41 protein-coding genes and 1 tRNA gene (2 of these 42 running past the window's edge) are annotated in these 57,671 nt (G+C 42.5%); 16 read left to right on the forward strand and 26 right to left on the reverse strand.

Translation table 11 applies throughout. The annotated features are described in order from the left end of the window. The 6 genes from recA to AC1DO4_RS06355 all read right to left on the reverse strand — a co-directional run. A protein-coding gene (gene recA / locus AC1DO4_RS06330) for a recombinase RecA (protein ID WP_477413961.1) crosses the window boundary here: on the reverse strand, positions 1-415 show its 5' portion. The gene continues 608 nt to the left of window position 1, outside the view; 415 of the gene's 1,023 nt are visible here — the first part of the coding sequence; its start codon is at positions 413-415; the stop codon falls past the left edge of the window. 169 nt (positions 416-584) lie between these two features. Continuing rightward, positions 585-1,337, reverse strand: a complete 753-nt coding sequence (gene nth, locus AC1DO4_RS06335) for an endonuclease III (protein ID WP_477413963.1) — start codon at positions 1,335-1,337, stop codon at positions 585-587. Between the two features lie 322 nt (positions 1,338-1,659). Then, entirely contained in the window at positions 1,660-1,854 is a 195-nt protein-coding gene (locus AC1DO4_RS06340; RefSeq protein ID WP_477405134.1) for a hypothetical protein, read from the reverse strand. 224 nt (positions 1,855-2,078) lie between these two features. Next, positions 2,079-2,663 carry an RNA polymerase sigma factor gene (locus AC1DO4_RS06345; RefSeq protein WP_477405136.1) on the reverse strand — a complete coding sequence of 195 codons (585 nt, stop codon included), beginning with the start codon at positions 2,661-2,663 and terminating at the stop codon, positions 2,079-2,081. A 345-nt stretch (positions 2,664-3,008) separates the two neighbouring features. Next, complete coding sequence (locus AC1DO4_RS06350) at positions 3,009-3,341, reverse strand: hypothetical protein (protein ID WP_477413965.1); 333 nt, start codon at positions 3,339-3,341, stop codon at positions 3,009-3,011. Further along, positions 3,331-3,570, reverse strand: coding sequence for a hypothetical protein (locus AC1DO4_RS06355; protein WP_477413967.1), 240 nt, complete (start codon positions 3,568-3,570; stop codon positions 3,331-3,333). Before AC1DO4_RS06355 ends, AC1DO4_RS06350 begins: the two co-directional genes overlap by 11 nt. Positions 3,571-3,946: 376 nt before the next feature. Here AC1DO4_RS06355 and uvrA point away from each other — a divergent pair, with 376 nt between their 5' ends. After that, positions 3,947-6,880 (forward strand): excinuclease ABC subunit UvrA, encoded by a 2,934-nt coding sequence (gene uvrA, locus AC1DO4_RS06360; RefSeq protein ID WP_477413969.1) that lies wholly within the window; start codon positions 3,947-3,949, stop codon positions 6,878-6,880. 305 nt (positions 6,881-7,185) lie between these two features. Further along, positions 7,186-7,782, forward strand: a complete 597-nt coding sequence (locus AC1DO4_RS06365; protein WP_477413971.1) for a glycoside hydrolase family 19 protein — start codon at positions 7,186-7,188, stop codon at positions 7,780-7,782. Between the two features lie 173 nt (positions 7,783-7,955). Here the strand turns inward: AC1DO4_RS06365 and AC1DO4_RS06370 are convergent, their stop codons facing one another. Together AC1DO4_RS06370 and tsaD are read right to left on the reverse strand one after the other, a co-directional pair. Beyond that, positions 7,956-8,126, reverse strand: coding sequence for a hypothetical protein (locus tag AC1DO4_RS06370; protein WP_177183727.1), 171 nt, complete (start codon positions 8,124-8,126; stop codon positions 7,956-7,958). 366 nt (positions 8,127-8,492) lie between these two features. Then, the gene (tsaD, locus tag AC1DO4_RS06375) at positions 8,493-9,494 is read right to left on the reverse strand and encodes a tRNA (adenosine(37)-N6)-threonylcarbamoyltransferase complex transferase subunit TsaD (protein WP_477413973.1); all 1,002 of its coding nucleotides are present in this window, start codon (positions 9,492-9,494) and stop codon (positions 8,493-8,495) included. Positions 9,495-9,699: 205 nt separating this feature from the next. Between tsaD and AC1DO4_RS06380 the strand changes: the two genes are divergently transcribed. Beyond that, positions 9,700-14,100 carry a translocation/assembly module TamB domain-containing protein gene (locus AC1DO4_RS06380; protein WP_477413975.1) on the forward strand — a complete coding sequence of 1,467 codons (4,401 nt, stop codon included), beginning with the start codon at positions 9,700-9,702 and terminating at the stop codon, positions 14,098-14,100. Between the two features lie 200 nt (positions 14,101-14,300). On the opposite strand, the gene AC1DO4_RS06385 is transcribed toward AC1DO4_RS06380, so the two are convergent. From AC1DO4_RS06385 to AC1DO4_RS06395, 3 genes are all read right to left on the reverse strand, one after another. After that, complete coding sequence (locus AC1DO4_RS06385; RefSeq protein WP_477413977.1) at positions 14,301-15,506, reverse strand: bifunctional 3,4-dihydroxy-2-butanone-4-phosphate synthase/GTP cyclohydrolase II; 1,206 nt, start codon at positions 15,504-15,506, stop codon at positions 14,301-14,303. 225 nt (positions 15,507-15,731) lie between these two features. After that, positions 15,732-17,156, reverse strand: coding sequence for an LptF/LptG family permease (locus AC1DO4_RS06390; RefSeq protein WP_477413979.1), 1,425 nt, complete (start codon positions 17,154-17,156; stop codon positions 15,732-15,734). Between the two features lie 110 nt (positions 17,157-17,266). After that, on the reverse strand, positions 17,267-17,647 hold the full coding sequence (locus tag AC1DO4_RS06395; RefSeq protein WP_477402620.1) for an START-like domain-containing protein: 381 nt from the start codon (positions 17,645-17,647) through the stop codon (positions 17,267-17,269). Between the two features lie 273 nt (positions 17,648-17,920). On the opposite strand from AC1DO4_RS06395, the gene AC1DO4_RS06400 reads away from it, so the two are divergent. The 4 genes from AC1DO4_RS06400 (at position 17,921) to AC1DO4_RS06415 (ending at position 20,475) form a co-directional block, all read left to right on the forward strand. Next, positions 17,921-17,994, forward strand: a tRNA-Met gene (locus AC1DO4_RS06400). 51 nt (positions 17,995-18,045) lie between these two features. Next, on the forward strand, positions 18,046-18,312 hold the full coding sequence (locus tag AC1DO4_RS06405; RefSeq protein WP_477413981.1) for a GIY-YIG nuclease family protein: 267 nt from the start codon (positions 18,046-18,048) through the stop codon (positions 18,310-18,312). 92 nt (positions 18,313-18,404) lie between these two features. Next, a complete protein-coding gene (locus tag AC1DO4_RS06410; RefSeq protein WP_477414136.1) occupies positions 18,405-18,824 on the forward strand; it encodes a GIY-YIG nuclease family protein in 420 nt (139 codons plus the stop codon). 22 nt (positions 18,825-18,846) lie between these two features. Next, positions 18,847-20,475 carry a two-component regulator propeller domain-containing protein gene (locus AC1DO4_RS06415; RefSeq protein ID WP_477413983.1) on the forward strand — a complete coding sequence of 543 codons (1,629 nt, stop codon included), beginning with the start codon at positions 18,847-18,849 and terminating at the stop codon, positions 20,473-20,475. A gap of 164 nt (positions 20,476-20,639) precedes the next feature. Here the strand turns inward: AC1DO4_RS06415 and AC1DO4_RS06420 are convergent, their stop codons facing one another. Continuing rightward, complete coding sequence (locus AC1DO4_RS06420; RefSeq protein WP_477413985.1) at positions 20,640-21,314, reverse strand: Type 1 glutamine amidotransferase-like domain-containing protein; 675 nt, start codon at positions 21,312-21,314, stop codon at positions 20,640-20,642. 526 nt (positions 21,315-21,840) lie between these two features. Here AC1DO4_RS06420 and AC1DO4_RS06425 point away from each other — a divergent pair. The 4 genes from AC1DO4_RS06425 to AC1DO4_RS06440 all read left to right on the forward strand — a co-directional run bounded on the left by AC1DO4_RS06425 (position 21,841) and on the right by AC1DO4_RS06440 (position 25,085). Next, on the forward strand, positions 21,841-22,422 hold the full coding sequence (locus AC1DO4_RS06425) for a Crp/Fnr family transcriptional regulator (protein WP_477413987.1): 582 nt from the start codon (positions 21,841-21,843) through the stop codon (positions 22,420-22,422). A 117-nt stretch (positions 22,423-22,539) separates the two neighbouring features. Next, positions 22,540-23,418: an NmrA/HSCARG family protein gene (locus AC1DO4_RS06430; protein WP_477413989.1), complete on the forward strand. Its 879-nt coding sequence runs from the start codon at positions 22,540-22,542 to the stop codon at positions 23,416-23,418. 92 nt (positions 23,419-23,510) lie between these two features. Then, positions 23,511-24,383 carry a pirin family protein gene (locus AC1DO4_RS06435; protein ID WP_477413991.1) on the forward strand — a complete coding sequence of 291 codons (873 nt, stop codon included), beginning with the start codon at positions 23,511-23,513 and terminating at the stop codon, positions 24,381-24,383. Between the two features lie 363 nt (positions 24,384-24,746). Then, positions 24,747-25,085, forward strand: coding sequence for a hypothetical protein (locus AC1DO4_RS06440; protein WP_477413993.1), 339 nt, complete (start codon positions 24,747-24,749; stop codon positions 25,083-25,085). Between the two features lie 218 nt (positions 25,086-25,303). Here AC1DO4_RS06440 and map read toward each other — a convergent pair whose 3' ends face one another. Continuing rightward, on the reverse strand, positions 25,304-26,068 hold the full coding sequence (gene map, locus AC1DO4_RS06445; RefSeq protein ID WP_477413995.1) for a type I methionyl aminopeptidase: 765 nt from the start codon (positions 26,066-26,068) through the stop codon (positions 25,304-25,306). Positions 26,069-26,237: 169 nt separating this feature from the next. On the opposite strand from map, the gene AC1DO4_RS06450 reads away from it, so the two are divergent. Then, entirely contained in the window at positions 26,238-27,071 is an 834-nt protein-coding gene (locus AC1DO4_RS06450) for a helix-turn-helix domain-containing protein (RefSeq protein ID WP_477413997.1), read from the forward strand. Between the two features lie 41 nt (positions 27,072-27,112). Continuing rightward, the gene (locus AC1DO4_RS06455; protein WP_477413999.1) at positions 27,113-28,768 is read left to right on the forward strand and encodes an FAD-dependent monooxygenase; all 1,656 of its coding nucleotides are present in this window, start codon (positions 27,113-27,115) and stop codon (positions 28,766-28,768) included. Positions 28,769-28,881: 113 nt separating this feature from the next. Here the strand turns inward: AC1DO4_RS06455 and AC1DO4_RS06460 are convergent, their stop codons facing one another. The 5 genes from AC1DO4_RS06460 to AC1DO4_RS06480 form a co-directional block, all read right to left on the reverse strand. After that, the gene (locus AC1DO4_RS06460) at positions 28,882-31,134 is read right to left on the reverse strand and encodes a S9 family peptidase (protein ID WP_477414002.1); all 2,253 of its coding nucleotides are present in this window, start codon (positions 31,132-31,134) and stop codon (positions 28,882-28,884) included. A gap of 188 nt (positions 31,135-31,322) precedes the next feature. Beyond that, the gene (locus AC1DO4_RS06465) at positions 31,323-33,551 is read right to left on the reverse strand and encodes a putative Ig domain-containing protein (RefSeq protein WP_477414004.1); all 2,229 of its coding nucleotides are present in this window, start codon (positions 33,549-33,551) and stop codon (positions 31,323-31,325) included. 35 nt (positions 33,552-33,586) lie between these two features. Further along, positions 33,587-35,023, reverse strand: coding sequence for an APC family permease (locus tag AC1DO4_RS06470; protein WP_477414006.1), 1,437 nt, complete (start codon positions 35,021-35,023; stop codon positions 33,587-33,589). Between the two features lie 62 nt (positions 35,024-35,085). Beyond that, on the reverse strand, positions 35,086-35,988 hold the full coding sequence (locus AC1DO4_RS06475) for an AraC family transcriptional regulator (protein WP_477414008.1): 903 nt from the start codon (positions 35,986-35,988) through the stop codon (positions 35,086-35,088). A gap of 347 nt (positions 35,989-36,335) precedes the next feature. Continuing rightward, entirely contained in the window at positions 36,336-39,944 is a 3,609-nt protein-coding gene (locus AC1DO4_RS06480; protein ID WP_477414010.1) for a family 43 glycosylhydrolase, read from the reverse strand. Between the two features lie 382 nt (positions 39,945-40,326). On the opposite strand from AC1DO4_RS06480, the gene AC1DO4_RS06485 reads away from it, so the two are divergent. Continuing rightward, the gene (locus AC1DO4_RS06485) at positions 40,327-42,630 is read left to right on the forward strand and encodes a glycosyl hydrolase family 95 catalytic domain-containing protein (protein ID WP_477414013.1); all 2,304 of its coding nucleotides are present in this window, start codon (positions 40,327-40,329) and stop codon (positions 42,628-42,630) included. A gap of 42 nt (positions 42,631-42,672) precedes the next feature. Beyond that, positions 42,673-43,929 carry a PQQ-dependent sugar dehydrogenase gene (locus AC1DO4_RS06490; RefSeq protein WP_477414015.1) on the forward strand — a complete coding sequence of 419 codons (1,257 nt, stop codon included), beginning with the start codon at positions 42,673-42,675 and terminating at the stop codon, positions 43,927-43,929. A 137-nt stretch (positions 43,930-44,066) separates the two neighbouring features. On the opposite strand, the gene AC1DO4_RS06495 is transcribed toward AC1DO4_RS06490, so the two are convergent. The 8 genes from AC1DO4_RS06495 to AC1DO4_RS06530 all read right to left on the reverse strand — a co-directional run bounded on the left by AC1DO4_RS06495 (position 44,067) and on the right by AC1DO4_RS06530 (position 54,630). Beyond that, the gene (locus tag AC1DO4_RS06495) at positions 44,067-44,261 is read right to left on the reverse strand and encodes a hypothetical protein (protein ID WP_477414017.1); all 195 of its coding nucleotides are present in this window, start codon (positions 44,259-44,261) and stop codon (positions 44,067-44,069) included. A 6-nt stretch (positions 44,262-44,267) separates the two neighbouring features. After that, complete coding sequence (locus AC1DO4_RS06500; RefSeq protein WP_477414019.1) at positions 44,268-45,320, reverse strand: metallophosphoesterase; 1,053 nt, start codon at positions 45,318-45,320, stop codon at positions 44,268-44,270. Between the two features lie 75 nt (positions 45,321-45,395). Continuing rightward, positions 45,396-46,934, reverse strand: coding sequence for a RagB/SusD family nutrient uptake outer membrane protein (locus AC1DO4_RS06505; protein ID WP_477414021.1), 1,539 nt, complete (start codon positions 46,932-46,934; stop codon positions 45,396-45,398). A 19-nt stretch (positions 46,935-46,953) separates the two neighbouring features. Next, a complete protein-coding gene (locus AC1DO4_RS06510) occupies positions 46,954-50,274 on the reverse strand; it encodes a SusC/RagA family TonB-linked outer membrane protein (protein ID WP_477414023.1) in 3,321 nt (1,106 codons plus the stop codon). Between the two features lie 155 nt (positions 50,275-50,429). Then, entirely contained in the window at positions 50,430-51,374 is a 945-nt protein-coding gene (locus tag AC1DO4_RS06515) for a FecR family protein (protein WP_477414025.1), read from the reverse strand. A 70-nt stretch (positions 51,375-51,444) separates the two neighbouring features. Continuing rightward, positions 51,445-52,035 carry an RNA polymerase sigma factor gene (locus tag AC1DO4_RS06520; RefSeq protein WP_477414027.1) on the reverse strand — a complete coding sequence of 197 codons (591 nt, stop codon included), beginning with the start codon at positions 52,033-52,035 and terminating at the stop codon, positions 51,445-51,447. 170 nt (positions 52,036-52,205) lie between these two features. Continuing rightward, positions 52,206-53,630 carry an MATE family efflux transporter gene (locus tag AC1DO4_RS06525; RefSeq protein WP_477414029.1) on the reverse strand — a complete coding sequence of 475 codons (1,425 nt, stop codon included), beginning with the start codon at positions 53,628-53,630 and terminating at the stop codon, positions 52,206-52,208. Between the two features lie 178 nt (positions 53,631-53,808). Then, positions 53,809-54,630 carry an alpha/beta fold hydrolase gene (locus AC1DO4_RS06530; RefSeq protein WP_477414031.1) on the reverse strand — a complete coding sequence of 274 codons (822 nt, stop codon included), beginning with the start codon at positions 54,628-54,630 and terminating at the stop codon, positions 53,809-53,811. 744 nt (positions 54,631-55,374) lie between these two features. On the opposite strand from AC1DO4_RS06530, the gene AC1DO4_RS06535 reads away from it, so the two are divergent. Further along, positions 55,375-57,671: the start of a cellulose binding domain-containing protein gene (locus tag AC1DO4_RS06535; RefSeq protein WP_477414033.1), read on the forward strand. It continues 4,957 nt past the right edge of the window; 2,297 of the gene's 7,254 nt are visible here — the first part of the coding sequence; the start codon lies at positions 55,375-55,377; the stop codon falls past the right edge of the window.

The following is a 57,671-nucleotide window of genomic DNA, read 5'->3' on the forward strand; positions in this document are numbered from 1 at the left end:
GGATCAGGTTATCGGCAATTTCCAGCGCCTGCTCACCGTTATCTGGTTGAGAGATCAGCAGGTTTTCTACATCAACTCCTAATTTTTTGGCATAAAAACGATCGAAAGCATGCTCTGCATCAATAAATGCTGCAATGCCGCCTTTCTTTTGTGATTCTGCAATGGCATRGATTGCCAGTGTAGTTTTACCGGATGATTCCGGTCCGTATATTTCAATAACCCTTCCTTTAGGTAAGCCGCCAACACCCAGGGCTATGTCAAGCCCTAAGGAGCCGGTTGATATTACTTCTGTAGGCTCAATAACGGAATCGCCCAATTTCATGATGGTACCTTTTCCGTACGATTTTTCCAGCTTATCCAACGTAAGCTGCAGCGCCTTTAATTTATCCGAATTGTTTTTATCTATGTTAGCCATCTTCAAATTTTCTTCAACAAATATAAATCTTTTATTTACAAATACTAATTTTTTTAGTATTTATTTTTTGATTGGTGAGCGATTAGATGAGGTTTATTAAATGAGTAGTTACGTTTATCAAATATACAAAACTAACCACGCACTTAATCAGCTATTCCCCTGATTAACCTCACTCCACACTCCGCTTCTTCAACTCTTTGCTAATTGTATTTAAAGCCTTTTTCTTCTTCGCTTCTTTAGCTTTTTTGATCCTGGCCGCCTCGGCACGTAATAATGCGGCCTCGGTATTATTGCGTTCATAATACCTGCAAAACCAGGTTAGCGGGCAAACCTCGCACTTAGGGCTTCGGGCTACGCAGATATACCTCCCATGCAGTATCAGCCAGTGATGGGCCACTCCTATATACTCTTTAGGAATGTGTTGTATCAATTGTTTCTCTACCGCCAAAGGCGTAGTTGCGTTATTAGTTAAACCTATTCGGTTGGCCACTCTAAATACGTGCGTATCAACAGCCATTGCCGGCTCTTCAAATACAACCGAAGCTATAACGTTAGCAGTTTTACGGCCAACACCCGGCATTTTTTGCAGGTTGTCAATCCCTGAGGGCACCTCGCTGTGAAATACATCAACCAGCATTTTGCCCATGCCCACTAAATGCTTCGCCTTGTTGTTAGGATAACTTACACTGCGGATATAGTTAAAAACCTCCTCGGGGGTAGATGACGCCAAATCTTCGGGTGTAGGGAAACGCTCAAACAGCGCTGGCGTTACCTGGTTAATCCGCTTATCGGTACACTGCGCCGATAGAATAACGGCTACCAGTAACTGGAATGGGTTATTATAGCGCAGCTCGGTAACCGGGTTAGGCTGCTGCTCAGAAAAATATTCAACAAAATGGCGATAACGTTCGGCTTTCAGCATGTTAGTTCATTGGTTCAATAGTTCATTAGTTCATTGGTAGCTGCATAGTTCGTTAACCCGGTTGTTTATTAGTTTTGCGGCATATCCAATACATTGCAATTATGCTCAATAAATCGCAATTGGCAAAACCGTTAAAATATCAGCTATAAAATTTATCGAACCATTCACCAATGAACCACTGAACTAATGAACAAGCGCAGCGACAATGAACTAATAAAATAGAAAGGTTCATAAATCACTTATTGGCTTTTGGTTATTTCGATTCGCATCGGGTAACCTTAATCAACATTTGTGATTTATGAACCAGTGAGGTTGGCAATACTTAACGTAAGCTCTTGGAGTAATCCAGAATCTGGTGTATGGTTTGCAGTTTGGGCTTCTTTGTTAAAAGGTCCAAATCAGCACGAATAGAATTATAAAAAATCATATCGTCTGCATCCAGATATTCTTGTGCATTCTCGTTCATCTGTGCTTGGTTAGCAGTTGCATTTAATGTTCTTGTAAAGGTTTCATCCATAAGCTTTTTTTACTATAAATTTTATACGATTTATAACGATGCCATAAAGATAATATTTTGTTAAATGAAAATTAAATGAAATTTTTTTATTTTGGCTTTTGGGATTTATTTATTAACTATTTGATTTTCAGTACAATAAAGCCATTTATACAGAAAATCCGGTTAACTGATAATTAATCAATAACCGGATTTCAGATAAAAAATTTAATCCTGTAACTTAATAGTTAATTTTTGAGGCTCATTTCCTTACCCTGCATCATCTTCCGCAGGTTATTAAGCGCATAACGCATACGGCCGAGAGCGGTGTTTATGCTAACATCGGTTATATCGGCTATTTCCTTAAAACTCATATCACCAAAGTGGCGCATAATCAATACCTCTTTTTGCTCGGAAGGTAAAAGTTGTATCAGCGATTTAAGGTCTTTATAGGTTTGTGCCCGCACCATCTTATCCTCGGTGCTTTCATCGTAATTACCCAACACCTCAAAAATATCAAAGTCGTCGCCGTTGCTTACCATTGGGGCACGTTTTTCGCGGCGAAAATGGTCAATAACCAAATTATGCGCAATACGCGTTACCCAGGGTAAAAACTTACCTTCTTCGTTATACTTTCCGGCTTTAAGGGTATTAATTACTTTTATAAATGCATCCTGAAAAATATCTTCGGCAAGGTATTCGTCTTTTACCAACAGATAAATAGAGGTGTATATTTTTGATTGATATCGCCTTATCAATTCTACCAGTCCTGCCTCGTCGCCGGCAATGTATTGATGGATTAGATCCTGATCACTCTTCAATTGAAAATCCATAGAACGTACTACTTAAACTTAATTTTAGTTAAAAATCTTTTAAAAGTAAAGTATCTTCTATAGTCTGCTCTTTAGGGGTTAAGAAATTGTTACCTCAAATAAAACAATTTCTATCTTAAAAAACAAATTATATTTTTTTATTTACTTCTGTCTATCAGGTTGATTGGGGTAATTAAGCCCCTTTCTATTGAAAATTTTAGGCTTTAGCATTAGACAGGGTTTAGTTAAAAAGGTTTAATCTAAAACAAGATATTTCTTACAACTTCTGCATTTAATTGCCTGGAAACAGGGTTTGATGGTGCTTTTATAAAGGGGAGTCATCTTTTTTAATTGACCAGGCGGACATTATATTAAACCCTGATCTTTTAAACGCTGTATAAGCGCATCAACATCTGCGGTATCATATTCACTTTTAAGGTAAATCTCTGTTAAAAGAACTGTTTCATCATCTAATATCACGTAAGTAATCACTCGTACTCCTCCGGATTTTCCTTTCCCGGTTCCGGTAATTGATATACGGATCTTATAAAAATTCCCACCCAGGCTGATACCAATAATAGGATCTGTTTCTAAATCACCTATTAACCTGTCAATATCTGATTTTATGCCGGGATGTTTTTTAGCAATTCGTTTAGCTTCTTTGGCAAATTCTGAAGCTATGATAACTTTATAACTCATTTAGAAATTCTCTTGCATCCTGAAACTTGATCTTTCCTTCTTTATAAAGTTTGATATCTTTTGCCGTTTTTTTTAAACGATTATACATTACCTGTTCCGATTTAGTTAGCGGACGGGTAGCGGGGTTTGTATCCTGTTTTATATTGTAATCCAAGCCAAAAGCATCCAAAACGGCCTTAATAGCCTTCTCGGTTTTTTTGTCGTCAATATTTACAGTCAGCGTAGTCATAATATGCGTTTGTATGGTAAAATTACAAAATGATATCAAATATTAAAAGCGTTATTATTCGTTGTAACCCAAGGCAATAAGTTTTTCCACTCAAAGACGCGAAGTAAAAAATCAAAATCCTCAGCACCTTTGAGCAAAATTAAATTTTATGCATTTTCCCTTTAAAGTCTTTTCTAAATTATCAGCATAAATAATTAAAAGTCAGCAAACTGTAAACTCGATAATTAATTGAATATAAACAACCAAACAAAGTAAAACCGATTTGGATATTGCTAAATATTTTAGGATTTTTGCACTTTGGAAAAAAGACCACGGTCAATAGTCCATAGACCATGTTAATTTCATGACTGCTATGGACCATGGGCTATTAACTATTATGAGTAAAGAAGCAGAAAAAGATCCGTCGAAACATATCATCATAAAGGGGGCACGTGTTCATAACCTTAAAAATATGGATGTGGCTATTCCCAAAAACAAGTTGGTTGTAGTTACGGGCATGTCGGGTTCGGGCAAATCATCACTTGCTTTTGATACGCTTTATGCCGAAGGCCAGCGCCGTTATGTAGAGAGCCTTTCCTCGTACGCGCGCCAGTTTCTAGGTCGCATGAACAAGCCCGATGTGGATTACATTAAAGGCATTGCCCCTGCTATCGCTATTGAGCAAAAGGTGATCACTTCAAACCCACGCTCAACTGTAGGTACCTCAACCGAGATCTATGACTACCTCAAACTGCTTTTCTCGCGTATAGGCAAAACCCTTTCGCCGATTTCGGGCCTGCCTGTAAAAAAAGATTCGGTGACCGATGTAGTTAATTTTATATTATCGCTGCCCAATGAAACCCAGGTAACTTTATTAGCACCATTATACCCGCACAATAACCGCAGCTTAAAAGAAGAGCTTGCGGTATTAATGCAAAAAGGTTTTGTAAGGGTTGAATACCGGGGCAAACTGTCAAAAATTGAAGCCTTATTAGAAGATACCAGCATAGTTGATGATGGCTCATGGCTTATTGAGGAGGCGAAAGGCGAAAGCCTGAAGGTGAAAGGAAGCTTAAAGGCGAAAGGCGAAAAGCAAAGTGAAACCGAACAGCTCACCACTCACCAGTCGTCACTCGCCACTTATAACGCGGTACGTATTGTTGTTGATCGGATCAGCAAAAACGAAGAAGATGAAACCGTAAGCCGTTTAGGTGATTCTATACAAACAGCTTTTTTTGAAGGCAAAGGTGACTGCTATGTGCGTTACCAGGAACCGGAGGCTGATACAGAGCAAGAACGCTTCTTTTGTGATCGTTTTGAACTGGACGGGATTAAGTTTGAAGAACCCAGTCCAAATTTTTTCAGCTTTAATAACCCTTACGGCGCCTGCAAAAAATGTGAAGGCTATGGCAAGGTTATTGGCATTGATGAGGACCTGGTGATCCCCGATAAAAGCAAATCGATATATGAAGGCGCCATTGCATCATGGCGTGGTGAAAAAATGCGCGAGTGGAACGATAATTTAGTAAGGCATGCCCTGAAATTCGATTTCCCTATACATCGCCAGTATAACCAGCTTACCCCCAAAGAGCAAAAGCTTTTGTGGACAGGCAATAAATTCTTCCGCGGCCTTAATGAATTTTTTAAGGAGATGGAGGAGCAAACCTATAAAATTCAGTACCGTGTTTTGCTGTCGCGATACCGGGGTAAAACCACTTGCCCCGAGTGTATGGGCAGTCGTTTGCGCCAGGATGCCTCATACGTAAAGATCAACGAACGCTCAATAACAGATGTGGTATTAATGCCCCTGGATAAAGCACTATTATTTTTCGAGGGTTTACAATTAAACGAAACTGATGTAAAAATTGGCAAGCGTTTATTAATGGAGATCACCAACCGCCTGGTGTTCCTGAATGATGTGGGCTTAAGCTATTTAACACTTAACCGTTTATCAAACACACTATCGGGCGGCGAATCGCAACGGATTAACCTGGCCACCTCTTTAGGCAGTAGCCTGGTGGGCTCGGTATATGTATTGGATGAACCAAGCATCGGCTTACACCCGCGCGATACCCAGCGATTAATAGGTGTGCTTAAATCCCTTCGGGATGTAGGCAATACGGTGTTGGTGGTTGAACACGAAGAAGAGATCATGAAAGCCGCCGACCATATCATTGATATTGGTCCCGAAGCAGGTACCCATGGCGGCGAACTGATATTTACCGGCACTTATGATGAGATTATAAAAGACGACAACAGCCTGACCGGCAGATACCTGAGCGGGAAGGAAGAAATTGCCATACCTGCCACGCGCCGCAAATGGAATGATTTTATTGAGATAAAAGGCGGGCGCGAAAACAACCTGCAACAGGTCAACGCTAAATTCCCGTTGGGCATACTTACCGTGGTTACAGGTGTATCCGGCTCGGGCAAAACAAGTTTGGTTAAACGCATCCTGGCGCCTGCGCTTCAAAAAACGCTGGGCAATTACTCTGGCGAACAAACCGGATCATATGATAGTATTGACGGCGATTACGCAAAAATTGAACAGGTAGAGCTGGTTGACCAAAATCCTATCGGCCGTTCGTCGCGTTCAAACCCGGTTACCTATGTAAAAGCCTGGGACGAGATCCGTAACCTGTATGCTGCACAACCGGCAGCCAAGGCCGCTGGGTTAAAGCCATCTGCATTCTCATTTAACGTAGAGGGCGGCCGTTGTGATGTTTGCCAGGGCGAGGGTGAGGTGAAGATAGAGATGCAGTTTATGGCCGACATATTTTTAACCTGCGAAACCTGTGGCGGCAACCGCTTTAAACAGCATATACTTGATATTACCTACAACGAAAAGAACGTAGCCGAAGTGCTGCATATGACCATTGATGAGGCTCTGCAGTTCTTTGCCAAAGAGCCTAAAATTATCTCCAAAATAAAACCTTTGGTTGATGTTGGTTTGGGATATGTGCAATTGGGCCAGTCGTCTAACACACTTTCGGGCGGCGAGGCGCAGCGTATTAAGCTGGCATCGTTCCTGGTAAAGGGTAACAATACGCATAAAACGCTTTTCATTTTTGATGAGCCTACAACCGGGCTGCATTTTGCCGACATTAAAAAACTGCTTAAATCGTTTGATGCACTGTTGGAACATGGTAACACCATTATTGTAATTGAGCATAATATGGATGTTATAAAATGTGCCGACTGGGTTATCGACATCGGTCCCGAAGGCGGCGATCGTGGCGGTAAAGTTGTATTTGAAGGCGTACCCGAGGCACTTATCAAAGAGAAAAAATCACATACCGGGCATTATTTAAAGGAGCGGTTTGGGAAGTAAGGTCATCGATTTATATCAGAACCGGGATTAAACAGATTTTTCGGATTATGGGATTTTCTTTATAGAGGCGCATACTTGCGTCTCTAACTATATCCAGGGACCATTTCCAGGTTGGATATACATGCGGCAGACGGAATTATATGCATTGTCTCCCTTCACTCATTTCAGCTTAAATTTTATTTTGATATTCCGATCAGGAATATTTACATTTACTCTACAAAGCCTAAACACTCTATATCTTCCTTTTAAACAAGCGCTTAGCTTGCATATTTTTCTTTTTTTGTTAACCAATAACCTTTAAGATCATGCCAGGTACAAAAGAATTTTATGACGATGTCCGCCCGATGTTTGGCGGTCATATGGCCCAAAGCCAGATTGATGGTATCGAAACCATATTAAAAGCTACTACAGATGCCGGTATTACTGATGAACGCAAAGTGGCCTACATGCTGGCTACCGTTTTTCATGAATGCGCCAAAAAAATGCAGCCCATAAACGAATTTGGCAAAGGCGCCGGGCACCCTTATGGCGAAAAGTTTAAAATGGGTGGCGGCCCCGGCCATCGCATCCCTTACAGCACACCCGATAAATTATACTATGGCCGGGGCTATGTACAGTTAACCTGGTATGAAAACTATGAAAACATGGGCCGGCTGCTACACATCGATTTACTTAATAACCCCGAAATGGCTTTAGAGCCCTCGATAGCCGCGGCCATCCTGGTAAAAGGAATGACCGGTGGTTTATTCACCGGTGTTGGTTTGGGTAAATATTTTAATGATGAGGTTACCGACTGGGTAAACGCCCGCAAAATAATCAATGGCCTCGATGCCGCCCAAACTATAGCCGGCTACGCGCAGGTATTTTACAAAGGTTTAACCGAAGAGGTTGCTATGGCTTAAATCTGAAAGAGCGAATGACAAACCCGCGAAAGACTTATGAAGTTTTAAAAACTTCGTAAGTCTGGGGTTCTACAACTTGTCATATATTGGTACGAAGCAATGACGGTCTATTTATTTTAAACCGACTTTCGTAAAAAACAATCGATACGTCGGCGTTATCAACCAATAACCAACTATTTACCACCCGTTTTAACATACATGTAAATAATACCGCCAATAACGGTAATGGCCAGTACAATAAGCCCGGTAACGCCCTTTTTTTTATCCTGGCGCATAAGCCAAACTAAAAATGCAACCAGCGGCAGTACAAATACCGCCCAGAATATTAATGATGGAATGTTCATATAGCCCCTTAACCTCCGCCAACCGGCGGAGAATGTTTAATTAGTTACAAAGTTAATGATTTCTCTTCGACCGCTCTCCTTTTAGAACAACTGTGTACACACAAATTTTAGAAAAAACCCCAGAGGGGTTAAATGTCGGTAGAAAAAGAGAAAAAATTGCTCTACGTGCCGTAGGTACGTCACTATTGAACTTTTCAGGTCAAATGAACATTGATAAATAGCCAAACTTGGTGGTTAGTTTCGTACCTACGGCACGAAAGGGAGGGGTATTTAACTATTCTACCGACATTTCACTCCTAACGGAGTGCCTTTTCAAAATCTTGTTTAAACATGTGCACACACGGTAGCCTTTAGGGGGCCTGGGGGCTAAAATATCATCCTCGCCATAGGTGCAACTTCCTGCCCTACAAAGTCTCCATTTAAATATTTATAGTAACCGGCAATAGCAATCATGGCGGCATTGTCTGTACAGTATTCCATTTTAGGAATAAAGCTTTCCCAGCCATTCTTTTCGCAAAGCGATTGCAGGCCTTGTCTTAAACCTGTATTGGCCGATACTCCACCCGCCAAAGCCAGCTGCTTTATGCCATGCTCCTTTGCAGCTTTTTGAAGTTTGTTTAGTAATATGGTAACAATCCGCATCTCAACAGAGGCGCAGATATCCGGCAGGTTCTGGCCGATAAAATCAGGATTTTTAGCAACATTATCCCTTATAAAATAAAGTATAGCTGTTTTTAAGCCGCTAAAACTAAAATTAAAGCCAGGGATCTGCGGCTCGGGGAACTTATAGGCATCCGGGTTACCTTGGCGTGCGTATTTATCAATCAGCGGTCCGCCGGGATACGGCAAGCCTAAAATTTTGCTGGTTTTATCCATGGCTTCGCCGGCCGCGTCATCTAAAGTTTGGCCGATGATCTCCATATCAAAATAATCCTTCACCAGTACTATTTGCGTATGCCCGCCAGATACGGTGAGGCATAAAAACGGAAACGCTGGTTTATGATCGCCAATAAAATGCGCCAGTATATGGGCCTGCATATGGTTTATTTCAATCAGCGGAGCTTTTTGAGCCAGCGCAAATCCCTTGGCAAAGGATACCCCGACTAATAGCGAACCTAAAAGTCCCGGACCTCGTGTAAAAGCTACCGCATCAATATCATTTTTGTTTACTTTTGCGTTCAATAACGCTTGTTGAACAGCCGGAACAATATTTTGCTGATGAACCCTTGAGGCAAGCTCAGGGACCACACCTCCGTATGCTTCGTGAATGCTTTGATTGGCAATAACATTGCTCAATATTGCACCATCAACGCAAACAGAAGCCGAGGTATCATCACATGAAGATTCAATTCCTAATATTACAGGCACTTTTTTTAAGTCAAAAGTCAAAAGGTAAAAGTCAAAAGACCTTTATTATTGACAGATTATAAATTAAATTCAGAAAGTAAAACTTTTCGGGCGTTTTTGAATTTTTACTTTTGAATTTTTAATTAAACACAAAKTTATTAAAAAAGCACTCAAAATAGTATTCGGGCTGGTGTTGTTGATATTATTGACACTAAGCATACTTTTATTGGCTTTTCAATATAAACCCGTGCAAACATGGGCCGCAAAAAAAGCGACCAAATATTTGTCGGATGAGTTGCAAACCACAGTTGATATAAAAAGCCTGTATTTAAGGCCTTTTTCATCGGTTGTGCTTGAGGGGCTTTATATATTGGATAAAAAGAAAGACACCCTTTTAAGTACGCCAAAATTGGTTGTTGATATTAATGGCTTCTCGCTGTTTAACAGCTTAAAAACACGTGTCATCAATTTTGAATCGATAGCGCTTGATAACGGCTCCTTCTACCTCAAAAAACAAAAAGACAGCACCACCAACCTTAAATTCATTATTGATTACTTTAGCTCAGCTGCTACCCCCAAAACAAAAAGCAAACCCTGGACGCTTAATTTTGACAAGATCACTATCAATAATTTTCATTTCAGGTACAAAAACCAGCTGGTTGATACGGTAACCCCCCAGGTTAACTTTGAAGATATTGATGTTAAGCATTTCAGTACAGTAGTGCTGGGGATGGACCTTAAAAACCACTTATTTAAGGCCAATGTACAAAAACTAACCCTACAGGAAAAAAGCGGTTTCTACGTTAAAAACTTACGCTCCAACATCACTATTGATACCAACCAGATACTGGCGCAAAATCTTCATATAAAAACAGGTCACTCCGATTTGAAGGATTATTTCAGAATGCGGTTTAAATCATTTAATGATTTTGCAAGGTTTACAAGCAAGGTTTATATGGATGCCGATTTTAAATCATCACGTATATCATCGGCAGATATAGCGTACTTCACCAGCGGACTTGAAAAGGTAAGCTTTGACCTTGGCTTAGAAGGGCGGGCCAGGGGACCTGTAAGTAACTTAAAATCGAAAGGGGTTACCATTACCGGCGGGCAGGCTACTTTTATAAAGGGCGATTTTAATTTAAGGGGATTGCCCGATTGGGATAATACCTTCCTTGAACTGAAGTTTGAGCAGATAGCCTCTAATAAAAAAGATATTGATTACCTCATCAGCCATTTTTCGGGTCAGCCCAACCTTAAGGCTCCTGATATTATAAACAAATTTGCCAATATCAACTTTACCGGCAGGTTCACAGGTTTACAAAATGACTTTGTAGCTTATGGTATTTTTAAAACCAAACTTGGCCGGTTCGATTCGGACATTAATCTTAAGATAGATAAAAAAGGCAAACCCAGCTACAGCGGCAAACTGAACGCCTTCAACTTCGATCTTGGTACGTTGCTTGACGAAAGCACTGTTGGTCGCACTACTTTTACATCAAACATACAAGGTAGCGGCGATGAACTTAAAACCCTGAGCGAACAAGGTGATGCCCGGATTAAATACATCGATTTTAATAACTACACTTATAGTAACCTTAACATTAAGGGCTCTTTTATTAAAAAACTGGCAGACGGGCACATCACCATCAACGATAAAAATGTAAAACTCGACCTTAAAGGCAAGGTTAATTTAAACCCCGAGCTACCATCATATGATCTTACGGCTACCATTAAGGATGCCAAATTAAATGCTTTAAAACTCATAAAGGATACCATTACCTTAAGCACCCAGTTAAAAACCAAATTTTCTGGTAATGACCTTAAGAATTTGCAGGGAAGTATTTTATTATCCCCTATCAGAATTATTGACCCCAGAAATAATTACCTGGCGGATTCATTGTACCTATCGGCCAACGGCCAGGGCAATGCAAGAGAAATAGCCCTGAAATCCGACTTTGCCGATGCCAATATCAAAGGCAGCTTTGACCTTGCCACCTTGCCATCGTATTTTAAAACCATTGTTAAAAAATATATCCCCTCTATAAAAACCACTATTGTACCACCAAAGCCCGAGCAATTTGATTTTAATCTGTCAATTAAAAAGCTCGATCCTCTTATGGCAATATTTTTACCAAAACTAACAATCCCTGATCAGGGTACTTTTACCGGGCAATTTGATTCAAGAAATAAAACGGCAACCCTATCGGGCTACATCAAAACCATAAAATATGGTAAAACCGTTTTTCATGATTTTATTATTGATGAGAGTACTGCCGACAGCCTGCTGGGCATCAATGTTTCATTAAAAAGGGTTGATCTTACAGACAGCCTGTTTATAAAAGACATCAACATTACCAACTTCCTCAAAAACGATAGCCTGAACTTTAACATTAAGCTATCGGATAAAAACGCGGTAAATCAGCTGGATCTTTACGGCCTTGTTGAATTTGGCCGCGATACTACAGCCAAACTAAAATTGCTGCCATCAGATATTATCCTGGAGAAAGAAAAATGGAAGATACAGGAACAGGTGCGCATCCGCCTGCTTGATGGTAAAACCCAGGTATCGGGTTTCGAGCTGTCAAACGGGAAACAAAAGGTGCGCATAAACGGATTTATATCTGATAATCCTGCTGATGAGCTTAAACTTTCGTTCGAAAAGTTTAACATGCAAACGCTTAACCAGCTTACCAAAACATCGGGTATATTTTTAAAAGGGGCACTTAATGGCGACGTTAAAATGACGGGCATCACCAAATCGCCGGGCGTCGACGCGCATTTATCCATCGATTCGCTTACCATGAACAAAACCCTTATTGGTGATGTAAAACTGGTATCAACCCTTGGCAACGACCGCAAACAGGCAGATATGAAACTTAATATCGTAAATCGCGGACTTGAAACCATGAATCTTTCGGGGATTTACGCCTTTGGAAAGGATACCGAAGATAACCTGGATTTTGATGTGAAAATGAACCAGACAGAAGCTATCATTTTTGAACCTTTTATAAAAGATCTTGTATCTGATGTAAAGGGAAACATATCTACCAACTTAAAACTCACGGGCAGCCCCTCAAAACCCAAACTTAATGGCGATGTTACCCTGGTAAATACGGGTGTTACAGTTAATTATTTAAAAACGGCCTACACTGTAAACACCAGGGTAAATGTGGAAAATAGTGTTGTTAAAATCAACGACATGGTGCTAAAGGATAAACGCGGCGGCACCGGCACCGCTAATGGAACCGTTGATTTAAATAATCCATCAAACCCGGATATTGAGGTTGATTTAAAAGCGACTAACCTATTGGCACTTAATACAACCTTTAAGGATAACCATATTTACTATGGTACTGCTTACGGTACGGGCAACTTTAGCTTTAAAGGCCCGGTTGATAACATGAAAATTGATATTACCGCCCGCACACAGGCCGGTACTATTTTTAACATACCGCTCAATACATCGTCAACCGCAAGCGAATATGATTTTATAAAATTTGTGAGCCATAGCGATACCGCAAAGGTTGTTGCTAAAGAACGCGCCTTTAATGGTGTTACCCTTAATTTTGACCTAAGCGCCGATGAGAAAACCGTTGTTAGGATAACTACCGATTATGGTCAGCTGGAAGGAAGCGGCGTGGCCAATAACCTTAAGCTAAACATTAATAGCCTGGGCGATTTTGAAATGTATGGCGACTTTTTGATAACCACCGGTAAATTTGAGTTTACGGCCAAAAACTTTATCAGTAAAAACTTTACGGTAAGCCAGGGTGGTACCATCAGGTGGACAGGGAACCCCGCAAATGCCGAGATAAATCTGAAGGCCTTATATGAAGTACGTACAAACCGGGCGCCGCTTTATACAGCCGCGGGCCTGCAATCGGCAAATACCAACCAGGTACTGGTGCAGGCAGAATTGATCCTGACCAAATCATTATTACAACCAACTATTGATTTCGACTTTAACTTCCCTACAGATCCATCTGTTAAGGACGATTTGGCAACCTATCTTTCAGATGCCAATAACCGCAGTCAACAGGCAATCAGTATCATTGTACGCCGCAGCTTTAACTCGGGTAATAACGGCAGCTTAACCAACCAGGTTATAAGCACAGCAGGCGAGGCTGTAAGTGAGTTTGCATTCAATAAGCTGAATAGCCTGATAGCTCAATCGAACGTTAAAAATTTCGATTTAAATATCCGCTCGTTCAACGAAGCCAGCGCATCAGTGAGATTTTTTAACAGCAGGCTATCTTTTAACGGAAGTTTGTTTACCAATACAGGCTCCAATGATCTTTTTAATAATAACACCAGCCTTTTCAATCAAAAATTTGATGTAATTACAAAAGATTTTGAGGCATTATACCAGATAAGGAAAGATGGCAACCTTACTGCAAGGTATTCTTACAGAGTATTGAACAGCACCACGCTAAACAGCCTTACTACTACCTTGCAGCCCCAGTATGTTAACGGAATAGGCTTGGTGTATCAAAGAGATTTTGATACGTTTAAAGAGTTTATCCGTAATCTTTTCCACAGTGGCAGGCGTCGCCAGGCGCCGCCCCCCCCTTTACCGGTAACTAATCCAAACCCGATAGTTACAAAACCCGATGATGAGGATTGATTGAGGGAAGATGTGCAAATGTGCAGATTCCAGATGTGCAGATTGGGGGAAGATGTGCAAATATGCAGATTTCAGATGTGCAGATTGTGGGAAGATATGCAAATATACAGATTCCAGATGTGCAGATAATGATGATTAATCATCAGCCCCATTTTTCATTCATCTGAAATCTGCACATCTGGAATCTGCACATCTATTAATTAGTGATCGCGCATAATAGCGTGATCCATTTTATCGCGTTTGGTGCGCAGGTATAATTCGTTATGCGGGTTCGACGCAATCTCGATAGGTACATTTTCAACCACTTCTAATCCGTAGCCAATTAAACCAGCACGTTTTTTGGGGTTGTTGCTCATCAGCCGCATTTTTGAGATACCCAGGCTCCGCAATATCTGTGCGCCAATACCATAATCACGCTGATCCATTTTAAAGCCAAGCTTAACATTGGCTTCAACGGTATCATAACCATTTTCCTGCAGGTGATAGGCTTTTAATTTGTTGATTAAACCAATACCACGCCCTTCCTGGTTCATATAAATAACCACGCCCTTGCCTTCTTTACTTATCATCTCCATAGCTTTATGCAGCTGTGGACCGCAATCGCAACGGCACGAGCCAAAAATATCCCCGGTAACACATGAACTATGCACCCGGGTTAAAACAGGCTCACCGGGCTCCCACGTGCCTTTTACAAGGGCAAGATGATGCTCGCCGGTATCAACCTGTGTGTAGGCTATCATTTCAAAATCACCCCACTCAGTTGGCATTTGTACCGATACTTCCTTTTTCACCATTGTTTCGGTGCTCAGACGGTAAGCAATAAGGTCTTTTATAGAAACAATTTTGAGGTTAAACTCTTTTGCCATCACCAGCAGATCAGGCAAACGGGCCATATCACCATCCTCCTTCATAATTTCACATATTACACCTGCGGGTTCAAACCCTGCCAAAACAGCCAGGTCAATAGCAGCTTCGGTATGGCCGGTCCTGCGCAAAACGCCGCCATCCTGGGCAATCAGCGGGAAAATATGCCCGGGCCTGCCCAAGTCTTCGGGTTTGGTTAAGGGGTCAATTAAAGCCAACGTGGTTTTTGAACGGTCGGTAGCCGAAATGCCTGTTGTACAGCCATGCCCCAGCAGATCAACAGAAACAGTGAAGTTAGTTTCGTGCGAGGTGGTATTATGGCTCACCATGGGTTCAAGATCAAGCTCACGGGCCCGGCCCCTGGTAATAGGCGCGCACACCAGGCCGCGGCCATAGCGTACCATAAAATTTATAGCTTCGGGCGTGGCATTACGTGCTGCAGTTAAAAAGTCACCTTCATTTTCGCGATCTTCATCATCAACTACAATGATCATTTTACCTGCCTGTATATCTTCGATAGCTTCTTGTATTGTATTTAACATTGTATGTACATTACGTATGGCAAGCTAAAAAGGCTGCCACGGTATATTAAAGTTTAAACAAATTTAAAGTATATTAAAATGATTCTGGTCGGTGGTATGTAAAATCATCTCCTTTAACTTTTTATGAGAAGAAGAACGAAAAGATAAAAGATAAAGGAAGAAAAAAACAGAAGCAGGTCAACTCATCTTTTTCTTTTAGCCTTCCATCCCTTATTTCAAATACTTTTAAGCCGTTTTACGTTTAAACATCTTGTTAAAAAACCGCTTGTAAGCTTCCATATCAAATAAAGCAGAATCGGTGGCCGCCTTGTATGACAGGAACAGCCCTATTGGCGTTAACACGATGATGGCAATCCACATCCCAAAAAAGGTAGAAACATTCCCTGCTTTTACAGATTTTTCGCCAATGGTTGATATGATATAATAAATCAGGAAAAACACCACCGAAATTACAACCGGCAAACCCAAACCACCTTTCCGGATTATAGCACCCAGCGGCGCGCCTATTAAAAACAAAGCAATACATGCTGCCGACAGTGTGAATTTTTTTTGTACCTCAGACGCATATCTGCGGATGGTCATGGCATCGAAATTATATTTCTCGGTACGGTTTTTTAGCACATCCTTTATTGAACGCACCTCGGATGCGGCGCTTGACAGGGTCATTACCTGGTCGCTAATTGTCATGCCTTTTAGCAGATCCTTATCGGCAGGTATATATTTTATTTTTTTATCCGGCCTGGCAGGCATGTTGAAATACTTGATATAAGGGGTAACAAGCTTATAATTCATAACAACAGCAGCATCAACCGCGCGTTGGCTCGAGTCGATAAACTTTCTCAACTGCTTTAAATTCATCATTTGTGATGCTTGCTTAAACTCGTTTTCATCGGTACGGGTAAGTTTAAAGCTCGATAGATCAAATTTTTGCTCACTCTCTTTAAACCGGAAACGGGTTAAGCGCTGGCGCATATTATAATTGGCCCCATCGCTTCTTGACTCCACATAATTTACCCCATCTTTTAGCTTTAAAACAAGGTATTTATCGCCCATGGTACGAAACATGGTACCCTCGCGGGCCAGGGTAACTTCTGTATTGTTTTCCTCGTCGTTTTTTTTGTATATCATGATGTCATACAAGCGCTGCCCATCGGGATCTTTCCTTTTTACCCTGATGGTATAGCCCGGAAAACTTGCACTAAAAACCCCCTCGGGCAACAAATCGGCCGATTTTTGCTTACGGGCATCGTACAACAACGAAAAATATTTAAGATTTGCTACCGGCAGCATATAATCAGAAAAAAAGAACGCGGCAGTACTTAATATGGATATAATAACAATCATGGGGTACATTGCCCTGCGTAATGAAATGCCTGCAGCTTTAATGGCTACCAGTTCATAATTTTCGCCAAGCGCACCATAGGTCATGATGGTTGAAAGCAGTACAGATAGCGGAAGAGCCATAGCCACATTGGTAGCCGAGTTATACATCATCAGCTCAAGAATGGTGTACCAGGCAAAGCCTTTGCCTATCAAATCGTCAATGTATTTAAACAAAAACAGCATCAGCAATACAAACATTACAATGAAAAGCGTAACTGCAAAAGGCCGTATAAATGATTTAAGCAGTAAAAGATGGATCTTTTTCATCGGGGCAATTTGTATTTAACAGGATTTAAAACCGCATACTAATGCAGGTTAATTTTCATTAACGCAAAATTAGCGTTTCGCAATACAAAATTAGCTAAAATTATATGGCCTTAAGCGCCCAATACACTTATGAGGTAATCGATCTGGTTATCCCAAATAAGTTTACGTTCGGAAATCAGGTCTTCGGTAGCAAAATCGGTAATAGCCAGCGCAACATCATTGGTAAGCTCATCCTGCAAAATTTCCATCTCAAAATAGCATTGCGGTTCGTCATCCACCCACTTAAATCTTACCAGCTTGTTTTCTTTTACAGTAATAAGTTTTGCTTTTTGAGGTTCACCGTCCCAGGTAAAAGTATAAACCTGGTCGCGTATATTTACATCATCGGCAAACCATTGTGCTAACCCGTTAGGTTCATTTAAAAAAGTGAACAGTATTCTTGGAGATGATTTTATCTCATATTCTATAGTAAATTTCTTTTTTTCGGACATCGAGGTTTATACTTGAAAACGGGTTAAGCCGTAAATGTTAACATTTTTTCTAAAGAAAACGAATTTCTGCTATATTTGCAAACCTTTTTAAGGATGGCGATTGTTTTATAAACATAGCCGCTCTTTTTAATAACCATTAAAAGAGAGTATTAATTAAAAACGGCGGGGTAGCTCAGATGGTTAGAGCGTAGGATTCATATCCGTTAATTAACGGACGGCAGTCCTTGATAAGTAAATAACAGTCAACTTTGGCGATCAAAGTTCAAAATAAACGGCGGGGTAGCTCAGATGGTTAGAGCGTAGGATTCATAACCCTAAGGTCGGCAGTTCGATCCTGCTCCCCGCTACATTGGCAGAAGGCCCCTTGAAAAAAGGGGCTTTTCTTGTATATTGTCATTATGTTCACCGTATACGTTTTATACTCCCAAACTTTCRACCAGATTTATGTTGGTTATACTTCWAATCYGGAAAACCGGTTTCTTTCGMATAATAAATTGGCCACAAAGGGGCATACGATCAAATACCGYCCCTGGGTGATAGCATATACTGAAGACTTTCCAACAAAATCGAAAGCTACGACACGAGAAAAGCAACTCAAATCATCAAACGGAMGGCAGTTTATTCGGAATATTATTATCAAAAAATTTGATGACTCAGATGGTTAGAGCGTAGGATTTATATCCGTTAATTAACGGACGGCAGTTCGATCCTGCTCCCCGCTACATTGGCAGAARGCCCCTTGAAAAAGGGGCTTTTCTTGTATTTCACCCTCCTGTTTACTGCATACGTTTTATATTCACCTGCTTTTAACCAGATCTACATCGGCTATACCTCCGATATAGCTAACCGCTTGCTTTCCCATAACGAATTAGCCACGAAAGGGCATACCATAAAGTACCGTCCGTGGGTAATTGCATACACTGAGGTCTGTTCAACAAAAGCCGAGGCGATGAAAAGGGAAAAGCAATTAAAATCTGCAAATGGCAGAAAATTCATTTGGGATATTATCAAAACAAATTTTCTAGTTCAGATGATTAGGTACTTGCGTTTCCGGGAGAGGAGGTTTAGGCTACCACGCATAATGTCAAGATTTTATTTACAAAGTTTACATTTTTATTTACAATCCAAATTCGTTGCGCCGAAAAATAGCAAAGTAGATTCGCTGAATCAATGCTAATAGGATCAATTAATTTAAAATTATGAAATACATACACGTATATGCTTTGTTCTTAATGTTTGTTTTTCTCACTTCCTGTGGACAAAACCAAACAAACGTACCAAAGGATAATATCAAGTCCGAAATTAAAGACATAGGGCCTAACATAATGGTTCGTGTTATAAAAAAAGGCAGAAATGGCACCATTTTGATTGCTGGCCCGAACAACTCATCATTTGGTGATGTTTTTCGATACGATGGAAAATCTTTTACTAATCTCACAAGTAAAATAGGTTCGCACCGATTCTGGGATGTACTGGAAGATCGACGAGGAAATATTTGGTTCACTTCTACTGATTCAGGCGTTTATTATTACAACGGGAAATCCATTCAACATTTCACTACCACGGAGGGACTTGCCAATAATCGGGTTATGTCTGTTTATGAAGATAAAGCTGGCATTATTTGGTTCGGCACCGGAGGTGGAATAAGCCGTTACGATGGGAAATCTTTTCGAAATTTTAAAAATCCGAACCCCTCGCGTTTTTATAAAGGAGGAAATTGGAATAATGATATTACTACAATCATTGAAGATAAAACCGGGAAATTATGGGTTGGCACAAGGGGCGATGCCTTTGTTTATGACGGAAAAACATTTACCCCGTTAATCCATAAGGGCAAAACATTTACAAACGTTTGGAGTATAATCGAAGATAGAAAAGGCAATATTTGGCTTGGTGACGTGACCAATGGCCTTTGGCGCTATGACCCTTCGACTGAGCTCAGGGCAGGCACTGGTACCTTTACTAATGTATCGGAGAGGGGTGCTTATGCTATAATCGAAGATAAAAAAGGAAACATCTGGACTACTGGTCCAGTAAATTCTGCTCATGTGGCGGTCTGGGCACTTTCCCGTTATGATGCAAAGTCCTTGTATAGTAATAAGCCCACTGTAGCCGAAATTATGTCCGGAGATGCTTTTTTGGGGCTTTTGGAAGCTAACGATGGAAGTATTTGGTTTGGATCTGCGACCGGAGTTTATCGTTATGATGGAAAGACCATCACGGACTTTTATAGTAAAGAGGGTCAGAAAAAATACATCATAGATACGAAGCAAAGTGTTATAATATGGAAAGGTTCTATGCTACTTGGTACATGGGAAGGTTCTATGTTTCTTGGTGATGGTACAAGTACAGGGGACGTTGATATATTAAAAGGAGAATTGTTGATCGAAAACCGTCATCTGGTGGGCGGTGCAGTTGAAGTGGACATGAATACGATTGAACAAAAATTTGATGATCAGCGTCCACACAATAAATTACCTCCATTTTTTGATGTCAAAAAATTCCCTGTTTCTACATTCGCAATTACGAAGGTTGAAACAGTGAATGATGGAAAAGTTACAGGGAACGGGAACATGACCATTGAAGGTATCGCAAGTATAAAAGTTACAGGGAACCTGACCATTGAAGGGATCACAAAGGCAGTTACTTTTCCAGCCAGCATGCATTTTAAGGACGGAATGGACGGAACTGTCGTGGTGAATGGCGCGCTGATCGTTGATCGAACAGATTGGGGTATTGATTATAGATCAGAAAAGCACTTTGATTCAACTATTTCGGACGACGTTAAACTCCTTATGAAAATCGTAGCAAAAAAACATAGCAGATAATTTGAGATTCAGGTCTGTAATTAATTCTAAATCACTTAAAAAGTTCGACATATCGCCGGTTCCCGCTACTTGAAAGAAGGCCACTCGAAAGAGTGGCCTTTGTTATTTTAATGCATTTTTGGCTAACCCAGGTGCGGTGTTATTACCATAGCCTGGGGTAAAATTTACAAGGTATTAGGGGTAAACAGCTTCCATTGCCCCTCGGAGACGACTTCTACGGTATCGTCGATCACTTTAATGGCGGTCTGATCATCGATGGCATATGAGGGTACCGATATCGTAGCGGCCAACTTTTCCAGGTTGGCCAGGCAATTTTTCGGAAACCACTCATGATCCAAATGCGGATGCAGTGCAAAATCAAACAGCCCCAGCGATTTACCGCTTTCAGCTGGCAGCATATGGCCACTGTAGGTTGTTCCAAAGCGGGTCATCACCATACTCCCGGCGCTCAGGCCCACGTAGACCGTTTTGCGCAGCAACGACGGCAAGAGGTCTGCCAGTCCCGACTGCTGCATCCAGTAGCACAGATACTGGCAGTCGCCGCCACCAACCAGCAGGGCGTCAGTTTTCTGGAGCATGGGGACCCAAAGCTCTTGTTTGATGCTGGGTACTGCAGTGAGCTCCAGCACTCCCAACGACTTCCAACCCAATTCGCAGAAAGGGTCACCAAGTGATCCGCAAATCACCCTTCGCGCTATGCCGGCACCGCCGGCTATGGCGTATATCGCGGTGGGGACGAAAAGGGCGTTCGCCTCGGCAATCGGTTTGCCCAGGAGTTCAACCAGCGCGTTATGGATGCTCGTATTGCTGATGCCGGCGGAAGTGAGAAGAAGCTTCATAATTTCTTTCTTAGGTTATTGTTCGCCCTGCTTGATAGTCTATTTCAATAACAAATGTTAATTCAAAGGTTGAAATTAAATTATAGATCGCAAAAATATTTAAGACAATTCAAAGCCCTGTAAGCAGCAAAAGTACTGCAGCAAGCGGGGCGAATGTGTTTTGGTGATTGTAACTGAATTGATGGATTTTCGAAATCAGTCACAATTTGTCAATTCTGCTTAAAAGCTCCAAATCTTCCACAAATTGGTTCGAAAATCTTTTATCCTCGGCTGCACTTCAAGTCAAAAGCCTCAGGTCGAAAGATTTGAGTTTTTTTTATTCCTGGCAATTGTACATTAATGGTGCAGCGAAAATACCAACCATAAGCAGATAATACTGCTTAAAAGACCAATATGCTTATTGATTTATTTTTTTGATAAACTTTACATTTGTTACCGGTTTACATTTGCTTTTAAAGCGGGCACTGGTATTATCAAAGTGAAATATATCTTTGCATTGGGTTCAATTTAATAATCATTAAAATCAATGCACAAAAACCTGTTAGCATACATTAAACAATACGCTACGTTGCCACTTACAAGTGATGAAGAAGCGTTAATTGTAGCTGCTTTTAAACCCAAAAAGCTCAGGAAAAAGCAGTACTTTTTGGAAGAAGGCAATGTGTGTAAATACGTTGGTTTTATTGTAAAAGGTGCTATGCGACAATACAGTGTAGATGACAAAGGTGCGGAGCATATTGTACAATTATACATTGAAAATTATTGGGCAAGCGACCGTGAAAGTGCTGTCATGCTTACTCCATCAAGATATAATATTGATGCCTGGGAAGATACCGAACTACTCATTGCTACAGTAGCAGACATGCTGGATCTGATAGAAAAAGTACCTTCATTTGGGCAAATGACAAGATTAATGGACCAAAGAAGTTTCATTGCTTCTCAGCGAAGATTGAATTCTACGATTAGTAATACAGCAGAAAAACGCTATGAAGAATTTGCCGCTAACCACCCTCAATTTATTCAACGATTTCCCCAGCATCTCATTGCTTCTTTTTTGGGCATAACTAAAGAAACTTTAAGCAGAATTAGAAAACAAGCAAGTAAATAACTTCTATTTCAATTTTTGATTTTACAAAAGCGTTGATAAATATCAACGCTTTTTTTTATCATTTCTCATCGTTTCGGGGCGTGCTGTTGCTGCAATTTTACATCATAAAACAAACAGATGAAAAAGCAAACAATAGTAGTAATTGGAGCAACAGGTGCACAAGGTAAGGGCATTGTAAATGCACTTGCAAATGAAGGCTCTTTTAATGTGAAAGCAATAACCCGTAATCCAAAAGCATATACAGGCAAGGCAAATGAAGCAGTTTATGCAGATTTAAAAGATTTGCAATCTTTAAAAGATGCTTTTACAAATGCTTATGGTGTATTTGTGGTAACCAACTTTTGGGAAGGTGCCGACGAAATTACCCAGGGTAAAAATGCCATTGAAGCAGCAAAAGCAACGGGAGTGCAACATTTTATTTGGTCAACACTTCCGGATGTGGAGCTCATTAGTGAGGCAGGATTTGAAGTGCCTCATTTTAGTGGCAAAGCGAAGGTGGATGATCTGGTAAAAAGTGCAGGGTTCAAATATGCAACATTTGTTCAGCCACCGTTTTATTTTCAAAATCTTGTCGGAATGCTGGGCCCACAGCCAAAACAAGATGGAACAACCGGCTGGACACTACCGATTGACCCAACAAAAAAAGCCATTCACATGTCGGACATCAATGACCTGGGAAAAGTAGTCGCCGGCGCATTTTTGCAACCCGAAAAAGTTGGAAACGGAAATTACCTTGCCCTGGCAACCGGGTTGTACAGTTTTAATGATATTATAGAAGCCTATAAAGCCAATGGCAAAGAGTACAGCTTTTCACAAGTACCGGCTGAAATATTTTCAACTTTTTTTGAAGGGGCAAAGGAACTGGCAGAGATGTTTGGGTATTTTGAAAAACACACTTACATGGGGCCAGATTCAGCGTTACGGATTGAATTGGCAAAAGAAACTGCCACCCACAAATTTGTGCCGCTCCAGGAATGGCTGAGTAAAAACAATTAAGAAAATGAAACCATCATGAGCTACCACTCAAAAAACAAAATGAGTATAGCTCATGATAGCTTCATCTCCATTTAAAAACAAATTATATTCTGATGAAAAAGAAAACGAGTTTCTCAACAAAAGGTAATAGTGCCGCAGTAGGCCCGCTATCAATCCAACGAATGTTACCAAATCGGTACGCTAACAAAGTTGGTCCTTTTGTATTTCTCGATTATGTTCGCCCGGCCGTTAAAGAAACCATAACCAAAAATGGTATAGGAGCCCATCCACACCGGGGCATTGCAACGTTAACTTATATTCTTCAAGGCGAAGTAGAGCATTTTGACAGTGCGGGAAATGAGGCGATAATTCATTCAGGAGGCGCACAGTGGATGAAAGCCGGTAATGGAATAATCCACGATGAAAATTTAAATTACGACTCCCAAACAGACAGTAAATTTATCCAGGGTTTTCAATTTTGGATAAATTTACCTGCAAAAAATAAAGCCGAAAAGCCTGCTCATATCGCCATGCAAGCCAATGAAGTCCCTAAAAAAGTATTGCCAAATAACGATGGTTGGATAAAAGTAATTGTTGGCAACTATGAAGACCTGAGTTCGAAGATCCCAAATTATTCTAAGCAGTTTTTGTATCATATTCAATTAAAAGCGGGTACACAATTTTCAGTAGCAACGGAAAGTAAAACAGAAGTTGCGGCCTTTTTGCCCATACAAAATGTGATGCTAAACGACTCCGAGTTTGAAGCGGGTGAATTTATTGAATTTGACAAAGTGGCCGGAGAAATTGAAATAAAAAACACCTCTTTAACAACCATCGATGTCCTGTTATTTGGCGGTGAAGAATATACAGAACCTGTGGTAGCAGAAGGTCCGTTTGTAATGAATTCGCAAGCAGAAATAGCAACTGCCTACCGGGATTTTCACGCAGGGAAATATGGGGAAATAAAATTCACAGCACAAAAATAGATTAGTCAGGGATCAATATCATCATAAAGTATTAAATCAATCCTATTATGAATAATAACACGAACATCGTTAAGGGCTTTGCCACAAACACTATTTCCGTCAGGTCCTCTAAAAAATAGTTCGGGAAACGTCCAGTGAGGGCTACTGAAAGATGAGCCTGTTACATTTAATTGTGACAGGCTTTTTAATTTGAATACAACATACTGCAGGTTACTGTTATTTAACAGTTCGACTAATAATCCCTCTCCTTTTCATAGCGCTAACCTATCCGAAATAATTATTTATAAAAACACTTTGAAATACAAAGTGTTTTTATTTAACTTTGATTAGCAAAGTACTTTTACTAAAATAAAAAATATTAATATGAAAATTTCAAGAACAAAATTTGTTATTCTCTTCCTCGTTTTTGGGTTTGCCTTTCAATTTATCTCTAACTCACTTTTGGGACCGGATGTCCGACTCTTTCCTGCACATGGCGAGTCTTTTTTGGGAACGGGATCACCTATAGCCTGGAAGAGCATCGTATCCACAATTTTACTACCGATCAAAATTGTTTTGATAGGCCCCCTGTTGCCCTTTATTGCTTTTTTGAGACAAGAACCGGATACGCCACCCCCATTTTTTCTTATCGGGTTTGCTATCTACTGGACTATCCTTGCTTTAACTATTCATTATTTCCTTAGTAAAATAAAACGCTCATAGCTAACCCCTGGATTATTGTATATGCAGAAGAATTTGGGATAAAAATAGACGTCATCACAAGGGAGCGAGAACTAAAGTCAGCTCAGCCGAAAATTCATTTGGGAAATCATTGGACAAAATTTTGGCGGAAATATTTACATCGTAGTATCCATATCCGCCGATAGGCAGTCCGACCCTGCTCCCAGCACTTTCTGGTTTACATTGCCGTTGGGCGATAATTAATCCCAAATGCCGTTCTGCGCCGTAAATATCACCGGCTGACCGCCAGTTACCATAATGGTATGCTCGTGCTGCGCAACAAAACCACCTTTATTACCGCTTAGCGTCCAGCCATCGGCTTGTGTATCGGCAATTGTTGACCGTGTTGAAATGAATGTCTCTATCGCCACCACCGAATTCTTTTTGAAACGCGTAGTGTTATACCTGTCGCAGTAGTTAGCTATCTCGTGGGGTTCTTCGTGCAAGCTGCGACCAACACCATGGCCAGTCAGGTTTTTTATTACCGTGTAGCCGGCTTTTTTGGCTTCAGTCTCTATTAACCTGCCTATCTCCGATATTCTGACACCACCTTTAATATTGCTGATCGCCTTCCTCAATATCTCTTTTGATGTTTCTACCAGTCTGCCATGGCCGTGAATATCTTCGCCCAATACAAATGAGCCGCCATTGTCAGCCCAATAGCCATTTAATTCTGCAGATACATCAATATTTACCAGGTCACCTTCTTTCAGGATTTTATCTACAGATGGTATGCCGTGCGCAGCCTCCTCATTAATACTAATACATGTATACCCCGGGAAATCATAGGTTAACTTAGGCGCAGAACGTGCGCCCATCTGTGCCAGTAATTCGCCGCCATACTCGTCAAGTTCCTTCGTTGAAATGCCTGGTTTGGCAAACTCACGCATCTTTTTAAGAGTGATAGCAACAGCATCACTTGCCTGCTGTATTCCAATTCTTTCGTATTCGGTAGTTATAGACATTTTTAGATTTTTATCTGTGGCAAAATTAACAATTAATACATTTGACACCGTTTACCAACGTCAGTTTATGGAAACTACGGTTTCTTCTGGTGTGTAAGGTTTTCTTTGTTTTAACATAGCCTTAAATTTGAGTAATTAAATCCATACTTGTATCCAATATATCGCAAATATGCTATCTTTCAAAATGCAGCACCAGGAATTTGAGCCTCCCGAAGAGCTACGGGATATCATAAAGTGCTTTTGGTACAACAGAAGAGAATCTGGAGAACTACAATCGGATTTTGAGGTAGTACCCGATGGCTACGCAGAAATTATTTTTCATTTCGGAAGTGGCTGTAGTATTTCTTACAATGGAGGCTTGCAGCCATTGCCATCACCGTTTATGATGGGGCTGCTCAATCAGCCTGTTCTTTTTTACACAAAAAACCGTTTAGAGATCATTGGCATCAGGTGCTTTCCCTGGACCGTGTTCGATTTGCTCGGACTGCCGTCCGGTAAAGGCGGAGTGCGCATATTTGAGCATCCCATCGCCCGGCTTCAATCCACGTTGAATAAGTTGGTTCTTGCCGGCAGGATAGACGAAGCGCTGGCTCAGGTAAAACAGTATTTCCTGGATGCACGGTCGGGGATTGCTATTGACAGTATGCTATTCAAAGCGGGAGTTGCTATGAGGGAAGCAAATGGCACTATACCGGTAAGCCAGGTAGCGGCGGCGGCTCACGCCACGGTTCGTACACTGGAAAGAAACTTCAAGCAATCTTCTGGCTATACTGTTAAAGACGTGTCGGCTCTGATGCGCTTTGAGCAGGTACGAAACCGATTATGGCTTTATCCGGCTATTAACCTCGCCGGCTTAGCTCATGAGCTTGGCTATACCGATCAATCCCACCTAAGCAGGGAATTCAAGCGCTACAGCGGCACTACGCCAGCAGCCTTCGCGCGAAAAGCAAAGAAAGGAAAACAGGCTTTAAGCAGCGATTTTGTCGCGTTTATACAATCCTGACGCAGGAGCATTCCGGACATTTGTGTTTCAATCATTCTAATATGAAAGCAACACTTAAAAGCAATAAATCCGCACAAAATCATTCTATTCACGATGTGATCATTGCCGGCGCAGGGCCTGTTGGCCTATACCTCGCCTGTGAACTGGCACTGGCCAAATGTTCAGTCCTGATACTGGAAAAAGCGGAAAATCCACACTCGCCCTTAAAGCAACTTCCCTTCGGGATACGGGGACTTTCGGCGCCTACTATTGAAGCCTTTTACCGCCGCGGATTGCTAAACGAACTTGAGGTACATAAACGCATTAAAAGCCCCCACCAAAACGCCGTACAAGGGCCGCGCCGCCAGGCAGGACACTTCGCCGGCATTCCATTCCATGATGGCGATATCGATACCTCGCAGTGGAAGCATCACCTGCCGGGCTCCACCGAAACCAGTTTAATTTCTGAAATGGAGGAGCTCGAAACGGTGCTATCCCGCCGCGCAGAATCCCTGGGTGTAGTAATAAAGCGCGGCCTTGCCATTACAGGCTTTCATCAAACCGGGAACGGCGTAACTGTTCAATCTGGTGACCAATCTTTTAAAGGTAAATGGCTGGTGGGTTGCGATGGAAGCCGTAGTATTGTTCGCAAGGCAGGTGGTTTTGATTTCGCCGGTACGGAGCCAGAATTTACCGGCTACTCTGCGAAAGTGGACATCGCCGACCCGGGGAAGCTCAGTCCAGGCCGAAACGTGACACCAACAGGCATGTACCTGCAGTCGCAGCCAGGTTACCTGATGATACAGGATTTTGACGCCGGGCGATTTCATAATTCAGGAAAGCCAATCACGCCCGAGCACGTACAGGAGGTGCTTCGCCGCATTTCGAACACCGACGTAACTATCAGCGCCCTGCATATTGCAACCACGTGGACTGACCGCGCACGGCAGGCCACAACCTACCGCAACGGACGGGTACTTTTAGCCGGCGACGCCGCGCACATTCACGCGCCACTGGGAGGCCAGGGACTTAACCTCGGGCTGGGCGATGCCATGAACCTGGGCTGGAAGCTTGCTGCAACCATCCGGGAGAAAGCTCCGGAAGGCTTGTTGGATAGTTATTATACCGAACGGCACCCAATTGGGGCACAGGTTTTGGATTGGTCACGCGCCCAGGTTGCAATCATGAAACCAGAGCCCCATACCCGCGCGCTGAACGCGATTTTCCGCGACCTCATGAACACGCGCGATGGTGCCACCTATATTGCAGGACGGGTCTGGGGTGTTTTCACACACTACAACCTCAATGGCAACCACCCTTTGGTAGGCCACAGCGTTCCCAACTTTGAGCTGGAAGACGGGGCAAGGATTGGCGAGCTAATGCACGATGGTAAAGGGATATTGCTCGATTTTGATATGAATGCTTCACTTAAAACTTTGGCGGGCGAATACAGCGACCAATTGAAGTATGTTTCGGGTAGTGTAAAAGACCGATTAGGTGTAAGCGCCGTACTGATACGCCCTGATGGGATTATCGCCTGGGCTTCGTCTGACAACGAGCCAGATTGCAGCGAACTCCAAAAGGCTGTTGCTCGCTGGTTTGTTTGCAATTCGGGGATTGAGCGCTCTTTGCGGTATAAGCTTAATACAGTCTTTTTAATTGTTATTTTAACACATAATAACAATATATTACCCTGTTTTAATTTTATAATTATTTAGCAATCAATTAAACAAAACAGGCACAATATATAGTACTGTGCCTGTTTGCAAATGAACATGCCAATGATAGTTAATTAATAGGAGTCACATAATTTAAAGCATGAATAAATGGGCTATTGATCAGCTAAATGATGTGCTGTTTCCCCGGTATTTACAACGGTAATTTCATCTGTGTTACGGTTAGGCGGCTCGGTATTCAGCAGGTGTTTCACAAAAAAATCTCTTTCCTTTTTGCGGCCATATGGTCCGCCATCGCTGTGACCCATTCCGGGTATAGTTAACAGGTCAAAATACTTATTATGTTTTATCAGGGCGTCGGCAAAGCGATAAGTCGACTCCGGCGGAACATTGTTATCAGCCTCGCCTACAATCAGCAATAAACTACCTTTCAATTTATCGGCATTGGTAATGTTTGATTGCTGCTCATAATGCTGCCCTACCGGGTAACCCATCCATTGCTCATTCCACCATTGTTTATCTATCCGGTTATCGTGGCATCCACATGCCGATACTGCAGCTTTATAAAATTCAGGATGGAACAATAACGCCCCGGCAGAATTTTGCCCCCCCGCCGATGTTCCATAAACTCCCACACGACTGATATCAGCCTGCGGATATTTTGCAGCCATAGCCTGCATCCATAAAATACGGTCAGTAAAACCGGCATCGGCCAGATTATGCCAGCATACATCATGAAAAGCTTTTGAACGATTGGCCGTACCCATACCATCAATCTGTACCACTATAAAGCCTAATTGCGCAATGCTTTGCATTTCGTTTATCGCTGAAAAACTCTTGGGGACAAATGAATCCTGCGGACCGGCGTATATATTTTCGATAACAGGATAGCTTTTAGCAGGATCCATATTAGCCGGGCGATAAATAACGCCCCAAATATCTGTTTTGCCATCACGGGCTTTGGCAACAAACACCTCGGGCAATTTAATACCGGTAGCTAACAGATCGCTCAATTCCTGGTGCTCCAGTTCGGTTATTGTTTTAAGGGTTGATGTATTTTTAAGCACAATATGCGGCGATGTATTAACTTCGGAATAGGTATCAATATAATACTTCCTGTCGGGCGAAAAGGTAAGGTTGTGGTTGCCTTTTTCGGGGGTTAGGTCAACCAGGTTCCTGCCATCAAAACCTATGCGGTAATAGTGGATAAAATAAGGGTCTTCGCCTGCATTTTTGCCGCTCGCGTTAAACCATATCTCTCTTTTTTTAATATCCACACTATCAATGTCTCTCACAACCCAGTTGCCTGAAGTAATCAGCTTTTCCTTGCCTGTTAATTCATTAACAAGGTAAGCATGGCGCCACCCGTCTTTCTCAGTAATCCATATAATCTCATGCGTTTTAGGCAGGTAGCGAGTATAGATCCTTTGCTCATAGATAAAGGTGTTTGTTTTTTCATCTATGATGTTGCGTGTTTTCCCCGTTTGTACGTCTACCTCAATAACCCTGAAACGCTGGTGCCCCCGGTCAACTTTTTCATAAGTAAAATACCGGCTGTTCCCGTCGCGCCAGTGCAGCGCCGGTGCTCCAAAAAAGTCAAGTTTTTCTGCATCAATCTTTAATTTCCCTTTATCGGCTATGCTGAAAATAAACGGCTCATAAGAAGTAAATTCATCTCCGGGCTGGTCATATTCATGCGACTTAAGTTGACCCCGTGTTGTTCCGGATACCGAACTGAGAATATAATATACCTCCTTTGTTTTTTTAGGGTCAATATGGTAGCCCACCAGGTGTTTACTATCAGGAGCCCAGGAAACCTCGCCGTAAGGTTTATCAAGGTTACCATCAGTAGTGAATTGAATTTCGGCCGATCCTTTCAATGACTTTACATATATATTGCCGCCTTTTACAAAAGCAATCCATTGTTTATCCGGCGAAACAGAATCGGCCGTTAACCCTTCCCAACGATATCTGCGCTTTTGAAGCGGCTCATTAGGATCATAACTCTTAAATAATGTATCGGTTGTTTTTTCGCAGCGATAGCTACTCAAATCGCACTTTAGCCAGTTATTATCTGTTTTAAATGTTACTTGCTTTTCATCCTCGCTAAAATACATTTGCGCTATATGCAGCTTACTCACCGGTAATGGTTTAGCAAGTACTGTGCTAATGGCATCAGCCATTTGTTTACTGTTAAAAGCTTTGCGTTTTAAAACTTTTTCAGCATCTACAAAATAATAGTCGGTTTCGTTGTTTTTTACCCGCTTGCCGTACCAAAACTGTTTGTTATTTGGTTGCCAGTTGGGTTTAATATTATAATTGATTGCTAATTTCTTCAAGGCAGAATCAAGTTTATCGGCATTGATGTATGATCGTAAAACTTCGTTATGTGATGGTTGGTATGGCATAATTTGCTTCTGTTGTGCATAGCTGCCTGTCGTTACAAAAACCAACACAATTAAAAAAAAAGAATAAAAATACGAGCGAATGCAATACATAGAGATAAGGAATTTATATTGATTAAAATTACTTAAGGTGAAAGCTTTGTTTTGCTAATAAATTAACAACTATTAACCACCAATTACCTTTTAATTGTTTACTTGCTGATAATGCGCAATAACCTCACCCCGTGCGGAGGTATATTAAAGGATATATCTCTCATTGAGGCGCCTATGTATTTCTGCTTCCAAACATCACGTACAGTAACAGGTTTTTTAATACCGATTTGGTTAAGCGGCAAACTGTAGCTTTTATATTTTTCGCCCATGTTAAATATACCTATGGCTTTGCTGCCATCGGCAAGTTGTTTAACCCAAACCTGTATGTTTTTATTGTTTATCAGTAGCTCCGCCTGTTTACCAAGTACATCCTGATCTATTGCAATCACTTCGCGGTTTTTTAACAGGTTTAAGGTAAATTCATCAAGCTTGCTCATATCGCAACCAATAAGCAGGGGTGCCGATAGCAAACTCCATAAACTGATATGCGTGTATTGTTCATATGGGGTAAGGTTTGATGGATGCAAGCTTTCGCCCCAGCCAACCATACCTACAATGAGCATATCCGGATCATTCCAGCCACCAGGATGGGCATAAGCCGAATTATTAACCTGGCTAAAACCAATCCCATAAAGGCTTTCCCAGGTATCGGTAATATCTTCAGTTGTACGCCACAGGTTACCATTCATTTCTGCTCCCCATTTCCAAACATCATGGATGCCATACTGACAAATGCTATAGACCATATCCCGGCGTTGTTTTTTCAATTCATCGCGCATTATAATGTAAGGTTTTTGCTGCGCGAAAAGAGTAGTATCGCCTGCTATATTATCCGAATAACTACACAGGTCGTACTTTAAATAATCAACTCCCCAGTTAAGGTAAGTCATGGCATCCTGCGCTTCGTGACCCAATGAACCTAAGAAACCACCACATGTTTTAGCTCCCGGCGATGAATAAATGCCAAATTTTAATCCCTCGTGATGCAATTGATCGCCCAATGCCTTCATATCCGGAAATTTTTCATTAGGAACTATCTCTCCGGAATTTGACCTTTGGGCGGCCTGCCAGCCATCATCAACATTAATATAATTCCAGCCGTAATCGGTCAATCCCTTTTCAATCATGGCCTGGGCCGAGCTTTTTACTTTGGCATCACTTACGCTTAGCCCCCAGCAGTTCCAACTGTTCCAACCCATGGGTGGCGTAAGAGCCAGTTGATCTCCAACTTTAATTGTAAACGCTTTTTTACTATTACCTAAACTATTACTTACAGAAATATATAGGGTGTAGCTGCCATTTTTACTAATGCTGCCTGTTATAATACCTTTTTGCGGATCAAAGCTTAACCCTGCCGGCAAGTGTTTAATGCTGTATTTAAAAGGCTTTTGCCCACTAACCGGGATCTTATAAACTATTGGTGAGCCTGCATGCACTCCTAACAATGCCGTTCCATTGATCATCGGCTTAGGCGATTCTTTGGGGGTTAGCAGGTATGGAGCTACCTCCGTAAAACTTTTTACTTTTCCCGATACCTTTTCTTTAAAATCGTAAACCAGCTTTATTCCTTCGCGGTGCGGAAAGGTAAGCGTGTACGTTTTATTCACGTTTGCGGACAAAGATGAGCTAATAGTTTTTTCTTCAATAATTTTCCCCGGCACTTCATCGATGACCTGGTAATGAAAAGTCCCGGAAATAGCCGTGTTGAATTTGTTAATCACTGATAGTTTCCGCTCTGCCTTATTACCGGGTAAAAAATCTATTCCGGAAAGATTAAATGCAATACCGTCAAATTTTTCCAGCATATCAATAAACGGCGCGCCCATGAATATGCCACCAGAACCTCCTCCATCATATACTTTTATGGCAATGATATTTTCGCTGTCCCATTTAATAGCCGGATTATTTGCCGCTACACAGTAATTACGAATTGCCGGCCATTTGCTTACGTAACCTCCCTTATCATCAGGAAAAGCTCCTGTTTTACCTATTAGCATACCATTAAAGTAAGTTTCATCCGCATCGTTCACATGGGCCAAAAAAACACGCAAACTATCGCGCCAAACCGATTGCTCCTTTAATGTTGATGGAATAACAACATGGATACGATACCAGGCATACCCATGATAATCCGGATATCCCTGGCTTTGCCATACCTCGCCAACCTTAATATCTTTCCATTGCCTGTCGTTAAAAACATTATCCTTCCAATCGGGCGCATCCCCGGCAGAGAATTTAGCGGTAGTTAAACTAATATATTTTCCATTTTGGCCATAAGTTAACTGGAATGACAGCACAAGGCATATCAGTAAAAAAAATCTGATCATAGTAATAAATATTTTTTTTAATTGTGGATGATATGCTAATTCCTGATAAGTTGCAGCGGTTCACTATCTTTTTTCTGTTTCGATCTGCTTATCACATAGTAAACCGGAATACCGGCAAGCGTAATGATCAAACCGGGCCAGGTATAAGTGGGTTTATACTTAATGAGCAACAAGCAAAATGCCAGCCCCATGACTATGTAGATTACCGGTAAAACCGGATATCCGAAAGCTTTATAAGGCCGTTCGGCATCGGGCATTTTTTTACGCAATATAAATATGCCAATGATGGTGAGCACATAAAAAACCACTACCACAAATGATATCATATCCAGCAGGTCACCATATTTGCCGCTCAGGCTCCACAAACAGGCAAATACGCATTGCAGCCATAAACCGAAACCCGGCACCGAGTTTTTATTAAGCGTACCAACCCGTCTAAAAAACAACCTGTCATTTGCCATAGAGTAATACACACGAGCACCAGACATGATCAGTCCGTTATTACAGCCAAAAGTTGATACCATAATAAGTAGGGCAATAATAATGGTACCCCAGCTACCGAAGATCTGCTGCGATGCGGTTACGCCTACCCTATCCTTATCGGCAGCAGCAATATCATGTAATGAAAGCACACCAGTATACATAATGTTAGTTAAAATATAAATAACCGTAACTATCAGCGTACCCAAAGCCAGACTTAAACCAATGTTCCGCTTTGGGTTTTTGATCTCGCCGGCAATAAAGGTAACGTTGTTCCATGAATCGCTGCTGAATATAGAACCCACCATGGCTGCGGCTATTGCTCCTAATGCAGCAAGTGTAGTATAAGTTCCAATTGATCCATCGGCTTTTAAGCTATGCATGCTCCAGGCATTGTGCCAGTTACTATTCCATACAGATGCCTTTACCGCGAATAAGCCAAACACAATTAACCCCAGCAGGCTAAGCAACTTGGCCATTGTAAATATAGTTTGTACAATTTTACCACTGTTTACCCCACGGGTATTAATGTAAGTTAACAACACAATAACCAGTATAGAAAGCAGCTGGGCAGGCGATATGGTTATAAAACCAAGATCAATAGCCACCAGTGTTTCGCTAAGCTGCGGTATTAAATAAGCTGTAAACTTGGCAAACGCTACGCCTACTGCTGCTATGGTTGCTGTTTGTATCACGGTAAAAAAACTCCAGCCATATAAAAACCCTACCAATGGGTTATAAGCCTCTTTCAGATAAACGTACTGCCCGCCGGCCCTGGGGAACATAGCGCTTAACTCGCCATAGCTTAAGGCAGCCGTCAGGGTCATAAAACCGGTTATCAGCCAAACAAATAGCAGCCAGCCCGCACTACCCACATTTCGGGTAATATCCGCGCTTACAATGAAAATGCCCGAACCGATCATACTGCCGGCTACCAGCATAGTTGCGTCAATTAACCTTAACGATGGTTTAAATGTGGTATGAGTATCCATATAAAATATGTAGGCGATATTTTTTAAATCGTAAGTAGAAGTAGTTATTTAATCAAATGAATTTAGCTTGCTGCCCTGCTCAGGCTAATGAGGTTRTTGTTATARGAATCAAGRTARCCGCGTGGCGAGTTGCCTATTACATATTTAAAAACACGGTTAAAATTGGTGATGCTTTTAAAGCCGCATTTGTAGGCAACMGTATTTATACTTTCAAACTTATGGGCTATCAGTTTTTTACAGGCCTCGTTKATCCTGATCTCGTTCAGGAATGAAATAAAGGTATGCCCGGTATGTTTCTTAAAATAGCGGCAAAAAGATTCKGGSGTCATGAAGGCTACTTTGGCWACATCCTCCAGGGTTATCTGCTCGCTGTAATGCTGCATAATAAAGTTATAGATGTTACCTATCCTTATGCCCTCGTTTTCGGTTATGCCCGGTAAGTTGCCATAGATTGATAATGGATCAAGTTTCTCCTTGATATTGGTGAGTCCTTTAAGCAAATTAAAAAACTGCACAAGCTGATCTGTACCCGAAGCATTTTTTAGCCCCATCATAATTTGCGATACCTTATCAACCGCGCCATGCAGCACTTTAAAGCCCTGCTGATGTTGTTGCATAAACATTTTGCTTAATTTCAGCTCGGGCAAATCAAATAAGGAGGAGAGTGCTCCCTCGGGATTGAAAAATATGGATATGGCTTCTATTTGTTTGTTGCCATCGTTTACAAAATATTCGGGGTTGCTTTTAAATACATGCGGCAAGTTGGCACCCAGTAAAAATATATCGCCAGATGAGTAATCATGCATGTTGTTACCGGCTATCAGGGTACCCTCCCCCCTTTGGATCCAGGTGATCTGTATTTCTTTATGGCGGTGCAGGTAAGGATAGTGATACGGCAGAGAAACTTTTTCTGCAATCACGCTTTTATCGTGTGGTACAGGGATAGTAAATTGTAAAACTTTCATCTTGATTTTTATGAATCCACTTTGAATTTACAATTACTTAACTCTAATAACCAACCCTTTGCATTAACTGGATAAAATGTTGCTATCATCTGTTAATTTTCAACGGATGAGCTGTTAAAAAACCTAAAAAATATCTTTTTTTTAACCCTTTTTTTAAAAACTAATTAAATGTTAAATAAACAATAATAAACCCAATTAACCACACCATTATGTTAATTTAATACTATATAAGTACTGAAAAAATCTTGTAATTGTTGTAATTACAATTAATACAAATAGTTTATTAAAATGTGATTTATTGGAAAAACCGGGGGTATGAATTACAAAATTGATTGGCAAAAGAAAAGTTATCTTGTTGGTAAAACCAGTTTAAAATTTGAAAATTCGCCATAAGCACTTTTGGGGCCATACGTACATTGGTATAGACCAACTTGTACCTCCTTATTTTCCAAATCCAACCGTAAAGCCGGGCTGCCAGGCAGGTCCATCCAGTTAATATTGTCTTTGCTGGTACGCACGTAAAACCAATTACCCTTACGTTGTATCTGCAAATATTTATTATAGTTCCAGGCCGACTGTATGTTAGTTTGCTGCCGGTTTCCCGCAACAAAATTGGTGAACATATTACCAACATTCCAGGCAGGAAAAATGCCATTTTGTAATAACTGTTCAGCGGATACATTTTTGTTAATCTCAGTAGCGGCACGCACCATTAACCCGACTTCGTTGTTGCCTGCAACCTTCTTTTCTGCTAAACCACTTACGTCGGTTATTTCCACCTCGGCAACAAAATCCCCCTTAACCTTCTTGAACAGAAACGGCCCGTAAGGAGCATTACCATCCCAGTTAGAACCCTGCGATTCCAGCCGGAGCGCTTTATTATTAACAGTTGCAATTTTTGTGGCCAATTGTTTTTCGCCCTTACCTATAACCCCATCCCAAACAGAGCCTGTTGTGCCGGATGATAAATAATCCTGAGCTTTTGAAAAACCATCAGTATAAATAGTGAACTGCGATACGCCGGTGTTAACATTTGCAGGCAAACTATTGGCCGTTACATTCCCGAAGTTGTCCCTGATCTTGTAGCTATACCTATATTGTTCATCAGGCTTAAGTCCATAATCAATATAATAGGGATCATCGGTCCATCCGCTTGCTTTGATAGAATCTTTATTGTTCAGCCGGGTAAAATAATATTGAAGCTTACTTCCCCTATTTGCTCCATAATAACCTGCCTCCATCTGTACCATTTGCGGCGATACTGCTTTCGGCATCAACCTATAATTTAATACAGCACCCGCAGGCGGGTGCAGGTTTTGGAGCCATGCAGCTGTTATTGATTTAACTTCCTGAACATTCAGGCTATGTTTGTATACAGTCAAATTTGTAATAGCTCCGGTAAAACTTTTACCACCGGGCTGTCCTATATATAAGCTATCTATACGCTTTATCCCGTAAGCTAATACAGCAGCAGACTGTAAATTGCCGTCAAGGTATTCCTTAACCTGTTTATCTTTAACTGTTTTGATTAGCAGGTGCCATTTACCGGCAGAGGCATTGTAATGTATACCTGCGCTATTCTTCTGTTTATTGCTATCAAATACCACAAGCGCCTTGTTTTTTTGCAATACGGGGGTGTACACATTTACGGCAATACTATAATCACCTGTTAATATCATTGGCGCTTTGTAAACGAGGGATTCTTTACCAGTAAAATTTAATGCAATCCTGCCTGCTACATCTTTCACCTCCGGTTCAGCATTAACGGGTTGAAAAGCACCGCCATTGCCGCCATCATTAGACCAGTTACTTAACTTACCGTAAAGCAATTTGGCAGCATCCAGGTAAATAGCAACATCGGGCTCGTTAACCTTGCCGTATAAACCCTTGACCGCTGTATCACTTAACGCTATATCATAAACCTGCAGCGAAGCCACGGCTCCCGAAAAATAAGCCGGGCCATTATTCTGCGATCCTATTAAAAAGTTATTTGCACATTGCAAAAACAGCATTTTATTTTCCTGATTATTAAGCTTACCATCAACAAATACCTTTTCAAAAGTACCATCAAAGGTAATAGCAATATAATGCCATTTACCCGCTGCCGGTGCTCCATTGGAATACGGAAAATCGGCAAAGCCAATGTGCCGGGCAGTTCCCATATCTTTATTGTTCCCATATCCAAATTCGGCACAGGTAAGCTGCTCGCTACTTTCGGTCCAGGTTAATAATGGATTCTCATCTTTTAATTGTGATGTGTACGCCCAAAAGGATACCGTATAGCTGTTATTGCCGGCCAGCGAAAGCGGTACACCAAAAACTGATTTTAATGATTCCCGGCTGCTAAATACAACGGCCTTTTTACCTGCAACAAAATCAACAAACGGTGCTTTTCCAGCAGCTTTAAATACCCCGCCAAGTGTTCCTTTATTTCTCCATTCATTAACTATTGTACCTGGTTGTAATGCATCGGCATCAATATCAATCAACAAACCTTTTTGGCTGTACTTAACCTGTGCCACAGCCTTATGGATATTGGCAGGTACAGGTTCATGGCCGCCACCCCCAAATACTTTCAAATTCCATATGGCCTTATATAAACCCGGATATTCGGCGCCAGTGATGGTAAGCCTTATAAATCTTGCCTTCACATCTCCTTCATCAACAGCCGGACTGCCATGCCAGTGGTTATTCTTTTTATCAGCAAAGGTTTGCCACTGCCTTCCATCAAGTGAATATTCTATCAGGTATTGATAATACCAGGTTGCATATTCAAATTGCGTTAACACCTTTTTAACAGTGGTTACAGCGCCAAGATCTACCTGCAGCCATGCCGGAGCCGTACTATTATCTTTTGGCTTCCATAAAGTACCGTTATTATCATCTACCGCGAATTCGGGTTTATAATCATCGTTATAGAATGAAGAAGCGGTTACTTTTTTTTGGTAGACCAGGTTGGGATAGTCGTTGGTAGTTTTGGCTAATGAGCCAATGCCCGTATGGGTAGGGATTACCTTTTCAATATTACCTTCAGCATCAAAAACAAGTTTATCTGCGCAAACCTGCCGGTGATAGCCACCGCCCGAATGTGGGTTGTTATGCCGGTGATAAATGATATAATAGTCATCACCCACCTGTAGTACTGAATTATGCCCCGGCCCGTGTACCGAGCCATCTGCACCGGTAGTCAGTATGGGGTTATTTTTACCATAAGCAAAGCCTTCCATCGGGCTTTTTTTACTGGTGGCATATTGAACCCGATAGGTTCCATCTTCACAAAAGCCCGATGAGTAAAGCAAATAATAGATGCCCTTGCGTTTGAACATGTAAGATGCCTCAAAAAAATCTTTAGCTGTAGTATTCGGTATCTGCGCAGTTTTCGCAAAAGAGCTCATGTCCGGGTTTAAAAGCCCCACCCCGCAGCCGTAACCAGGATAAATGCCCCAGGTTCCCCAGGTCATATAAAATTTACCGTCATCATCTCTGAATGTTTGCCCATCCAGCGTAATAACACCCGGAACATATAAGTTTGTTAAAACTGGTTTACCATCTGCAAACAAAGGTGTCCAGGGTCCCGTAGGCGTTGAAGCCGACGCGCCGTAGATCTCGACTGTTGGCTGGCAATAGTACAGGTAATATTTACCATCGTTGCCCAAGGCCACATCGGGCGCCCAGTAATTGTGCGTGGTTGGCCAGTTCATATCCTGCATGGTCCAGGTCACAAAGTCTTTGGAGGTCCATACCTGTGACGGGCCTAAACCTCCGCCATTGCCATCGGTAGTAGCATATATGTAATAGGTATCCCCAAATTTCTTTACCGTTGGATCGGCAAAATATCCCGGAATAACCGGGTTCCCATTGCCCGGGTTGTTTGGGCTTTGTTGTTGGCCAAAAGCATGCGATTTAAAGAGCAATAAGCACAATAAAAAAAAGCCCCTCAAAGTTGCATGATACATATGATTTAAATATTACAGGTTCTATATTGATTTAAGTATAGCTATAGTTTTTTAGTGAAAAACAATTACCCTATTCAAACTATAATTTAAGGAGACAATATCGATGTTCCGGAGCTCAGATTTACACCGCAAATTAGCCAGTTGTAACACTATTTTGTCTTCCGAGGGCTGAGATAATATGGGGATTTAAGTGAATAAATGCTTAATTCAGATGCTGAACAGACGAAATATTAGCTATTTAATCACTCATTTTGTCATATACGCATAAAAGCCGCTGGATGAATAAAGCTTTTATTAATTTCAGTCATTGTAAACCCGTAGTCTGCATTAGTTTAATTCCAAAATTTTAGTGTATGAAAAGCAATTCTGTTTCTCGCCGGGCATGAAATTAATAAAAACGATAATTATCCTCCTGCTGGTTTGTCCCGCGCAAAGCTATGCCCAGTTTATTTACGCCGGGCGCTATAAAGCAATATTTACTCAGCCTCCCAAACAAACACCCACCTCAAAAACACCAGATGCACCGCTTGCCGGTAACGGGGATATCGGTCTGACGATGGGCGGCAGTCCCGAAAATTTATGTTTCTTTTTGGGTAAAAACGATTTCTGGCGGGCATACCCGGTATATCCCGGCGGCGGCATTGCTTTGCCGGGCGGGTTAACTATTGGTATTGATGCGCTAAAAGGCGCAGCCTATTACGCCGAGCAAATACAGGACAAGGCTGTTATTAAAGCATCTTTCAAAAAAAACGGGCTCACGGTTACTCTTAATACCTGGGTAGCAGCAAAAAACAATATGATGATAGCCAGTTTTTCGGCCAATAAAACCTGTCGTCTAAAACTAAATTTATGGTCGGCTAAAGGTAATACGGCTGTTAACCATGCCGGTAAAGCAGGCGATGTGATTTGGGTAAGCCGTTCTTTTGAAAATACCCCTATGCTGGAGTGGCCCTCGCATGTAATATTGGCCATGAAAGTATTAGGCGCTGAACTGAAAAATGATGGAACGGTTACGCTATTACCCAATCAAAAAGTAACCATTTCAATTATCATGTATACCAATCATGATCGTAAGGACTGGAAGGACGCCGCTATTAACAAGGCCCGGTTATTAACACCGGGGCAGATTGGGAAAATACAAACCGTACACGAGCAATGGTGGAAAAGCTTTTGGGGCCGTTCAAATATAAAAATTGGGGATACGGTGCTTGAAAAATATTATTATGCTTCTCAATACCTGTTTGCATGTACCACACGCGGGAATAAATTTGCTCCCGGTATATGGGGACCGTTCATTACCCGTGACTCCACCTCATGGGGTGGCGATTATCATCTGAATTATAATTATGAAGCGCCCTTCTGGGCAGCCTATTCATCTAATTACATCGATTTGGTTGATAATTATGACCAGCCCTTGTTGGATTACATGAAAATGGGCAAATTCCATGCACAGGACCTGCTTCATATCAATGGCATCTATTACCCGGTTGGCATCGGGCCAAAAGGATTGTGTACCACGCGCTGGCCGCTTACTCCAGATGAAATGGAAAAACGGTATGGTTCGCGGGAAGATACTATTGATCATGGCTATAAGTTCCTGGGGCAAAAAATTAATGCAGTTTTTGGTGCGGGCAACATGCTGATGCGCTTTTACAGTACCTATGATGCCAATTACGCCCGGCGGATATATCCTTACCTGTTGCAGTGTGCAAACTTTTGGGAAGACTATTTGAAGCTGGAAAATAACCGTTATGTGATCTATAATGATCATTTTGGCGAAGTAATGCCTAACCTTAAAAATAAAGGGCAATGGCGTAACCAGCTGGGCGATTTTAACTCCACACTTTCATTAGGTTTGGTAAAAATGCTTTTTAAGGGAACGATGGATGTAAGCAGCTTTTTAAAGATGGACGAAAACCGGCAGGCTAAATGGCAGGATATCCGCGATCGCATCAGCGATTTCCCCCTGGGAGAAACTAATGGCAGAATAGCCCTGAAAAACGCTGAGAAAAGCCCCTCAGCGTGGATGAACCGTGCGGATGGATTGTCGCGCGTATCTATTCATGGGGTGTTACTACCCGGTGGTGTTGCAGGGCCAATTAGCACGCCAGCGTTTAATAAAATATTGCTTAGTGATATATCCCATTGGAAAGACAGGGCAGAAAGCCCTGCCGATTGGGGTAATACACTGGGCAATGGGATAGAAACTTGCTTCCCCGGAGCAGTACGTGCGGGATATAACCCGGATGAGATTTTAAATTATTTGAAAGCCCGTATTGCCGCGCAATCATTACCTAACCTGTGGATCACTCAAAGCGGAGGCGGTATTGAAACTCTTGCTGCCGTACCGCTCACCATTAATGAAATGCTGTTGCAAAGCTATGAAGGCGTAGTGCGGCTATTCCCAAATTGGAACCACGCAAAAGACGCAAGTTTTGATAAACTCAGGGCTTATGGCGCATTTGTGATCAGCAGTAAATTAAAAAACGGGAAAGTTGAATATGTTAGCCTGCTTAGCGAAAAAGGCAGAAACTGCACTATGGAAAACCCATGGCCGGATCAAAAAGTGCACTTGATTCGCAAAGGGAAAAATGCGGAAATACTTAATGGTAAAACAATTACTTTTAACACGGGCGCAAATGAAAAAATAACTTTGAAAGCAGCCGATTCAAGTTGGGCACTATAGTTTGACCTGATAAATAAATACTAACCTGAAACTAACCAAATAATGAAAAGCAAATTCCGTAATAAACTCGCATGGAAACCATCAAAATTATGGGCACCATTGGTTATCCTCCTGGGCTCGGGCATTTTGATGTGCTTGCTCCCATCTTTTAATAACGCCAAACCGGCCACGAAAATAGAAGAGCCATCAACCATAACTTTAAAAGTTCAACTGGTTGCTGAAAATTTGAATGCCCCTACGGATATGGCCTTCCCGGGTAACGGAGATGTGTGGATTACGGAGCAAACCGGGAAGATCCGGGTAGTTAAGAACGGGAAATTAAGGGAGGATGCTTTACTTGATCTGCACAGTAAGCTGGTAGATTTAAGCAATAGTTATGAAGAGCGGGGGCTATTGAGTATTGCCCTGCACCCAAAATTTAAAACCAATGGAAAATTCTATGTGTTTTACAGCAGGCCGTCCGCTCAGCAATCAGATCATACTGGCGTTGTAGCCGAGTATAAGCTATCGGCTGGTTCAGGTATGGTTGAAACTAACAGCGGGCGTATTATACTTACTATTGAAGAACCGGAATCAAACCATAATGGCGGCTGTATCAGGTTTGGTCCCGATGGCTATTTATATATCTCATTTGGCGATGGCGGTGGCCAGGGTGACAGACACGGAAAAACGGGTAACGGACAAGAACTGAATACCTGGCTGGCTAAAATATTGCGTGTAGATGTTAATGCCAGGGCTGGATATATGGTGCCTAAAGACAATCCCTTTGTTGGCAGAAAAGACGCAAAACCCGAAATATGGGCCTACGGTTTCCGTAACCCATACCGGTTTTCCTTCGACAGCGCCACGGGTCAAATGTTTGCCGGCGATGTTGGTCAGGACTTATGGGAAGAAGTGGATATTGTTACCAAGGGTGCTAATTACGGCTGGCGTTTAATGGAAGGAACACATTGCTATAACCCTGCCACAGGATGTGTTATTAAGGGAATTACCATGCCCATCGCTGAATACAGCCATAAAATTGGGGTGAGTGTTATTGGGGGTTACGTTTATAACGGGCAACAAATGCCTGCTTTAAAAAGCAAATATGTGTTTGCCGATTGGGTGGGAAAGGTGTTCTTTTTGAAAAAAGCAGGTAATAAATGGCAAAGGGGAGATATCACCTTACAAAATCTTCCCTCAAACCTAAAAATAACCGGATTTGGTGAAGACCCGGCAGGCGAGCTCTATTTTTCAACCAATCCAGATACCGGCCCCGGAAATACCAAAGGAGGGATTTATAAGATCATCAAAAACTAAGTTAAAAAGAGGCATAGCGGCCGACAGGACGGCCGCTATGATTTTGAACAGGGCTTTTAAAAAAGACGGCTGCAACCTACGTGTCATTTATACTATCAAGCCGCTGCCCCTCTTTATGATCTTTACCTGGTCCGTTATCAAAGAGGTACGGTAACTACGTCTTGTTTCGGTAATTGGGAAAAGCAGCAATCCGCCAAAAAACAGGCTGGGCCGCTATAAAATTCGGGCCTGAAGCCATCAATGCTGATGATAACTACATATTTCGGCTTTTGTGCCAGGGCATGGAAGCTTGTCAGCACAATAATTACCAATGTTTTTAAAACGATTTTCATAGCTGCTTACTTTACAGGAGTATCAAATAAAGGCACGGTAAACTGGCTGTCAGCATCCGTTTCGTTTTCTTTGGCATAAGGCGAAAATGTCCTGACCGACAATTCATTATGCTTAACCGAAAACTTGTACAGGCGCATTAAACCGTTCCCACCGTTAGGCCGGCTTTGATAATCGTTCAGGAAAGCCTTAATTGTATGCCCGTTATAGGTTTCGGTGCGATAACCCTCGCCATTGTCTCCAACATGTCCGCAAAGCATCATAAACAAATTGGGGTTACTTTTCAGGCTTTCATAAATAGCTTTACCCTGCGCGTTAAAAGGTGCCTGCGGCGTGTTGGAACCGGTTACCGGGTTAAAATGCAAAATGGAGTGGCTTACCACAATTGCCTTGCGGCTGGTATATTTGGCTAAAACCTGGTTGGCCCAGGAATACATGCCCGCCTGGTCTTCATTAAAAGCGTCATATTCCAGGAATAATACAATGAAATCAACGCCGCCGGCAGTAAACAGGTCGTAGTGGCTATCGTTATTCTCGCCATAATGACCGCCGTAATAAGGGCGCCCTTCAAAATGCTTTATACCAAAATATTGGTTATAGCTACTGGTGGAACCTTTAACCGGATACTGCGACGGGAACTGATCATGGTTACCAACAGCCAGCCCATAGGGTATGCTTACCGGGGTTTCCAGGCCGTAAAGCGCGGTTTTGGCCAGGTACCATTCGGCCCGTTCTGTAACCGGGTTATCGCCATGCTCAGTAATATCGCCCATATGCGCCACATAGGCTATATTTTCTTTAACCTGGTTCTTTTTTATCCAGTTAATCTGCGCTTTAAACATATCAAAGGTTCCGCCAAGCTGTGCCTGGGCCAGGTAGTATTGCGTATCGGGCAGTACGGCAATGGAAAAATCGCCTGGTTTAACCACTGCGTCAGGTCCTGGGGTGTTTAAAACCGTATCCGTTAATGGTAAGTTATTTTTTGATTGTGCATTATAATTCAGCAATAGCAAGCCAAGACAAAACCTGGCTGCCAATGCGTTTCTGTATTTGAGTATCATGAGTTTTTTGTTTGAAGGTTAAACCATATCCCCGCCTGTAGTTATCCGCAGGCGGGGATGGCAAAAGATGATGGATCAATAACCGGGGTTTTGTGCCATCACGCCCGGGTTCAAATCAATTTCCGGCTGTGGTATTGGATATAACAGCTTGTTAGCCGTTACATTATAAGTATCCGGCGTAAGGTAATTTACCTGTGTTTTAAGCAGGGTGCCAAAAGTATTCATTACCTCAACCGCCCGGCCGGTACGTACCAGATCGTTCCACCGGTGATTTTCAAAGGCTAATTCCACCCGGCGCTCGTGAGCAATGATATCGCGGAGAGACGCCTGGTCGGCAGTAGCGGTTTCAGGTAATCCGGCCCTTGACCTTACTGTATTTAATGCCGTTAGTGGCGATTTACCTTGTTCGTTTTCTGCTTCGGCCAAAAGCAGCAACGCATCAGAATACCGGTAGATAGGGAAGTTATCGCTGGAGCCTGTAACTGCGATAAGCGGCGGATGTTCATATTTTTTGATATAGGGGACACCAATTTTACCTACGGCAGGTACATATCCCACCACACTTTTGTTGGCCGAATAAACAAACAGGTCGCTTGCATTATAAGCTCCTTCAACAATTCCTATCGATGCGTCCAGGCGTTTGTCATTCGGCTCATAAGCATTGATCAGGTCTTGCGTGGGTGTATTCCAGCCGCCGGTTGAACTATTGTTGATCGCGATACCCGTAATAACCGATGTATTGGTGCTTCGCGGTATAAAATGGAAAGGCAACGGATTTGGGGTAGTGCCCAAAACGGTTCCTTCCAAAAACTGGATGTCGAATATAGATTCCTTGCTGTTTTTATTTATCGGTGTAAACGCATCCGCATAATTGGTATTCAACCCGTAGCCCATACCGGCAAGGGTGTTCAGCAGGGTTTCGGCATCGGCCCATTTCTTTTGGGTGGCATAAACCTCAGCCAACAGCATCGTTGCAGATCCCTTGGTGGCCTCTCCCGTTTGTGGAAACCTGGCAGGGGCGTTCAGCTCGCTGATGGCGTCCTTCGCGTCGGCAATGATCTGGCTATATACTGCATCAGCCGCTGAGCGTGGTAAAAAAGCTTCATCGACCTTAGTCACTTCCTTTAAAAACAAGGGTACACCGCCAAACAACCTAACCAATTTAAAATAGTAGAAAGCCCTTAAAAACTTCATCTGTCCATCAATTGGTGATTTGGTTGCCGCATCAAAATCAGCCGCTGCCAGGCGCTGAATCACAATATTGGTTCGCGAAATACCGGTATAACAATGCTGCCAAACAGCGTTCACATAATCATTAGTGGGCGTATTGGTGAAGTTTGAAATACTTTCACGGTATAAATAGGAGGTACCACGATTGCTGGGATATGGTTGATAAATGGTATTATCCGAGCGCATTTCTGATGTAAAATAATCGTTCACCAAAACATCCTGCAATGGTACATATGCCGCGATGGCAGCTTGTTTAAACTGGTCGGGAGTTTTATAGAATGAAGCACTGGTATAGGAATCTTTGGGTGTAAGATCAATAAAGTCCTTTTTACACGAAAGTGCAGTAAGTGCGATAAAAGCAAAAATGATATATATCTTTTTCATAAAATGTTCTTTTAGAGGGTTATTTAAAAGTTGCTGAAACACCAAATGAAAATGTGCGGGGTATAGGATAAGCATTTTCATCAACACCGATACCCTGCGTAGGATCAAGCCCTGCAAAGTTGATCTCGGGGTTCATACCCGAATATTTAGTGAATACAAAAGCCTGCTGTACTGATGTATACACTCTCAGGCTGCGCATTAAAAATTTGTCGCCCAGGTTGAAACGATAGCCCAGCGAGATATTTTTTGCAGTGAGGTAAGAGCCGTCTTCAACCCATTGCGAATTAACCTGGCGCCCCATTGCCGTAGTACCGGTTTTTGTACGGGGATAAACGCCGGAGCCCGGATTTTCGGGCGAGCGCCAGCGGTCTGCAGCCGCTGCAAGCATTACGCGCGAACCGTCGAGATTGCTTTGATAGGCCCACTTGGCGGCATTCAGTATTTTACCGCCTACAGAAAAGGCCATATGGATGTTCAGGTCCCAGTTTTTATAAACAAAGTTATTGGTAAGGCCACCTGTAAAAGTTGGTGTCGGGTCGCCAATAAAGGTACGGTCGTTCACATCATCAATAACCCCGTCACTGTTAATATCCTTCACCTTAATGGTGCCAACATCTGACGCGCTGCCGTATTTTGCTGAGTTGGCCAGATCATTGGCATCTTTATATAAACCTAAAAATACAAAGCCGTAAAATTCGCCCAGGTGATGTCCTTCCTGCTGGCGGAAATAATCAGATGATACGGTATTGTTCCTGCGGATGTAACCCGGATTAACGATATCTTTGATCAGGTTGCGGTCAAAAGAAATATTTAAATTGGTAGTCCATTTAAACTTACCTGTAAGATTGGTAGAGTTAACCGTAAACTCGTGTCCCCACAATTCAATCACACCTACATTATCCAGGATACTGGTAGAACCCGAAGCTTTTGGTATGGGGCGTTGCATAATAAGCCCGTCAGAGATCTTATGGTAATAATCGTAAGTAAAATTCAACCGGTTATTAAAGAAGGAAAGATCGATCCCCAGATCAAACTGTTTGTTGCGTTCCCAGCGAAGTTCGCTGTTGCCCAAACGATTGATGGCTTGACCTGAAACAGCTGCGCCACCAAATTCATAATAATATTTCCCTATGGTTGCCTGCGCGTCGTAGTTACCCAAAAAGAAATTATTACCGGTTACGCCATAACTCGCGCGAATCTTCATCAGGTCAAGAAACCGGAAACCCTCCATGAACTTTTCATCACTTACTACCCAGCCCGCTGACACCGAAGGGAAATTGCCATAACGCTGATTCTCGCCAAAGCGGGAAGAGCCGTCGCGGCGAATGGCGCCTTGCAGCAGGTACCTGCCTTTATAGTTATAGTTAAGACGGGCGATGCTTGACAATAGTGAATATGCGCTATAGGAACTACCTCCGGCTGATAAGCTGGTAGCTGCGTTTAAATACGGGATATCATTGCTCGGATAACCTAAACCGGTCAGTGTATTACTGGTACCGCTATATTTTTGAGCAGAGTAGCCAGCAAGCGCTTCCAGATTATGATTACCAAAAGATTTATGGTACACCAGGTTTGCCTCGGCGGTATAGGATCCATTATCTGCCGAACTGCTGGTGCCGGTGGCTTGGCCTGCCGTTGAGGTAACCACACCCGACTGGAAATACTGGCGTGTTTCGCTGCCCTTGTCTACGGCTATATTGGTTTTAATGCTCAGGCCCTTTAAAAACTCATAGTTTAAATAGCCGTTAGCTAAAATGCGGGTGGTTTTATAATTATCATTGGTGAGGTTGAACTGGGCCAGCGGGTTAATATAAGCCACCATACCGGGCGAATAGGTATCACGGTTATAAGTACCGTCAGCATTATAAGGAGATTTTAATGGGCTGGCTTCAAAAATCCTTTCAAAGAGGCCGCCGACTCCATCAGTTGTTAAACGGTTGTTGTGATCCAGCCGGTAGCTTGGTGCAAGGTTAAAACCTATTTTCAGTTTATTGTTGCTTAAGGACAGGTCCTGATTGATACGCAGCGAAAACAATTTGGTGCCTGTATTGATCAGAACACCTTGCTGTTCCTGGTAACCGGCTATAACGGTTGATGTTGATTTTTCGCGGGCACTACGGATAGTAACATCATAACTTTGAATAGGCGCGGTGCGGGTAAGCAGTTTAAACCAGTTGGTACCTTCGCCATATTGCTCCGGGTTTAAATAATCGGCCGGGGTGGCTGTGGTATAACCTGGCTCATATTTGCGGCTATCTTCAAACTTCCCGTTCATATACTGGGCAAACCCGCGTGCATCCATCATTTTCGGAACACGCTCGCCAGGTATTTTCTGCACACCGTAATTCGCGTTAAATTCAATCTGTGCATCGCCAGGTTTAGCATGCTTAGTGGTGATCAGTACGACACCATTTGCCGCACGTGAACCGTAAAGCGCAGTAGCCGAAGCATCCTTTAATATGCTGAAACTTTCGATCTCGGCAGGGTTCATATTGTTGATGCTACCAGTAACAGGAATGCCATCTACCACCACCAGAGGCTGGTTGCTGGCATAAAACGAGGCCGCACCCCGGATCCGAAACTCCACACCGCGGCCGGGCTGACCGCTGCTTTGCGAAATCTGTACACCGGCCGCTTTGCCTTGCAACTGCTGGGCAAACTGCATCACCGGCATATCCTGGAGCGGAGCCGCGTCTACCTGGGTCAAAGACCCGGTGACTTCTTTGATACGCTGTTTACCGTAGCTTACGGTTACTTCTTTTAACAGCATACCTGGCACCAGGCTGATATTCAATATTGTGGTTTGATTGCCGGTAACCTTTACATCGGCGGTTTCCAATCGTTTATATCCTACAAATGAAACGGCCACGGTATAAGCACCTTCCGGAATGGCAATCGTATAACTACCATCATTATTGGTCATCATTCCCGATGTGGTACCCGCAATACTTACAGATGCTCCCGGTAGTGGCTGACCGTTTTCATCGGTAACCTTGCCGCTTATGCGACCTGTCAGTTGCCTGAAGAGGATAATATTACCGGCCTGTTCTTTAAACCCGATCTCCTGGCCTTTGAATAATGCACCAAGGATGTTTTTCAGGCTTTCGTTCCGGTAATTTGCCGGACTGACATGCTTACCGGCCAGGTTTAAGAAAACTTCATCGTAAGCAAAAACAACATTGGCCTTTTGCTCCAGCTTTTTAATAGCGGTCGAAAGATCTTCGTTTCCCAGGCTGATATCCAGGCGGGTGTTTACCCCCTGTGCTGCCAACTCAGTGGCCCGTACCGATACCAGGCCGATGGTTATTGATATGGAAATTAGTAAAAATGAGATACGCATAATCTGTCTGCATAACTGTGTATAGAAATTCATATTTTTGATTGCTTTGTAATAGGTCAAATAGTTGCTAAGCATTGCGGGCGGGGTCGGCAAACCTTCACCTGCTGAAATTAAAGCCGGCTCCTGCTGAAACAGGACCGGTTTCTTTTTTAAGGCTAATAAATAATTACGTAAGTACCCTCCTTTCTGAAATGTGCATTGTGTATCGCGCTGATAAGCTTCAGTGCTTCTACGCTGGGTGTGTTACGTTTAATGCGTAAGGTGAATAAATAATCATGTACCCGCTTGTTGCCCGCCTTTAACGTAAGACCGTACAGGTTTTTAAAAACCAGCGACAGCTCATCAAATTTTACGCGGTTTAAATAAGTATCTCCGTCTTTCCAGCTCTGGCTTTGGCTGGCGTCTACTTTTTTCTGTTCAAAGGTGCCGCGATCTGCCAGGTAACTGAGCTCCTGCCCCGGCGTGACGAACGACAGCAGTTTTGTTGCTTTGCTTACCCCCACTTTGCCGGTAACCACTGTGATTTTGACATGAGGCAGGCTATGATAGGCGTTAATATTAAATGAGGTCCCTAAAACCTGCACCTGTAACGGAGCCGTGATAACCCGAAATGGTTTACGGGTGTTATGTTTTACTTCAAAAAAAGCTTCGCCTTCATCTAAATATACCTGGCGTATAGCCTTATCAAAATTGGAAGGGATACGCATCCTGCTTTGTGCGTTTAGCCATATAACGGAGCTGTCTGGCAATGTAACCCGCCTAATCTCTCCGCTACGCGTCCGTAAAGTTGTAAATGTTTCATGAACGGGAGCCGCTGGCCTATGCAGGAAAAAAACCAGCACAGATGAACAGCATAACAATAAAACACTTGCAGCAATGCGGTAATTGAACCATACGGGCGGCGCGGACTTGTTTATGCTTTCGCTGATCCTTGCGTGCATGGCATTCCTGACACGCTCACGCTCGTCAGCTGATAAAGACTGCTTTTCGCTTTCGGCCTCGTAGGAATCATACCAGGCTTCAATTATGGCTTTTTCGGTTTCATTGGTGGTACCTTTGAGGTACCGACCAAGTTGTTTTATAAATTTACGTAGCTCCATGGTGGGTTTTCAACATTAAGTCGTCAAAAAGCCATCAGGGTACTTATAATTTACATCACCATTTTGTTAATTAATTGTAAAGCACAAAAAGTATCAGCGCTAAATATGCTGTACTTTGTTCGGGGTGTTTTTTAGCAATTACAATTCGCAGCCGCCGTAATACTTCAGAGATATAATTTTTTACCGTTTGTTCGGCCAGTCCCAATTCACTGGCAATTGCTTTTACCGAATGGTTTTCGCTGCGCAACTGGTAAACCTTTTGCAGCATCTCGGGCATGTGTTTAACAGCCTGCTCAAGAGTCCGCTCCAACTCAAGGTATCCCGTATGGTCGTGTATCGAATTTTCAAGCAACTCTACCCGCTGCATCGCATCCTGCAGGCGAACGTGAGTAACCTTTTGAGACCTGAAATAACTGATTACGCTTAAGCGCACCGCACTTAATAAGTATTGCTCTAAGCTGGTTTGGACAGCTAAAGTATGCCTGCGCTGCCAAAGCTTGATAAAAATTTCCTGCACAAGATCCTGCGCCTGTGCTTCATCATCAAGCCTGGCCCGGGCTGCCCGGTATGACCGCTCCCAGTAACGTTCAAACAGCAGGTCAAAGGCCGGATGATCGTCTTCCCTGATACGCGAAAGTAAAGTAGTGTCGGCAATTTCCATGACTTGTCCGCGCAAACTTACACTACTAATGTTAACTAAACTTTAAGGAAATGATTACAACATGGCTGTCAAGGCTGTATTTTAATAAACTTGCAATCAAAAGTCACACTATAAAATACCGGCGTTGAACCAGTTAAAAAATTAGTTGATCTGCGATAATAAATGGTACACTAAACCATGATTTTCTTCCATTTTCCACGCTTAAACAATATATAAGCTGCTATGGCCAATCCTATTTCGGCGACAGGGATAGAAATAAAAACGCCGGTTGGCCCCATTGAAAAATACTTGGCCAATAAATAAGCAAAGGGTATCTGGAATAACCAAAATGTAAAAACATTAATTTTAGTTGGTGTCCAGGTATCGCCGGCGCCATTAAACGCACTGGTAAAAACCATACCTGCTCCGTAAATAATAAAACCGCCGCTTAAAATTTGTAACGATCGGGTGGCCACTTTTTTAACCTCCTCATCGTCTGTAAAAAAAGAGGCAAATAAATGTCCGCAGGTTAAAAACAATACGCTCACAATGCCTAAAAATACAACCGTATATTTTATAGTTTGAAATACCGATTGCTCTGCCCTGTCCAAATGCCCGGCGCCTAAATTTTGCCCAACCAATGTTGCTGCCGCATTGCTTAAACCCCAGGCCGGCAGCAGGAAGAACATCATTAACCTAAGTGACGTTTGGTAACCTGCAGAACCATGATCGCCCCCTGTTGTAGCAACCAATTGTGCCAAAAATATCCAGCTGCAACTGGCTATTACAAACTGCAAAATACCCGGCGCCGCAATTTTAATAATCGCTTTGATCTGCTGCCAGTCGGGTATAAAATAGCTGATACGGATTTTTAAAGCATTTTTGCCATTAAATAAATTGTAAACCTGGTAGGTAACACCCAAACCGCGACCAATGCTTGTGGCTATGGCCGCTCCTGTTAATCCAAAAGCCGGGATAGGGCCAAGGCCCCTGATAAAAATGGGGCATAAAATAATGTTCGCCATATTAGCAATCCACAAACTACGCATGGCGATGGCGGCGTTACCGGCTCCTCTGAAAATACCATTTATTAAAAACAACAGCACAATAATAATGCTACCGCCCATCATAATGCGGACAAATGGAGTTCCATGATCTGCAGTTTCTGTCGATGCACCCATAATTAAAAGCAGGTCCCTGGCGTGTAAAAACCCCAAAATACTGATGGACAGGTTAATAAACACAGCAATTATAATGGTTTGCATCCCTGCCTTTGATGCGGCTTCAGGATTTTTTTCACCAATGCGGCGGGCAACAACTGCCGTTGCGGCCATACTTAAACCTATGGCCAATGAATATATTACGGTTAATACAGATTCGGTTAATCCCACTGTTTGAATAGCATGACTGCTGTTTTCTAAATGACCTACAAAATAAAGGTCGACCAGCGCAAAAACAGATTCCATGGCCATTTCCAGCATCATGGGGATAGCCAATAAAACAATTGCTCTTTTTATACTGATGGAGGTCAGGTCAACTTCGTGCCCCTTTATTGCTTGTTTTAAAACCGAAAAAAAAGAAGATACCTTACCGTTTATAGTAACTGATTGTGACATAAATATAAGCTTCTATTGTTTTAGGTAGTGGCTTTTTATCTGAGACCCTGAGTTACAAATATAACGAGACCTTTTGGTTACACAAGCTGTGATTGAGATCAACATAAATAAAGCCTTGAAATATTAATTTTCAAGGCTTTATATTTTTAAACCTAATTCGAAAAATTATCTTTTTTATTTATGATTTGATAAAAGCCAAAAGATCTTTATTGATGGTTGCAGCTTCTGTTGTTGGCATTCCGTGGGGGAAACCAGGATATGAAATAAGCTTTCCGTTTTTTACAAGCTTTACAGCCTTTACTGCCGTAAGTGCAAATGGAACAATCTGGTCATCCTCGCCGTGCATAACAAGTACAGGAACATCCACGCTTTTAAGGTCTTCTGTAAAATCTGTTTCCGAAAAAGCCTTAATACAGTCATAATGCGCTTTTATTCCGCCCATCATTCCCTGGCGCCACCAGTTATCCCTGATTCCCTGCGATATTTTGGCTCCCTCACGGTTAAATCCGTAAAAAGGCATGGTAAAATCCTGGAAATATTGCGGCCTGTGTGTTGCAGTGCCTTCGCGGATCTCATCAAATATAGATATTGGAATTCCGTCAGGATTGTTTTCTGTCTGTACCATGATTGGCGTAACCGCGCTGATCAGCACAGCTTTGGCTACACGGCCTTTTCCATGCTTTGCAACATAACGGATAACTTCGCCACCACCTGTAGAATGGCCAATGTGCACAGCGTCTTTTAAATCAAGGGCCTGGGTAAGCTCGGCCACATCGGCTGCATAGGTATCCATATCGTGTCCGTCGGCAGTTTGACCCGATCTTCCATGCCCCCGGCGATCATGGGCGATAACCCTAAAACCCTGTCCAAGGAAAAACATCATCTGTGCATCCCAGTCATCGCCTGATAAAGGCCAGCCGTGATGAAAAAAAAGCGGTTGTCCGGTCCCCCAGTCCTTGTAATAAATTTCAGTGCCGTCTTTTACTGTAATTTTACTCATTGTTGTTGATTTTGATTGTTGTGATTAATAAGGCTAATTCAATTATTGAAACATGTTAACAATACCATGCAGTTTTGGTTTTTACGATCTTTATAAAAATGCCCCGGCATATTGGTCATGTCGGAGATACCTGGTAGATAATAAGATGCAAATCCAGGTTCAGCTCTGGTATGCCTCTTTTTTACTGTTTACAATTCGCTGTAAATAAGCGACATACAAAATTACTCCCTTCCCTCCAAACAACGCACAACCAACTGATTTACAACGAATTACTTCACAAATGACCTATAGCAGGTTTCCCGCTAAAAATATTTTAAATTATTTGAGTATAATAAATGCCATTGCCTGTCTATTTGATGACCTGTGGAAAGTAGTACTTGCTTTTGCCTGAATAGTTATAAAATGAATAACTACAAGGCACAAAAACGCTGTTTTCTATATACATACACACCTGCTGTTTACGACTGACCTATTTTAATTGCGCCATCAAATCATCTTACGATGGCGATGTTCTTATACATGTATTTTTTTAGCCAATCCATAATAATCAAAGTTTAAACTAATTATTCACTATTTATGAACCTTTGTACCTATCTCACACCCCGGAAAAGAAAAAAAAGTTTATTTCTTTTCCTGCTTATTTTTGCTTGCCTCATAACCACAAGTAAAGTAACCCGGGCACAGACCTTTGTAAATCCCGGCGTTCCCTTTACTCATGCTGACCTGGCTCAACTTAAGGCCAATATGAATACGGAGCCCTGGCTTACGGGATATAACTCCCTCAAAGGAGATTCGCATTCGCAATTGAGCTATGGAATGAGAGGGCCTTTTGCTACGGTAACCCGTGCACCCAATTTAAACAATCCGGCATGGCTGGATGATATGATCGCTATTCATAACCTGGCGTTCATGTATGTTTTTACAGGCGACTCCACATACGCCCGTAAAGCTACCAATATGCTGGATGCATGGGCGGTTACCAATACTACCTGGGGTGGCGGAGAAAATATGCTCGATATTGGCGACCGGGTAGCTTATTTTGTTGCCGGGGCCGATATTTTAAGAAGCACCTTCCCTGGATGGACAGCGGCTAACGATACCCATGTCAATAATTATTTCCGTAATGTTTTATTTCCAACTTCCTGGTCGCCTTACCCTACAAGGGATGCTAATAAAGGGGCTCTTCAAACTGCAATAGCAATTGGTATATCAGCCTATTTAAAAGATCCTGTTTTATGGCAGCAAGCCCTTGAGGTATACCGTATGGATGCAGGCGGCGGGTTGCGGAATAGCTTACCTAACGGCGAAGTAGGCGACTCCGGTCGTGATGACCACTGGTTTGAGCAGATCCAGGCGCTTGGGTGGAGTGCCGAAGTAGCCTGGAAACAAGGGGTTGACCTGTTTGCAGAATTTGATAATCGTTTGTTTAAAATCGGCGAATTATATAATCAGTATAGTCAGTCGCCTGCCGGTACCTTATCTTTTATACCATACGGAGCCTATGCCAGCTATTGGACCAATTGGGGAATCCCTCCCGGATTTGTTCACAGGCATCCGTTTAACAATATCATCAAGGGAGCATATGCACTCCGTAAAGGCATCCCAACACCATATACCGAGCAAATACGTGCGCTGGCAGGCGAAGATGGTTTTTCGTTTTTGTATTTAAAATCTTCCGATACCTCGCATGCCACACCTTTAACGCCGGTTGTTTACCCTACCGATAACGTACAGGCGGTGAGTAACGTAACCAATCTGGATATCGGTAATACCGGGCTGGCAGGCAGCGCTTCGTTGAATAACGGGGTCTGGACAGTTAATTCTGCCGGAACTTCTACCAGTAATGCCTTCAGCTTCAATTTTAAAAAGATCAGCGGCAATGCTGGCCTGGTCGTAAAAGTTAACAGCATGTCGCTCAATACCGGCGGCTGCGGCGTCATGTTACGTCAATCGCTGGCTGCTGGTTCCGCATTTTGGGATATTTTTCTCAACGCTACAGGCGGTATCGGCAATCATTGGCAGCCCAAAGCCCCCTGGTGGTTAAAAATCGAACGCGTAGGTACGCGTATATTCGCCTACCATTCGCAGGACGGTATTAACTGGACCAATCTTAGTTGCTGGTATTCTGCAACAGGTTTCCCAACCGATCTGTATGCCGGGTTTTATACCATCTCTGGTAATGCTTCGGCACTCAATACTGCCACGTTCAGCAATGTAGCTTATAGTCGAACTGCGCCGGCCGGCTCTCCGGATATCAGCAGTGCTACCACAGCCACAGCTACTATTAGCACACCTTTCAGTTATAATATTACCGCCGGTGCTAATCCATCTTCTTATAGTGCCAGCGGCTTGCCAGCTGGGCTTAGCCTTGATGCGGCTACCGGTATTATTTCCGGCACACCTACTGCTTTAGGGCAAAGCGAAGTTGCCATAGCAGCTACCAATGCCAGCGGCACAGGTACGGCAACTCTCATCCTCAACGTTATCAATAACCAAACGCCCGCAGCGCCTGCTTCGGCCGCGGCATCGGTGGTTAACGCTACGCAAATTAAATTGACCTGGGCAGCTTCGGCCAACGCTTCCGGTTATTCGGTAAAACGTTCGCTAAGCCCCGGAGGTGCATATACAACAATCCAGGCAGGGGTTAGCGGTACCAGCTTTACTGATGCTTCTCCTGTGCCCGAAGTAAATAACTATTATATTATTACGGCCCTTACCGGGAATCTGGAAAGTGGTAACTCCAACGAGGTCGTTGCTTCAGTTCCGCCTGCGGCCCCTGCACAACCCACTGTGGTTAATAAAAACAAAGAAATTGATTTGAGCTGGACCACCGCCTCGGGGGCAGCAACCTATAATGTAAAAAGAAGCACCGTTAGTGGCGGCCCTTATACAACCGTAGCCAATGTACCGGGTACCAGTTACGCCGATGTGAATGTAAGCAACGGAAGCCCTTACTATTACGTGGTTTCGTCCGTTGGGCAAACCAAAGAAAGCACGAATTCCATCGAGGCATTCGGGGTTCCCGGGTCTGGTTCTTATAC

The organism is Mucilaginibacter sp. P5_A6 (assembly GCF_056400585.1).

Coding starts and splice junctions, on each gene's coding strand:
- nth (WP_477413963.1), bottom strand. CDS start 1,337: ATGCTGAAAGCCGAACGTTATCGCCATTTTGTTGAATATTTTTCTGAG.
- AC1DO4_RS06340 (WP_477405134.1), bottom strand. CDS start 1,854: ATGGATGAAACCTTTACAAGAACATTAAATGCAACTGCTAACCAAGCA.
- AC1DO4_RS06345 (WP_477405136.1), bottom strand. CDS start 2,663: ATGGATTTTCAATTGAAGAGTGATCAGGATCTAATCCATCAATACATT.
- AC1DO4_RS06350 (WP_477413965.1), bottom strand. CDS start 3,341: ATGAGTTATAAAGTTATCATAGCTTCAGAATTTGCCAAAGAAGCTAAA.
- AC1DO4_RS06355 (WP_477413967.1), bottom strand. CDS start 3,570: ATGACTACGCTGACTGTAAATATTGACGACAAAAAAACCGAGAAGGCT.
- uvrA (WP_477413969.1), top strand. CDS start 3,947: ATGAGTAAAGAAGCAGAAAAAGATCCGTCGAAACATATCATCATAAAG.
- AC1DO4_RS06365 (WP_477413971.1), top strand. CDS start 7,186: ATGCCAGGTACAAAAGAATTTTATGACGATGTCCGCCCGATGTTTGGC.
- AC1DO4_RS06370 (WP_177183727.1), bottom strand. CDS start 8,126: ATGAACATTCCATCATTAATATTCTGGGCGGTATTTGTACTGCCGCTG.
- AC1DO4_RS06385 (WP_477413977.1), bottom strand. CDS start 15,506: ATGTTAAATACAATACAAGAAGCTATCGAAGATATACAGGCAGGTAAA.
- AC1DO4_RS06390 (WP_477413979.1), bottom strand. CDS start 17,156: ATGAAAAAGATCCATCTTTTACTGCTTAAATCATTTATACGGCCTTTT.
- AC1DO4_RS06395 (WP_477402620.1), bottom strand. CDS start 17,647: ATGTCCGAAAAAAAGAAATTTACTATAGAATATGAGATAAAATCATCT.
- AC1DO4_RS06415 (WP_477413983.1), top strand. CDS start 18,847: ATGAAATACATACACGTATATGCTTTGTTCTTAATGTTTGTTTTTCTC.
- AC1DO4_RS06420 (WP_477413985.1), bottom strand. CDS start 21,314: ATGAAGCTTCTTCTCACTTCCGCCGGCATCAGCAATACGAGCATCCAT.
- AC1DO4_RS06425 (WP_477413987.1), top strand. CDS start 21,841: ATGCACAAAAACCTGTTAGCATACATTAAACAATACGCTACGTTGCCA.
- AC1DO4_RS06430 (WP_477413989.1), top strand. CDS start 22,540: ATGAAAAAGCAAACAATAGTAGTAATTGGAGCAACAGGTGCACAAGGT.
- AC1DO4_RS06435 (WP_477413991.1), top strand. CDS start 23,511: ATGAAAAAGAAAACGAGTTTCTCAACAAAAGGTAATAGTGCCGCAGTA.
- AC1DO4_RS06440 (WP_477413993.1), top strand. CDS start 24,747: ATGAAAATTTCAAGAACAAAATTTGTTATTCTCTTCCTCGTTTTTGGG.
- map (WP_477413995.1), bottom strand. CDS start 26,068: ATGTCTATAACTACCGAATACGAAAGAATTGGAATACAGCAGGCAAGT.
- AC1DO4_RS06450 (WP_477413997.1), top strand. CDS start 26,238: ATGCTATCTTTCAAAATGCAGCACCAGGAATTTGAGCCTCCCGAAGAG.
- AC1DO4_RS06455 (WP_477413999.1), top strand. CDS start 27,113: ATGAAAGCAACACTTAAAAGCAATAAATCCGCACAAAATCATTCTATT.
- AC1DO4_RS06460 (WP_477414002.1), bottom strand. CDS start 31,134: ATGCCATACCAACCATCACATAACGAAGTTTTACGATCATACATCAAT.
- AC1DO4_RS06465 (WP_477414004.1), bottom strand. CDS start 33,551: ATGATCAGATTTTTTTTACTGATATGCCTTGTGCTGTCATTCCAGTTA.
- AC1DO4_RS06470 (WP_477414006.1), bottom strand. CDS start 35,023: ATGGATACTCATACCACATTTAAACCATCGTTAAGGTTAATTGACGCA.
- AC1DO4_RS06480 (WP_477414010.1), bottom strand. CDS start 39,944: ATGTATCATGCAACTTTGAGGGGCTTTTTTTTATTGTGCTTATTGCTC.
- AC1DO4_RS06485 (WP_477414013.1), top strand. CDS start 40,327: ATGAAATTAATAAAAACGATAATTATCCTCCTGCTGGTTTGTCCCGCG.
- AC1DO4_RS06490 (WP_477414015.1), top strand. CDS start 42,673: ATGAAAAGCAAATTCCGTAATAAACTCGCATGGAAACCATCAAAATTA.
- AC1DO4_RS06495 (WP_477414017.1), bottom strand. CDS start 44,261: ATGAAAATCGTTTTAAAAACATTGGTAATTATTGTGCTGACAAGCTTC.
- AC1DO4_RS06500 (WP_477414019.1), bottom strand. CDS start 45,320: ATGATACTCAAATACAGAAACGCATTGGCAGCCAGGTTTTGTCTTGGC.
- AC1DO4_RS06505 (WP_477414021.1), bottom strand. CDS start 46,934: ATGAAAAAGATATATATCATTTTTGCTTTTATCGCACTTACTGCACTT.
- AC1DO4_RS06510 (WP_477414023.1), bottom strand. CDS start 50,274: ATGCGTATCTCATTTTTACTAATTTCCATATCAATAACCATCGGCCTG.
- AC1DO4_RS06515 (WP_477414025.1), bottom strand. CDS start 51,374: ATGGAGCTACGTAAATTTATAAAACAACTTGGTCGGTACCTCAAAGGT.
- AC1DO4_RS06520 (WP_477414027.1), bottom strand. CDS start 52,035: ATGGAAATTGCCGACACTACTTTACTTTCGCGTATCAGGGAAGACGAT.
- AC1DO4_RS06525 (WP_477414029.1), bottom strand. CDS start 53,630: ATGTCACAATCAGTTACTATAAACGGTAAGGTATCTTCTTTTTTTTCG.
- AC1DO4_RS06530 (WP_477414031.1), bottom strand. CDS start 54,630: ATGAGTAAAATTACAGTAAAAGACGGCACTGAAATTTATTACAAGGAC.